The 56,374-nt window shown below is 58.2% G+C and carries 52 protein-coding genes and 1 pseudogene (2 of these 53 cut by a window edge); 21 read left to right on the top strand and 32 right to left on the bottom strand.

Annotated features, from left to right (window positions below):
- Together EGY12_RS21815 and EGY12_RS21810 are read right to left on the bottom strand one after the other, a co-directional pair.
- A protein-coding gene (locus EGY12_RS21815; protein ID WP_123895340.1) for a Kdo hydroxylase family protein crosses the window boundary here: on the bottom strand, positions 1 to 456 show its 5' portion. The gene continues 438 nt to the left of window position 1, outside the view; 456 of the gene's 894 nt are visible here — the first part of the coding sequence; the start codon lies at positions 454 to 456; its stop codon lies off the left edge, out of view.
- Between the two features lie 493 nt (positions 457 to 949).
- A complete protein-coding gene (locus tag EGY12_RS21810; protein ID WP_123895339.1) occupies positions 950 to 2,503 on the bottom strand; it encodes a sensor domain-containing diguanylate cyclase in 1,554 nt (517 codons plus the stop codon).
- Between the two features lie 161 nt (positions 2,504 to 2,664).
- Here EGY12_RS21810 and EGY12_RS21805 point away from each other — a divergent pair, with 161 nt between their 5' ends.
- Entirely contained in the window at positions 2,665 to 2,859 is a 195-nt protein-coding gene (locus EGY12_RS21805) for a hypothetical protein (protein ID WP_123895338.1), read from the top strand.
- Between the two features lie 15 nt (positions 2,860 to 2,874).
- Here EGY12_RS21805 and EGY12_RS21800 read toward each other — a convergent pair whose 3' ends face one another.
- Positions 2,875 to 3,294, bottom strand: a complete 420-nt coding sequence (locus tag EGY12_RS21800; protein ID WP_047730371.1) for a VOC family protein — start codon at positions 3,292 to 3,294, stop codon at positions 2,875 to 2,877.
- Between the two features lie 177 nt (positions 3,295 to 3,471).
- Positions 3,472 to 4,392 (bottom strand): Kdo(2)-lipid IV(A) acyltransferase, encoded by a 921-nt coding sequence (locus EGY12_RS21795; RefSeq protein ID WP_123895337.1) that lies wholly within the window; start codon positions 4,390 to 4,392, stop codon positions 3,472 to 3,474.
- 627 nt (positions 4,393 to 5,019) lie between these two features.
- Between EGY12_RS21795 and EGY12_RS21790 the strand changes: the two genes are divergently transcribed.
- The 3 genes from EGY12_RS21790 to EGY12_RS21780 all read left to right on the top strand — a co-directional run bounded on the left by EGY12_RS21790 (position 5,020) and on the right by EGY12_RS21780 (position 5,965).
- The gene (locus EGY12_RS21790; RefSeq protein WP_123895336.1) at positions 5,020 to 5,217 is read left to right on the top strand and encodes a YqjD family protein; all 198 of its coding nucleotides are present in this window, start codon (positions 5,020 to 5,022) and stop codon (positions 5,215 to 5,217) included.
- A 14-nt stretch (positions 5,218 to 5,231) separates the two neighbouring features.
- A complete protein-coding gene (locus tag EGY12_RS21785; protein ID WP_019453501.1) occupies positions 5,232 to 5,480 on the top strand; it encodes a GlsB/YeaQ/YmgE family stress response membrane protein in 249 nt (82 codons plus the stop codon).
- Positions 5,481 to 5,575: 95 nt separating this feature from the next.
- The gene (locus EGY12_RS21780) at positions 5,576 to 5,965 is read left to right on the top strand and encodes a YidB family protein (protein WP_019453502.1); all 390 of its coding nucleotides are present in this window, start codon (positions 5,576 to 5,578) and stop codon (positions 5,963 to 5,965) included.
- Positions 5,966 to 5,968: 3 nt separating this feature from the next.
- On the opposite strand, the gene EGY12_RS21775 is transcribed toward EGY12_RS21780, so the two are convergent.
- Positions 5,969 to 6,901, bottom strand: a complete 933-nt coding sequence (locus EGY12_RS21775; protein ID WP_123895335.1) for a LysR family transcriptional regulator — start codon at positions 6,899 to 6,901, stop codon at positions 5,969 to 5,971.
- A 110-nt stretch (positions 6,902 to 7,011) separates the two neighbouring features.
- Here EGY12_RS21775 and EGY12_RS21770 point away from each other — a divergent pair, with 110 nt between their 5' ends.
- Positions 7,012 to 8,064 (top strand): SDR family oxidoreductase, encoded by a 1,053-nt coding sequence (locus EGY12_RS21770; protein ID WP_123895334.1) that lies wholly within the window; start codon positions 7,012 to 7,014, stop codon positions 8,062 to 8,064.
- A 42-nt stretch (positions 8,065 to 8,106) separates the two neighbouring features.
- Here EGY12_RS21770 and EGY12_RS21765 read toward each other — a convergent pair whose 3' ends face one another.
- From EGY12_RS21765 to EGY12_RS21755, 3 genes are all read right to left on the bottom strand, one after another.
- The gene (locus EGY12_RS21765) at positions 8,107 to 9,114 is read right to left on the bottom strand and encodes an NAD(P)H-quinone oxidoreductase (RefSeq protein ID WP_123895333.1); all 1,008 of its coding nucleotides are present in this window, start codon (positions 9,112 to 9,114) and stop codon (positions 8,107 to 8,109) included.
- 155 nt (positions 9,115 to 9,269) lie between these two features.
- Positions 9,270 to 9,479, bottom strand: a complete 210-nt coding sequence (locus EGY12_RS21760) for a hypothetical protein (protein WP_004935132.1) — start codon at positions 9,477 to 9,479, stop codon at positions 9,270 to 9,272.
- A gap of 508 nt (positions 9,480 to 9,987) precedes the next feature.
- Entirely contained in the window at positions 9,988 to 10,365 is a 378-nt protein-coding gene (locus tag EGY12_RS21755; RefSeq protein ID WP_123895332.1) for a hypothetical protein, read from the bottom strand.
- Positions 10,366 to 10,742: 377 nt separating this feature from the next.
- Here EGY12_RS21755 and cspE point away from each other — a divergent pair, with 377 nt between their 5' ends.
- Complete coding sequence (gene cspE / locus EGY12_RS21750; protein ID WP_049201327.1) at positions 10,743 to 10,955, top strand: transcription antiterminator/RNA stability regulator CspE; 213 nt, start codon at positions 10,743 to 10,745, stop codon at positions 10,953 to 10,955.
- A gap of 318 nt (positions 10,956 to 11,273) precedes the next feature.
- Positions 11,274 to 11,474 carry a protein DsrB gene (gene dsrB / locus EGY12_RS21745; protein WP_123895331.1) on the top strand — a complete coding sequence of 67 codons (201 nt, stop codon included), beginning with the start codon at positions 11,274 to 11,276 and terminating at the stop codon, positions 11,472 to 11,474.
- A 217-nt stretch (positions 11,475 to 11,691) separates the two neighbouring features.
- Here the strand turns inward: dsrB and rcsA are convergent, their stop codons facing one another.
- Entirely contained in the window at positions 11,692 to 12,321 is a 630-nt protein-coding gene (gene rcsA / locus EGY12_RS21740) for a transcriptional regulator RcsA (RefSeq protein WP_123895330.1), read from the bottom strand.
- Between the two features lie 793 nt (positions 12,322 to 13,114).
- Between rcsA and EGY12_RS21735 the strand changes: the two genes are divergently transcribed.
- Entirely contained in the window at positions 13,115 to 13,756 is a 642-nt protein-coding gene (locus EGY12_RS21735) for a GNAT family N-acetyltransferase (protein WP_123895651.1), read from the top strand.
- A 12-nt stretch (positions 13,757 to 13,768) separates the two neighbouring features.
- Here the strand turns inward: EGY12_RS21735 and EGY12_RS21730 are convergent, their stop codons facing one another.
- Positions 13,769 to 15,184 carry a pyridoxal-dependent decarboxylase gene (locus EGY12_RS21730; RefSeq protein ID WP_123895329.1) on the bottom strand — a complete coding sequence of 472 codons (1,416 nt, stop codon included), beginning with the start codon at positions 15,182 to 15,184 and terminating at the stop codon, positions 13,769 to 13,771.
- A 104-nt stretch (positions 15,185 to 15,288) separates the two neighbouring features.
- On the opposite strand from EGY12_RS21730, the gene EGY12_RS21725 reads away from it, so the two are divergent.
- Positions 15,289 to 16,161 (top strand): LysR substrate-binding domain-containing protein, encoded by an 873-nt coding sequence (locus tag EGY12_RS21725; protein ID WP_123895328.1) that lies wholly within the window; start codon positions 15,289 to 15,291, stop codon positions 16,159 to 16,161.
- Here EGY12_RS21725 and EGY12_RS21720 read toward each other — a convergent pair.
- On the bottom strand, positions 16,158 to 17,543 hold the full coding sequence (locus EGY12_RS21720) for a CoA transferase (protein WP_123895327.1): 1,386 nt from the start codon (positions 17,541 to 17,543) through the stop codon (positions 16,158 to 16,160). The genes EGY12_RS21725 and EGY12_RS21720 overlap by 4 nt on opposite strands.
- A gap of 61 nt (positions 17,544 to 17,604) precedes the next feature.
- On the bottom strand, positions 17,605 to 19,788 hold the full coding sequence (locus EGY12_RS21715; protein ID WP_123895326.1) for a glycoside hydrolase: 2,184 nt from the start codon (positions 19,786 to 19,788) through the stop codon (positions 17,605 to 17,607).
- A 500-nt stretch (positions 19,789 to 20,288) separates the two neighbouring features.
- Here EGY12_RS21715 and EGY12_RS21710 point away from each other — a divergent pair, with 500 nt between their 5' ends.
- Both EGY12_RS21710 and mgtA read left to right on the top strand, forming a co-directional pair.
- Positions 20,289 to 20,987 (top strand): MgtC family protein, encoded by a 699-nt coding sequence (locus EGY12_RS21710; protein WP_025303346.1) that lies wholly within the window; start codon positions 20,289 to 20,291, stop codon positions 20,985 to 20,987.
- A 242-nt stretch (positions 20,988 to 21,229) separates the two neighbouring features.
- On the top strand, positions 21,230 to 23,929 hold the full coding sequence (mgtA, locus tag EGY12_RS21705) for a magnesium-translocating P-type ATPase (RefSeq protein ID WP_123895325.1): 2,700 nt from the start codon (positions 21,230 to 21,232) through the stop codon (positions 23,927 to 23,929).
- Positions 23,930 to 23,975: 46 nt separating this feature from the next.
- Here the strand turns inward: mgtA and EGY12_RS21700 are convergent, their stop codons facing one another.
- The 4 genes from EGY12_RS21700 to EGY12_RS21685 form a co-directional block, all read right to left on the bottom strand.
- Positions 23,976 to 24,749, bottom strand: coding sequence for a DUF3307 domain-containing protein (locus tag EGY12_RS21700; RefSeq protein ID WP_123895324.1), 774 nt, complete (start codon positions 24,747 to 24,749; stop codon positions 23,976 to 23,978).
- A gap of 2 nt (positions 24,750 to 24,751) precedes the next feature.
- Complete coding sequence (locus EGY12_RS21695) at positions 24,752 to 25,348, bottom strand: hypothetical protein (RefSeq protein ID WP_123895323.1); 597 nt, start codon at positions 25,346 to 25,348, stop codon at positions 24,752 to 24,754.
- Between the two features lie 213 nt (positions 25,349 to 25,561).
- On the bottom strand, positions 25,562 to 25,741 hold the full coding sequence (locus EGY12_RS21690) for a hypothetical protein (protein ID WP_019453520.1): 180 nt from the start codon (positions 25,739 to 25,741) through the stop codon (positions 25,562 to 25,564).
- A gap of 95 nt (positions 25,742 to 25,836) precedes the next feature.
- Positions 25,837 to 26,946 carry a YbdK family carboxylate-amine ligase gene (locus tag EGY12_RS21685; RefSeq protein WP_123895322.1) on the bottom strand — a complete coding sequence of 370 codons (1,110 nt, stop codon included), beginning with the start codon at positions 26,944 to 26,946 and terminating at the stop codon, positions 25,837 to 25,839.
- Between the two features lie 149 nt (positions 26,947 to 27,095).
- Here EGY12_RS21685 and EGY12_RS21680 point away from each other — a divergent pair, with 149 nt between their 5' ends.
- The 3 genes from EGY12_RS21680 (at position 27,096) to arsC (ending at position 29,227) form a co-directional block, all read left to right on the top strand.
- The gene (locus EGY12_RS21680) at positions 27,096 to 27,422 is read left to right on the top strand and encodes a metalloregulator ArsR/SmtB family transcription factor (RefSeq protein ID WP_123895321.1); all 327 of its coding nucleotides are present in this window, start codon (positions 27,096 to 27,098) and stop codon (positions 27,420 to 27,422) included.
- Positions 27,423 to 27,491: 69 nt separating this feature from the next.
- Positions 27,492 to 28,781 (top strand): arsenic transporter, encoded by a 1,290-nt coding sequence (locus EGY12_RS21675; RefSeq protein ID WP_123895320.1) that lies wholly within the window; start codon positions 27,492 to 27,494, stop codon positions 28,779 to 28,781.
- A gap of 14 nt (positions 28,782 to 28,795) precedes the next feature.
- A complete protein-coding gene (arsC, locus tag EGY12_RS21665) occupies positions 28,796 to 29,227 on the top strand; it encodes an arsenate reductase (glutaredoxin) (protein ID WP_123895319.1) in 432 nt (143 codons plus the stop codon).
- Positions 29,228 to 29,254: 27 nt separating this feature from the next.
- Here the strand turns inward: arsC and EGY12_RS21660 are convergent, their stop codons facing one another.
- From EGY12_RS21660 to EGY12_RS21635, 6 genes are all read right to left on the bottom strand, one after another.
- A complete protein-coding gene (locus EGY12_RS21660; RefSeq protein ID WP_123895318.1) occupies positions 29,255 to 30,217 on the bottom strand; it encodes a Dyp-type peroxidase in 963 nt (320 codons plus the stop codon).
- A 34-nt stretch (positions 30,218 to 30,251) separates the two neighbouring features.
- Positions 30,252 to 31,169 carry a bestrophin family protein gene (locus EGY12_RS21655; RefSeq protein ID WP_123895317.1) on the bottom strand — a complete coding sequence of 306 codons (918 nt, stop codon included), beginning with the start codon at positions 31,167 to 31,169 and terminating at the stop codon, positions 30,252 to 30,254.
- A 58-nt stretch (positions 31,170 to 31,227) separates the two neighbouring features.
- Positions 31,228 to 32,070 carry a formate dehydrogenase accessory sulfurtransferase FdhD gene (fdhD, locus tag EGY12_RS21650; protein WP_123895316.1) on the bottom strand — a complete coding sequence of 281 codons (843 nt, stop codon included), beginning with the start codon at positions 32,068 to 32,070 and terminating at the stop codon, positions 31,228 to 31,230.
- Positions 32,071 to 32,821: 751 nt separating this feature from the next.
- Positions 32,822 to 34,081: a hypothetical protein gene (locus tag EGY12_RS21645; RefSeq protein WP_123895315.1), complete on the bottom strand. Its 1,260-nt coding sequence runs from the start codon at positions 34,079 to 34,081 to the stop codon at positions 32,822 to 32,824.
- Between the two features lie 88 nt (positions 34,082 to 34,169).
- Complete coding sequence (locus tag EGY12_RS21640) at positions 34,170 to 35,588, bottom strand: PhoPQ-activated protein PqaA family protein (RefSeq protein WP_216641505.1); 1,419 nt, start codon at positions 35,586 to 35,588, stop codon at positions 34,170 to 34,172.
- Positions 35,589 to 36,085: 497 nt separating this feature from the next.
- On the bottom strand, positions 36,086 to 37,027 hold the full coding sequence (locus EGY12_RS21635; RefSeq protein WP_216641504.1) for a LysR family transcriptional regulator: 942 nt from the start codon (positions 37,025 to 37,027) through the stop codon (positions 36,086 to 36,088).
- A gap of 702 nt (positions 37,028 to 37,729) precedes the next feature.
- On the opposite strand from EGY12_RS21635, the gene umuD reads away from it, so the two are divergent.
- Both umuD and umuC read left to right on the top strand, forming a co-directional pair.
- Positions 37,730 to 38,164 (top strand): translesion error-prone DNA polymerase V autoproteolytic subunit, encoded by a 435-nt coding sequence (umuD, locus tag EGY12_RS21630; protein WP_123895314.1) that lies wholly within the window; start codon positions 37,730 to 37,732, stop codon positions 38,162 to 38,164.
- Between the two features lie 2 nt (positions 38,165 to 38,166).
- Positions 38,167 to 39,432 (top strand): annotated as a pseudogene (umuC, locus tag EGY12_RS21625) (translesion error-prone DNA polymerase V subunit UmuC); the annotation flags it as partial.
- A gap of 31 nt (positions 39,433 to 39,463) precedes the next feature.
- On the opposite strand, the gene EGY12_RS21620 reads toward umuC, so the two are convergent.
- The 5 genes from EGY12_RS21620 to EGY12_RS21600 form a co-directional block, all read right to left on the bottom strand.
- Complete coding sequence (locus EGY12_RS21620) at positions 39,464 to 39,880, bottom strand: RbsD/FucU domain-containing protein (protein ID WP_123895313.1); 417 nt, start codon at positions 39,878 to 39,880, stop codon at positions 39,464 to 39,466.
- Between the two features lie 54 nt (positions 39,881 to 39,934).
- Positions 39,935 to 40,696: an SDR family NAD(P)-dependent oxidoreductase gene (locus EGY12_RS21615; RefSeq protein WP_049201283.1), complete on the bottom strand. Its 762-nt coding sequence runs from the start codon at positions 40,694 to 40,696 to the stop codon at positions 39,935 to 39,937.
- 21 nt (positions 40,697 to 40,717) lie between these two features.
- A complete protein-coding gene (locus EGY12_RS21610; protein ID WP_172962944.1) occupies positions 40,718 to 41,953 on the bottom strand; it encodes an MFS transporter in 1,236 nt (411 codons plus the stop codon).
- A gap of 271 nt (positions 41,954 to 42,224) precedes the next feature.
- Positions 42,225 to 43,262 (bottom strand): LacI family DNA-binding transcriptional regulator, encoded by a 1,038-nt coding sequence (locus tag EGY12_RS21605; protein ID WP_123895311.1) that lies wholly within the window; start codon positions 43,260 to 43,262, stop codon positions 42,225 to 42,227.
- A gap of 159 nt (positions 43,263 to 43,421) precedes the next feature.
- A complete protein-coding gene (locus EGY12_RS21600; RefSeq protein WP_123895310.1) occupies positions 43,422 to 44,297 on the bottom strand; it encodes a cupin domain-containing protein in 876 nt (291 codons plus the stop codon).
- A gap of 137 nt (positions 44,298 to 44,434) precedes the next feature.
- On the opposite strand from EGY12_RS21600, the gene rclC reads away from it, so the two are divergent.
- From rclC to sbmC, 5 genes are all read left to right on the top strand, one after another.
- Positions 44,435 to 45,007, top strand: a complete 573-nt coding sequence (gene rclC / locus EGY12_RS21595) for a reactive chlorine resistance membrane protein RclC (protein WP_123895309.1) — start codon at positions 44,435 to 44,437, stop codon at positions 45,005 to 45,007.
- A gap of 68 nt (positions 45,008 to 45,075) precedes the next feature.
- Complete coding sequence (locus EGY12_RS21590; protein WP_253722986.1) at positions 45,076 to 45,459, top strand: DUF302 domain-containing protein; 384 nt, start codon at positions 45,076 to 45,078, stop codon at positions 45,457 to 45,459.
- 37 nt (positions 45,460 to 45,496) lie between these two features.
- Complete coding sequence (rclA, locus tag EGY12_RS21585; protein WP_123895307.1) at positions 45,497 to 46,834, top strand: reactive chlorine resistance oxidoreductase RclA; 1,338 nt, start codon at positions 45,497 to 45,499, stop codon at positions 46,832 to 46,834.
- 147 nt (positions 46,835 to 46,981) lie between these two features.
- Positions 46,982 to 47,824, top strand: a complete 843-nt coding sequence (gene kynA, locus EGY12_RS21580; protein WP_049201271.1) for a tryptophan 2,3-dioxygenase — start codon at positions 46,982 to 46,984, stop codon at positions 47,822 to 47,824.
- A 23-nt stretch (positions 47,825 to 47,847) separates the two neighbouring features.
- Entirely contained in the window at positions 47,848 to 48,315 is a 468-nt protein-coding gene (sbmC, locus tag EGY12_RS21575; RefSeq protein WP_123895306.1) for a DNA gyrase inhibitor SbmC, read from the top strand.
- 172 nt (positions 48,316 to 48,487) lie between these two features.
- On the opposite strand, the gene EGY12_RS21570 is transcribed toward sbmC, so the two are convergent.
- The 5 genes from EGY12_RS21570 to tssG form a co-directional block, all read right to left on the bottom strand.
- Positions 48,488 to 49,240: a hypothetical protein gene (locus EGY12_RS21570; RefSeq protein WP_123895305.1), complete on the bottom strand. Its 753-nt coding sequence runs from the start codon at positions 49,238 to 49,240 to the stop codon at positions 48,488 to 48,490.
- 3 nt (positions 49,241 to 49,243) lie between these two features.
- Complete coding sequence (locus EGY12_RS21565) at positions 49,244 to 51,829, bottom strand: type VI secretion system Vgr family protein (RefSeq protein ID WP_123895304.1); 2,586 nt, start codon at positions 51,827 to 51,829, stop codon at positions 49,244 to 49,246.
- 143 nt (positions 51,830 to 51,972) lie between these two features.
- A complete protein-coding gene (locus tag EGY12_RS21560) occupies positions 51,973 to 53,418 on the bottom strand; it encodes a serine/threonine protein kinase (RefSeq protein ID WP_123895303.1) in 1,446 nt (481 codons plus the stop codon).
- 49 nt (positions 53,419 to 53,467) lie between these two features.
- Positions 53,468 to 56,122 (bottom strand): type VI secretion system ATPase TssH, encoded by a 2,655-nt coding sequence (gene tssH, locus EGY12_RS21555; RefSeq protein WP_123895302.1) that lies wholly within the window; start codon positions 56,120 to 56,122, stop codon positions 53,468 to 53,470.
- Positions 56,123 to 56,179: 57 nt separating this feature from the next.
- On the bottom strand, positions 56,180 to 56,374 hold the end of the coding sequence (tssG, locus tag EGY12_RS21550) for a type VI secretion system baseplate subunit TssG (protein WP_123895301.1). It continues 876 nt past the right edge of the window; 195 of the gene's 1,071 nt are visible here — the last part of the coding sequence; its start codon lies off the right edge, out of view; the stop codon is at positions 56,180 to 56,182.

Below are 56,374 nucleotides of genomic sequence, written 5' to 3'. Positions count from 1 at the left end.
GTTCGGGCGCGACGGGAAAGCGTCGACGTGCAACCGGCTGTCGTCTTTGCGCCAGGAGCTGGCCGCCCGCCAGGCGGAAACCGGATGCAAACGCAGGCTGCCGGTTGGGTGATGCAGCGCTTCCTGATACTCGGGCAACAGCCCGGCGATCAGCTGGCGGCAGGATTGGTAATAGCGCTCCAGCAGTTGCTGAACTTGCTGCTGACGCTCCGCGACGGCGACGCCGGTCAGCTTGCCGGACAATGGCTGATAGCTGATGTTTTTGCGCTTCGGATCGACCAACGCCGGATCCAGCAGCGGCATTTCCTGCTCAGACAGGTGGAAGGCCAGCTCAGGCAGAAACAGCACTTTGCCCTGCTCCAGTTCGCTGACCGCGCTGGACGCTTCCTCTGCCGCCCATTGTTGCAACGGCAGCGTCAGAACGGCCTGTTCACGCGTAATATCGCCAGTAGGCATGAGATCTCCTCGCAAATCTATATCGCTTTGTTCCCGCCTTTCAGGTTGCCGCGTGGTTGGCTGCACTGGTTTGCGCAGTGGCTGGCTGGAGCGGCGCCAGAAGTTTTGCGCCGGTCGCCCAATTGCAACGTGAAATTTGCGGGTTCTATTATGGGTGTATCAGTAGGGCGCATTGCGCCGAAGCGTGCGATGGCTTCCTGATATATAGAATAGTCCTGTTAAGGGTATCACCGGCAGCGCCAATAAAAAGTAAACGGAAGTTAAACGAGGCCCGGCGGAGGCACGAATAATCAAAAAAGGCACGAATTGGCTGTCGAACGGTGATTTTTTTATCTTGTTGATTTTTAATTAAAATAAATATCCTGTTTATTTTTTGCCGCATTGTAGTGAGAAAACAGGATAAAACCGGTGAGGGAATATTTCTAATTGAAATTATTTTACTTTCACGAAGGGAGTTAATTGGACCGCCGGCTCGCGGCGGCCCGATTAATAATTAAGCGCCGTAAATGCAGTTTTTACCCTTTTTCTTGGCCTGGTACAGCGCGCTGTCCGCCTCATTGATAAAGCTGATTGGCGTATCGTTGTACATATGTGGCACTTTGGCGCAGATGCCGATGCTGATCGTGACGATGCCGTGTGGGTTGCCCTGATGTGGAATCTTCAGATCGCGAACCGCGTTGATGACGCGCTCGGCGAAAATCAGCGCGCCTTGCACGTCGGTATCCGGCAGGATAATTCCCATCTCTTCGCCGCCGTAGCGCGCCAGAATGTCGTTGCTACGGCAAGCCAATCCTTTCAGCGTTTGACCGATCTGCTGCAGGCACTGATCGCCGGCGACGTGGCCATAGCTGTCGTTGTACTGTTTGAAGTAGTCGATATCCAGCATCAATAGCGCCACGCTGCGGTAGTTGCGCGAGGCGCGCGCCAGCTCATTTTTCAGCGCGATATCAAATTGGCGGCGGTTGGCCAGACCGGTCAGGCCGTCCAACAGCGCCAATTCTTCGAGCATCTGGTTGATGCTGGTCAGCTGATCGCGAGTGCGCATCAGCTCGGCTTCGGTTTGCATGCTGTGTTTGATTTGCCGCAGCAGCACCATACCCATCGCCAGCAGGATCGCCAGCAGAGAGAGGCCGCCGGCGGCGAACAGGCCGGCGTCGGTGCGCCAGTCCGCTAAGGCGTCGCGTTTTGACAGCCCGGCGGCGATCACCAGCGGAAAACGATTGACCCGCGAATAGCCGTAGATGCGCTCCACTTTGTCGTACAACGAAGTGATGGTGGCGTTGCCGAACTCCGAATGCGGCAAAATCTCACTGAACAGCACGCCCTTGGCGATGTTTTTACCGATCGAGGCCGCCGAGTAAGGACGGCGGTAAAGGATGGTGCCGTCCGCCAGCAGCAGGTTCAACGAGGCGTCGGTGTTGAGGGCGAAACTGTCGTAAAACTGGCGGAAATAATCGACGTAAAGCGTCGCAAGCACCACGCCGCCAAAGCTGCCGTCCGGGTTGTTGAAACGCCGCGAAACGGGGATGATCAGATCGCCGGTGGTGCGGCTGCGGATCACCTTGCCGATGTACAGACCGCCGCCGTCGCGGTTTTGATGGTATTTGAAGTAATCGCGATCGGCGTTGTTGGCGTTCTTGATGAACTTGCCCGAGGAGGTCGCCATCCAGCGGCCGCGGGCATCATAGATAAATAGCCCATGCAGCTGCGGCAGGTTGCCGACCTGCGTCTGCATCACCCGCTGCAGTCGCGTTAGCTGCGATGAGCCCAGCCCATCGGTCTGGATGCGTTCGGTCAGATCGAGCAGATTGCCGTCTACCTGCATGAAGGTATCGTCGGCGTGCTGCGCCAGCGATCGGGCGAGGTTGGCGGATTCATGTTCGGCGCTGCGCAGATCGCGTTGGTGCCCGCTCCAGATTTGCCAGCTGTTGAAAAGGATCAGCGTGGCGGCAACGATGATGACAAACACGCCGGCCTGAAATAATAATGGAGAGCTTTTAACGCTGCGCGGTGGCACGGCATCCTGTATGGGTTGCTGCTGAGTCATGTCACCCTTGTGGTTTGATTACTATTCAATTTGAGTTAAGAGCAATCCTATATTTTATGCATAAATGCGCCAGACCTCTAGCCCTTAACGAGGCGATACGGAGAAAGGCATGCCGCAACCTGCATCCGCAGCGGTGTGAATACTACGGAGTAAAAGAGTCAATGTCGGATTACATCATTATCGCTTTACTGACGCTGGCGGCGTATTACCCCCTCACGCTGGGGGCGCTGGCGGTGATGATGTACATCGCCTGGCGGCGGCGCCGGTCGCCTTACTGGCGGTTGGGATTGGCGTTGTTGACGCTGCTGTTCGTGCTGTTCGCCAAGGCGGCGTATGACTGGCACCGCTATAGCTAGCGGCGCCATGACGGATTATTCGACATTGATCATCCAGTTGACGCCGAATTTATCGGTCAGCATGCCGAAACCTTTGGCCCAAAAGGTGGCTTGGTAAGGCATCGTCACCTGGCCGCCCTGCGCCAGATTATCGAACAGCTTGCGCCCTTGCTCCGCATCGCTGGGGTTCAGAGACAGCGAGAAGCCTTTATGGGAAGCGCCGCCGCTGTCATCCTGCGGACAGCCGTCGGAGGCCATCAGCACGCCGTCGCCGATCAGCAGGCGTGCATGCATGATCGCCTCCGGGTTGACATCTTGTGGCCCACCTTGGCGGGCTTCTTCTGGCATGTCTTTGTAGCGCATGACCATTTCAATTTTGGCATTCAATTGCTGCACGTAGAAGTTAATCGCTTGCTCACAGTTACCGCTGAAAAACAGATAGGGTTGTACCAGCATGACATTGACCTCGGTTGTGGCCCGACAGGCAACGACCGGCCCTCGGGCAGGAAGAAATGGTTGCTGGCGGCAATGATTGCCGTCGGTGACTTATTAGTGTAGTTCCCTTGGCGAGGAATGCTTGTGCGAGGCGAGTGCGCCTTCGCCAGCGGTGTAACGGGCGAAGGCGCGAGGGCGTTAATACAGCGAAGGTTCACCGGGTGGGCGGGTTTTAAAGCGGCGGTGCAACCACATGTACTGATCGGGCGCCAACAGCACCTGCTCTTCCACCACGCGGTTCATCAAGGCCGCTGCACGCGTTTCATCATCCAGCGGGAAGTCCTTCAGCGGTGGCTGAACGATCAGCTCGTAGCCCTGCGCATTCGGCAGGCGGCGCGGCACGAAAGGCACGATCGACGGCCGCCCCATGCGCGCCAGGATGAAAGTACCGGTCGTCGTGGCGGCGTTTTCCACGGCAAAGAACGGCGCGAACACGCTGCTTTGCGGGCCGTAATCGTGATCCGGCGCGTACCACAGGATTTCACCCTGTTTCAGGTTGCGGATCATGCCTTTGATATCCTTACGATCGAGCATGAATTTATTCGAGCGCAACCGGCCGCGGGTCTGTACCCACTCCATCAGCTTGTTGTTGTGCGGGCGATGTACGCCGATGCCGGGGTTTTGCATGCCGAAAATGCGCGCGCCCAGTTCCAGCGTCAGGAAATGCAGACCGATCAGCAAAACGCCTTTCCCGTCCTGACGCGCCAATTGCATGTTTTCCATGCCGCTTACCTTGAACCAGCGGGCGATGCGCCAGTCGGGCCAGAACCAGGCCATGCCGACTTCAAACAAGCCCATGCCGACGGACTCAAAATTTTTGACGATCAACGCCTCGCGTTCGGCGGTGGGCATAGCGGGGAAGCAGAGCTCTAAATTGCGGCGTGCTATTTTTACCCGACGTTTCATCAGGCGCATGGCTATTCTGCCGAGGCCGTGTCCAAGCCGATATATGAACGGGTAGGGCAGTAACACCAAAAGATAGAGTATTCCCAGCCCTATCCACAGCGACCAATAACGAGGGCGCAAGAATTCGCGCTCAAAGCGTTGGTTAAAAAGCATTTTTTCTGTTATTCCTTTTCTTTCCCAATGGGACCTTAACCCAAATTGTTATAGGGCGAATGATAGAACATTTTGTGCTAAATAGGGTTTTCCATTAATGCTTTTTTTTACGCTTTATTTAATGACGGACGGAAAACGGAGCGAGATAGGATTTTTACCGAGGGAATGAAGGATATTTACCGCTATTTCAACCGGCTGGCATCATTGAAAAATACAGACACAATTAAGCGCGTCGCAAAAGTGACAAACGGTATGTAACCTTAGAAAAACAGTAACGCGGCGGAACCGTCCCAAACGGCGGCCAGCGTGTAGAGTAGCGCGAGAATCAGGACAAACGGTGCATTGAACATCGGCGTCTCCTCCGGGAGGTTTGTTTAAAGTTTAGTCTCTCGAGATGACAGCAGGATGAAATCAGAACGTTTTTTGTACGATAAAATTCAGACGGATGGAAATGGGTAAACCGCTGATTTTTTACTATAGTCATAGTGTGAAGTTGTACGTTTGCCGCCGTACCCCCTGCATTGAGCGGTAGCGGGCAGATTGCCCAGAGCATGATCGCGGAGCGGGCGGCGTCGGGCGTGAAACATGTGACGAAGTTCTCAGAGGGTTGGTCTGTAAGGATTTGACATGTCATATGAAAATGACGATCTAAACGGTGTTGAGCAACCGAGCGACTACGTGAAAGTCACCGCCTGCGAAGTGAGCAGCGGCGTAAAAGCAGCGCTCGAGCAATCATGTGCCTGCATCAAGGATAATCCTTGGGCGGGGATAGGCGCCGGCGCCGTCGTGGGCCTGGTAATAGGATTTCTGTTAGGCAAAAGGTAATAGGGAGAGTAAAAATGGGCATCATTTCCTGGATCATTTTTGGTTTAATCGCCGGTATCCTGGCCAAATGGATTATGCCGGGCAAAGACGGCGGCGGGTTTATTATGACCGTAGTACTGGGGGTCGTGGGCGCCGTGGTCGGCGGCTATATCAGCACCTTCTTCGGTATGGGTCGCGTTGACGGTTTTAACCTGGGCAGCTTTGTGGTGGCGGTAATCGGTGCCTTGGTGGTGCTTTTTGTCTACAGGAAGATCAAAGGCTAAGCAGCCGTTGCTCAACAGGGTCGCCGCGGCGGCCCTTTTTCGTGAAATCAATCCGCCTGTGCGGCGCGGGCCGCACCGGCTGAAAGGGGAATATCATGGGTCTGTTCGATAGCGTATTGGGTAACATTCTGGGCGGCGGCGCCAACGGTAAAGGCATCGATTATATCGCCATTATGCAGTGGGTTGAGCAACAAGGTGGCCTGCAGGCCATTTTGGACAAGTTCCGCCAGGGGCAGTTCGGCGATATCGTCGGTTCCTGGCTCGGCAATGGTGAAAACCAGCCAATTACCGGCGATCATGTACAGCAGGCGCTGGGTAGTGACGCGATCAATCAACTGGCTGAAAAACTGGGTGTTGATCCGGCCCAAGCCTCCAGCACCATTGCACAGTTCTTGCCAACGGTTGCGGATGCCGCCTCGCCAAATGGCGAAGTGCAGCAAGACAGCAATGAACTCGGCGATATGGTCGGCAAACTGTTCAAATAATGATTATGCTCCCGGCGTCTGGCCGGGGGCATTCACTCCGCTGATCCCCTCAATCGCCGTTAACGCCTGTTGCAGATGCGCCACCCAGGCGCGCACTTTCTCCGGAATAAAACGTAAAGCGGGATAGACCGCGTGCAGCGCCATGGGCGGATAGCGGTATTCCGGCAAGACGGGCACCAGCGCCCCTGTCGCCAGTTGCTCGCCGATCAAGGGCCGCTGAGCGCCGCCGACACCGAGCCCTGCCTCGATAGCCGTCAGCAGCGATAGCGTATTATTGGCGCGGAAGATGGGCTGTAGAGCCACTATCTCGGGGCCGTGCGGGCCGATCAGGGTGAGCGTATCGCCGTCGTTCAAACCGCTGTAACGAATGTGCGCATGCTTTGCCAACTCTGCCGGCGAGCGTGGCACGCCGTGCTTTGCCAGATAGGCCGGTGATGCCACCAGCAGGCGTTGCAGTTCACCCAGGCGTTTCGCCACCATGCCGGGCGCGTGCAGTTCGCCGAAGCGCAACGCCACGTCGATGCCTTCACCTATCACGTCGGCGCGGCGATCGTCCAGCAGCAGCTCGATGGTGAGATCCGGATGGCGCTGCTGGAATGCGATGGCCAGCGGCGTGACGTGGCGTTGCCCGAACCCGGTCGGTGCGTGAATGCGCAGGTTGCCCTGCAGCCGGTGGCGCTGGCCGTGCAATGCTTCTTCCGCTTCGTCGACTGCCGCCAGAATCGGTTTGAGGCGCAAGTAGTAATCATTGCCGGCATCGGTCAGGGTGACCGCCCGGGTGCTGCGAAACAGCAGTTGGGCCCCCAGTTGCTGCTCCAGGCCGGCGATTTGTTGACTGACCGCCGGCTGCGTCAAACGCAGATCGCGAGCGGCGGCCGACAAGCTGCCCAGCTCCGCCACCCGCATAAAGGTTTTCATTGCGTTCAGCTTATCCATATCGATCTTGCCTATAAATATTTCTTATGAGTGTTAGTGGAAAGTCTCTTCTACCGCAAGGGTCGCTAATCAATAACACTCAGAACCTCGACAACCCGAGGAGAGACAAGATGAATGCAAAGCGGCAGGCGTTAGTGATCGGCGCCAATGGCGTGATAGGGCGCCGTTTGATTGAGGAACTGACCGGTCAGGGCTGGCCCGTGGTGGGCGTCTCGCGCCGGGGTGGGCAACCGGCACCTGGGGTATGCGACCTAAAGGTAGATCTGCTGGATGCGGCGGCGACGCGCGACGCGCTGCGGCCGCTGAGCGCGGTTAGCCACGTTTTCTATGCCGCCTACCAGGATGCGCCGGATTGGGCGGGCCTGGTGGCGCCCAATCTGCAGATGTTGCAAAACGTCGTCGAGGGGTTGGAGCCGATCGCACCGGCGTTGGAGCATGTCAGCCTGATGCAGGGCTATAAGGTATATGGCGCTCATTTGGGGCCGTTTAAAACGCCGGCTCGTGAAAGCGACGCCGGGCATATGCCGCCGGAGTTTAACGTGGCGCAACAGCAGTATCTGGAGCGGCGTCAGGCCGGCAAACGTTGGCATTGGAGCGCCATTCGCCCGAGCGTGGTGGGGGGCTTCTCGCTCGGCAACCCGATGAATCTGGCGTTAAGCATCGCGGTCTACGCGTCGATCAGTAAAGCGCTCGGCCTGCCGCTGCGCTTCCCTGGTAAGCCGGGCGCTTATCACAGCCTGTTGGAAATGACCGACGCCGGGCTGTTGGCGCGCGCCACGCTGTGGGCGGCGATCGAACCGGCAGCGGCTAATCAGGCGTTTAATATCAACAATGGCGATCTTTTCCGTTGGAGCGACATGTGGCCGAAGATTGCCGCTTACTTCGGATTGGACTGCGCGCCGCCGCTGCCGATGCCGCTGGAGAGCATGATGGCGGATAAAGCGCCGCTGTGGCGAGAGCTGGTGCAACGGCACCAATTGACCGAACCGGACTATCGCGCGGTGAGCGGCTGGCGTTTCGCCGATTTCGTTTTTTCCTGGGACTATGACATGTTCGCGGACGGCAGCAAGGCGCGGCGATTCGGTTTCCATCAGTTTGTCGACACCGAAGCCATGTTTTTCTCGCTGTTCGATGAGTTCCGCCGCCGCGGGATTATTCCCTGAGCGCGCATCGGTTCCCCGCAGCACGGGCCGCGGGGAATGGCCTCAGAACGTCAGCATGATCTTGCCGATGTGCTCGCTGGACTCCATCAGCGCATGCGCGGCGGCGGCCTGCTCGAGCGGGAAGGTTTTAAATATTTGCGGCTTCAGCACGCCGCGCTCCAGCAGCGGCCAAACCTTCTCGCGCAGTTCTGCGGCAATCTGCGCCTTGTCCGCGACGCTGCGCGAGCGTAGCGTCGAACCGGTATGGGTCAGGCGTTTCAACAGCAGCGGCATCAGATTGAGCTCTTTTACCACGCCATTTTGCGTGCCGATTTGCACGATACGGCCTTCCATCGCTGCGGCCTGATAGTTCTTGGCTACATAGTCGCCGGCGATCAGATCGACTATCACGTCGGCGCCTTTGCCGTCGGTGACGTCTTTGGTGCGTGCGACAAAATCTTCGCTGCGGTAGTTAATCGCTACGTCGGCGCCCAGTGCCAGGCTGGCTTGGCGCTTTTCTTCGGAGCCGACAGTGGTGATTACCTGTGCGCAGAAGGCCTTCGCCAGCATGGTGGCGACCGTGCCGATACCGGAGGTGCCACCGTGGATCAACACGGTTTCGCCGGCTTTAAGGTGGCCACGCTGGAACACGTTGACCCAGACGGTAAAGAAGGTTTCCGGCAGCGCGGCGGCCTCGGTCAAGCTCAGCCCCGTCGGTACCGGCAAAGCATTGCTTTCATGCACGGTGCAGTATTCGGCATAGCCGCCGCCGGCGATCAGGGCGCAAACCCGGTCGCCGAGTGCGAAATGAGTCACGCCTTCACCGACGGCGACCACTTCGCCGGCGATTTCCAGGCCGGGAATATCCGAAGCGCCGGGCGGTGGCGCATAGCTCCCCTGGCGCTGCAGTACGTCGGGACGATTAACGCCGGCGGCGGCGATTTTCACCAGAAGTTCGCCCGCTTGTGGAACGGGCACCGGACGTTCGGTGACGACCAGAACCTCGGGGGCGCCCGGTTGGCTGATTTCAATCGCTTTCATTGTGCCGGGCAGCGTTGCATTTGTTGACATGGACAGTCTCCTCATCGTGGCGGACGTGGTTATCAGGCAGAACGCCCGCAATAAAGTCTGCTGATAGCTTAGCGAAATCGAATGAGGTGCGCGTGGTCGAATAGAGCGGTTTTTCGAGGAGGGGAGGGGAAGCCGCCTCGATGGGCGGCTGGGCATCAATCGTTAGGGGGAATGCGAAACCCCTTCAACGAGACGATAAAGTGTTCTTTCCCTTTGGAGATCTTGGCGCCTTTATCGCACCACAGGCTGGCAAGCTGGAAGAAGTCGTCGCTGCCGATATCATAGGCCAGTTCGATTTTTTTGGCTGTGCCGGCGCGGATGAGCTTTTCTGCTTCCTGATGGTTTGCAGCTTTAATTATGGTCATGGGCGAAATCCTTGGTGTTAAGCCAGAGCGGATAATCGCGAATCATCATATGGCCATATTGTGACAATTTTGTGATGAAAACATGACGGTCCACGAAGGCGCGGCGTGCGGCGCGCCGCGCCTTCGCGGTGTAAACACGCTATCGATTACCGATCGCGCGGGCGAACGAATGTACTTTTCTTTTGAGATTTAAAGTGTTTATAGAGCGAATAGCTCGCAATGCCGGCCAAGGCGGCCAGGAGGACAAGGGATCCTGTAGCCATGAACATCACCTCCGAATAAAAATGGCAAGGAGGCGTATTTGTGACATTCATCACTTTACGAGGCAATGAGAGCAATCTGTAATCGGGAAACTGGCATGAGGGAAGGATAAAAAAAGCGCCTATAGGGAGGCGCATAAAGATTTGCAACACAGCTTGTTGTGTTCAACACCAGGAGGAGTGGTGAACTGACGCTATTCTATGCAGCGGCGAGGGCGGCTGATATAGGTATTACTCCGAAAGCGCCGCTACCACTCATAGCCCAACTGAATGTTGTAATCGGGGTCCTGATTGGTGGAATAAGGATCGGATTGGCGGCGACGATCGGTTTTCTTTACCGGACCTTCATACGCGGGGTAAGGTTTGGCGCGTGGTTTGCTGCAGCCAGGATGATCGCACTCGATATCGACGCGAAAACCGTTCTTTTCACGTGCCTCTGCCCAGGTAATTGGCGGTTTTGTCGCCTTGGGCGCCGGCCCTGGTGCTGCCACAGGTTTGGGCGGAGGGGTAACGCTGGGTTCAGGGGGCTGGTAATTCAGCTCCAGCGCGCCCAGCGGGGCGCCGTAAGCGGAAAAGGCCAGCAGAATGGTAATGCTGGTGGCCGGTAATGTGAGCCATCTCGGCATGGTGAGTCTCCCTGGATGATTACGTCATGTAACTATAAAACAGCGTAACGATAATTACTATCATTTGTCTCGTCAGGCAAGGGGACGCACGTGACGATCGCGTCGGCAAACAGGGTCAAATCCTGTACGTTTAGCCAAGGTAAACGGCACGACGAGGCGAAAAGAGTTGCTATTGCCGCCCGCTCGTGAGTTAATGTTTCCCGGCCTGTGGTACAGACCTATTTATGCACGACATTTTGAGTAAAGTAGTTCAAATTAAAAGCGTTATCCCGGATAGCCCTTCTCTGACGAATTTCCTTTCCAGTGCCTCCATAAGTAACTGATGACCGGCTATATCGCCCATAGCGGCTTACATTTATTATTGAAGGAAGATAGACATGTCTAACCTGATCAAAGGTCAAGTGAAGTGGTTCAACGAAGCTAAAGGTTTTGGTTTCATCACCCCAGCAGACGGCAGCAAAGACGTATTCGTACACTTCTCTGCTATCCAGGATCAAGGCTTCAAGACCCTGGCTGAAGGCCAGAACGTACAGTTCTCTATCGAGAACGGTGCGAAAGGTCCATCTGCGGCTAACGTTACCGCTATCTAATTGGCGTCTACCGCTGATTGAAAAAAACCCGCCGCGGCGGGTTTTTTTATGCCTGCAATTCGGCGGCGCACAAAAAAAGCCCGCAAGTCTGCGGGCAAAAGTTCCTTGTTACTTCTTCATTTGCAAGCGCTTCTCTGGGGGGGAAACGCTTGCAGACAGGCTACGCGAGGCCGGCTTAAGATTCTGCGGTCAAACCGTTAAGAAAGTGAAAATCCAGGCGGCTGCTACGCTGATAGCGAGGCGGCGCGGATTGGGATGGTGTCCTTTCCCCTGGCTTTTGTAATACACTGATGCCAATCGCAAATAATGGGGAACGGTATGCAGGTTAACGATCGAGTGACGGTAAAAACAGATGGTGGCCCGCGGCGCGAAGGCGTCGTTCTGGCCGTAGAGGTGTTCAACGAAGGCACCATGTATCTGGTTTCTCTTGAGGATTACCCGGCGGGCGTATGGTTTTTTAATGAAATCGACAGCCGTGACGGCACGTTTGTGGAGCCTTGTCGCGAGCATGGACAGTAACGTCGGCTAATCTCATTAATTTGCTAATGAAATTGTCCATTTTGAGATTATTTCGTTGCGGTAAGATTTTTTTTATCAATGGTAAAAAATACCCGTTGCGTTAGCGGGGGATAACGCAGCAGGTATTCTTTCGGTGGTTCCAGCATCTGATATCCAGATGACATTATCATCGGATATTTAACGGCCGAAAAAACAGAGTGGGGGCATTCTCTGAGGTTTAACGGCTATTGACAAATATTCCACTGGTCAGCGTATCGGTCAAACGAACAACGTGGTAAATGATCTGCTTGTTGTGCGTCTTTATTTTCCGCTTGATGTTTCCTTTGTGGGAAGAAACCGTTTTGGCCTTTATTTGCATCTGGTCTGATATCTGGATGGTGCCTTGACCGGACATCCACATGCGTAGCATGTTCGATTCGGTCTGGCTCAGCGTTACCGGCGTTTGGTCCAGAGAGGATTTCTCCGTCCGCATGGACGTTTTCTCGAGATAGTGGCTAAGTAACTGATTCATCGTCTCTGGCTTGATGGATTTTGACGATATGATGACATTCTTGCGAACATATAAATAATCGTCGAAATGTACATTGGTAATAGCCATGAAGATGAAGAATAACGTATCCGGGTGCAGTGAAATCACCCGTTTTATTCGCTCGGTGGCGTTTGCTTCGTGGATGAAGCAGTCCTCGTTAATAAACACCAGGCTAGGATTCAACTTGCTGCATTTTTCATGCAGGCTGTCAATATCCTCGATGGCATTAATATGGCGCTTCTTCACGCCATGCGAAGTCAGATAGTCGGTTAACCCCAGTCTGGTATAGCTACATGAATCCATGATAATCGTTGGCATATCGCACCCCCACTTAAATCCGTTTTACTGCGGTAATATGAGAAAAAGCCTAAAAAGCCGAAAGGCAAAATGGAGCAATAATTCAGTGTAGCGAGTGTTCTATCAATAAACACGACGGCACTCAATGATATTTTCATACTAAACTTATTAATCACATGAATCTATAAGTTTGGCTTAAGTCAGAGCGATTTGCTGTTCGCTCAGCTTTGACATGATGCGCTCGATCCGCGCTTGGCGCCTGCGCCTGCCAGCATTGCTTGCCGAGATTCTGCTCATCATGTCACGAAACAAAATTTTAGTTTGCTAGGAAAAGTCTTAAAAAAAATTCATGTGTTGGTTTTTTGAGGCGTTTGGGTACATTTTTTGAGTGTTCAAAAAGTGTCTTGTTTGTTTTTTCTGTTTTTTTTAATAAAAATCAATATGTTAATGTTGCGCTCTTTTGTGCGATAATGAGAATCACTTCTTTTTTTTACCCAAGCAACAAGAAAAAGTTAACGTTCTGGCTGAAATGTGTAGCTTAATTGTTGCCGTAAACCACCATTTTACAATGAGTTATATGGATATTTATTTCATTTGAAATCATCTCTGTGAATGTGTAACGGTGATTGAGTGATTTCTCTAAACTATTTCCTTTTGACCCGACCGGCAAGGGGCGGTGGGAGGTCGGAGTTGTCTCTGACCCTCGTTGGTTTTAACTTGCCTTTCCACCTTGCAAAAACAGGATGTCGCGGTGAGACGGAATCAGTATGGGCAGCCGATAGGCGATGCCCTCCATCATTGGCAACCGGCAGGCATACCTGGGCACAAGTTACTGCAAGGGCGTTTTTGTCGCCTTGAACCATTAAGCCTTGAGCGCTGGGGGGATGAGCTCTATCAGGCTTATCAAATTGCTGCGGACGACCGTGATTGGACCTATCTGTTTTGGGCGCGGCCGCAGACCCGCGAGGAGTTCCAGCGCTATCTTCTGACTCAAGCGTCCAGTGCTGACAGAAGCACGATGGTGGTGGTCGATCAGGTGAACGGGCGTGCCGTGGGAACCTGCGCTTTTTTGCGCATCGATCCCGCCAACGGCGTGGCCGAACTGGGTGCCATCAACTGGTCGCCGCTGATGAAGCGCAGCGTGCTGGGCAGCGAGGCGATTTTCCTGATGCTGCGGCACCTGTTCGACGATCTTGGCTACCGGCGCGGCGAATGGAAGTGCGATAGCCTCAATGTGCCTTCGCGTCAGGCCGCCGAGCGTTTTGGTTTCCGCTTCGAAGGCACGTTCCGCCAGGCGGTCGTCGTCAAAGGGCGTACGCGCGACACCGATTGGCTGTCGATCATTGATGGAGAGTGGCCGGCGCTGCGCTCGGCGTTTGCCGCCTGGCTCTCACCGGATAACATCGGCGACGACGGGCGGCAAGAACGGCGTTTGCAGGCCTTCCAGCTCGGGTGACGCATCAGGCGTTTAGGCTGTCTCCACCAGGCAATGGCGCAGCGAGTCCAGCGCCAGGCTGATGTCCTGTTCCTCCGTCATCCAGTTGACCAGCGCGGCGCGGATCCCCGGCTGGCCGTTATAACGCGTAGGGGTGCAACGTACCACGCCATGCCGGCTAAGGCGTTCGAGAAAGCGATCGCGCGCCGCTTCACTCTCTCCCTGTGGATGACTGAGCGCGAAGCACACCACATTCAAATTCACCGGCGCCAGCAGATGGAAGCCGTCGTCGTCTGCCAGCGCTGCGCCCAGAGCCTGCGCCAATCGGACGTTGCGCTCGACGATATCCCGTATGCCGCTGCGGCCATAGGCTTTCAGCGTCAACCAGAGCGGCAGGGCGCGAAAGCGACGCGAATTTTCCGGCGTCAGATGCAGATAGTTGTCCGGCCGCGGCGTCGGTGCTTCCAGATAGGCTGAATGGTTCTGAAATACCTGCATCTGCAGATCCAGATGGCGGGTAAATTGGATCGCGCTGTCATACGGCACGTTCAGCCACTTGTGCGCATCGACGGTGATGGAGTCCGCATACTGCCAGCCCGCAAGTCGCGGCGCATACAGCGGCGAACAGGCCGCCACCCCCCCAAAGGCCGCATCGACATGCAGCCAAAACGGGTAACGCTCCCGCAGCGCCAGCAGGCGTGGCAGATCGTCGAAGGCGACGGTGTTGACCGTACCAGCGCTGGCCAGCACCAACGTGGGGCGGCCTTCTCCGGCAGCGAGCTGCCGCTCCAGCGCCGTCATATCCATGGCTTCAGACTCCGGCAGGCTGGCGACGATCGTCAGCGCCTCGCGGCCGATGCCGAGCATGCTGAGCGCCTTCACGCTGCTGGAGTGCGGATTGGCCGCCAGCACCCGAAGAGGCCCCAGCGCCGCCAGCCCCTGTTGGGCGACATCGACACCTTGCTGCTGGCCCAGCCACTGCCGGCCAATGGCCAGCCCGGTGAAATTGGCCATGGTGGCGCCGCTGACCAGGCTGCCGTTGAACGCTTCCGGCAGGCCCAGCAGAGATTTCAACTGTGTCACTGCGGCCAGCTCGATTGCCGCCGCGATCGTATCATGGCTAAGTTGGCTATTTTGGTCTGTCACGCTAACCAGCCAGTCCGCCGCGACCGCCGCTGGAGTGGCACCGCCGGTGACGAAGCCGAAATAACGCGGGCCGGCGCTGGCGGAAATGCCTGCCTGATAACGTTGCCAGAAGTCATCCAGCGCTGCCAGAGCGCCTTCACCGTTTTCCGCCAGCCGATCGTCACCCGGTTGCAGCTGCTGTTGCGCGAGCGGTGGGCAGACCGAGCGCTGCTGCAGTCCGGCCAGAAAATCTTCCGCCAACTGGCGAGTGTGGTCGAGGATCTGCGGAAATTGTGCAAGATCCTGCTGTAAAAGTGGGTGCATGGTGGCTCCGAGAGCGTCAGGGATGATGGAGTAAACATAGAACATTTGCCTGCCGGCCAAAATCGATGAAAAATGACCTTTTTGGATAGTATGGTTAACCAGGAATGAGTGAACGCCTCCCTCTGCATGTCTTGCCGACCTTCGCCATCGCCGCCAGGTTGGAAAATTTGCGCGCTGCAGCGCAGCAGGTGCATTTGACGCATGGCGCAGTCAGCCAGCAAATTCAGCTGTTGGAGCAGGCGGTCGGCTATCCGCTGTTTGAACGGCGCGGGCGCGGTGTGCGCCTGAATGCCGCCGGGCGAGAGTTGCTGGCGGCGGTAGAGCCAGCGCTGCACGTGCTGCAGCAGGGTGTCGCCCGCGCCCGTCGTGCGGCGGCAAGCCAGACGCTGCGTATTAGCGTGTTGCCGTCTTTTGCCCATTACTGGTTGTTGCCGCGTCTGCCGGCCTTCCATGAAGCCTGCGCCGATATTGCGCTGGATATCGATGCATCGCTGGCGCTGCAGGATCTGTCACTGCGCGGGTTCGATGCGGCGATCCGCATCGGCAGCGGTCAGTGGACGGGGCTGCATGCGCAGCGCATCGCATCCGGTGACGTGCTGCCGGTCGCCTCACCGGACATGGTGCGGCAGTGGGGAGCGGCGTTCGAAAACGGCGGCGATATTCCGTTGCTGGAACACGACGTCAGCCCCTGGCGCGATTGGTTCGAGGCGCAGGGGCGCTCGTTGTGCGGGCGGCAACAGGCGTTGTTCAACGATGCCGGGTTACTGATTCGCGCGGCTGAGCAGGGGTTCGGCATTGCGCTGGCGAAACAGCTGCTGGTACAGGATGCGATCGACGCGGGGAAGCTGGTGGCGCTGGCTAAACCCTGCCGCCTGAGCGATGACGACGTTTATCTGGCATGGCCGCAGACCGCCGGGCTGACGCCGGCGGTCCTACGTTTGCTGCAGTGGCTGCAGCAACAGTTGGCGGTGGCTTAACGGCGCAGCCATTCCGGCTGCGAGGTGCCGAGCGTGGTCGCCGGCAGCGCCCATTGCAGCGCCGTGCCCTGCAGGCTTAACGGGGCGCGCAGACGTTGCGCGGCTCCCCAGTAAGTCAGTTCCGTTTCCGGGTTTTCGTCGGCGGGGCCGGCTGGCGCCAGTGTTTCCGGCCGATAATGCGCCGGATAGGGATGTGCCAGCAGCAGTTGCGCCGTGCGCGCCAGCGACAGCCGCGCGTGGTAGCCGGTGCCGCGGTTCAGGCGATGCGCCATACCGGTCAGCACCGCCGCCGCCATCAAATAGCCGGTAGCGTGATCCAGGGCCTGCACCGGTAGCGGAACAGGAAAACTGGCGCTGCGCCAAACCATGCCCGCCTCTGCCAGCCCGCAGCTCATCTGTACCAGGCTGTCGAATCCGCGCCGGGTGCGCCACGGCCCGCTCCAACCGTAAGCATTCAGGCAGACGTCGATCAGGCCCGGCGCCAGCGTGCGCCTTTCCTCCACACCATAGCCCAGCTTCTCCAACGCGCCGGCACGGTAACCATGCACGATCACATCGGTGTTCCTCAGCAGATGTTCAAACGTATGGCGATCGTGCGCATTGGTCAGGTTGAGGCGCGCGCTGCGCTTGCCCAACATCACCTCGTGCTCGACGCCGGGTTCATCCCAACCGTAAGGATCTATGCGCAGTACGTCGGCGCCCAGACCGGCGAGAAAACGGGTGGCGATCGGCCCGGCGAGAATGCGCGTCAGGTCCAGCACCCGCACGCCGTGCAGCGGCCGGGCTATGGGCAACGCCCAGCCTGGCGGCGGCGCTTCCGGCTGCAGCGCGGCGTGGATCAAGGGTTCGAGCGCCACGCTCTTGCCCTGAATATGTTGCCGCCATGCGGCCGCCGAGCGCATTTGGGCCGCGCAGCCGCCGGCCTCGATTACCGCCTGCTCCAGCTCGTTTTTTTTCCAGCTCAGCACGCGCACCGCCAGCGTACCTTTATCCGATGCTGAGCCCAGCACTTGTTCCACCGCTCGCCGATGGTGCGGCGCATTGGTATGCAGGCGTATCCATCCGTCTGCTGTCTCGTAGTCGCCGGCCAGTGCGTCCCAAGCGGCAGGCAGCATCCAACCCAACGGACGCAGCGTCCAGCCGAACCAGAGTGAGGCCAGGCGTTGATCGACCCAGACCTGCGGCGCGTCGGTTGCCTTGCTGCGAAGCAATTCGGCGCAGGCCAAACCGGCGGCGCTCCAGGCGGCGGTAGCCAATTCGGTGACGGGAAAAGCCGAAGGCAGTGCGCCGACGCCGCTCACGGTCAGCCGATCGGTGGGGGCGGGACGCTGTCCCAGGCTTTGCCAAATCTCGTCAAGCAGAGTGTGGATCAGAGGCGTCATCGGCCGCTCCTTGCGGACTGTCGGAAATATAGCCTAGCGTAGCCCACCGCCGGCGACCTTGCTAAGGCGCAACGTCGAACGTGCGGCCGTCGGCCAGTTTGGCGCGCAGACTCTGGGCCGCTACGCCGGCGAACGGCTGCGCGCTGAAGTTGGCGGTCAGTGTCGAACCGTCGCTGAACGTCGTCTGTTGCACCCAGCCGTCCCGATCGAGCCAGCGGAAGTCGGTCAGCGCTTTGTCCCACAAGGCCTGATGCAGCGGCCGGAAGGCGGCGTCGGCGCGTTTGAGCGCTGGCAGGCGGGCCGCCAGGGTGGCGCGGCTCAGATGGAACATCGGCGCAGTGTTATACAGCTGGCTGAGCAGACTGCGGGTGATCTGAACGTCGCTGAACTTCAGATTGTCGTAATTCCAGTGGTGGCTGCTGACAATCGCATCGTGGAAAACGGCCTGATACAGCGGCAGGCGGTAACGCGGGTCGAATTCGACGGTGCGGTAGGGCTGTTTCACCTTGGCGGGGCGGAAGAAAAATGCCGGTTGGGCATTGGGCCACCAGGCGCCGAGATAATAGGGTGAGGATTTATCCTGGTTCATCTGTTTGTCGCCCCAGCCGAATCCCCAGGTTTCCATGCCGTGGGCGAACATCAGGCTGCGAGCGGTCGCGGCATTGCCGTCCTCCGAGCCAAGCGGCAACTTAAGGGTGGCGCTGAACCAGGCCAACCGAGCGTTGCGCGCCTCGGCCATCTGAGCCGCGCCGGTCGGGTGGTCTGGCTGATAGTCGTCCGACACCATGCCGGTGCCGTCCACGTCGAGAAACAGGCTGTTCAACCCGGCCAGTTGAACCAGGTCGCGCATGCGCCGTTGCGAATAGGGCAGGACGCAGCCTGGATTAAGGTAGTAACCCTGTTTGCCGAAGCCGGGTTTCTTGCTGCCGTCGGCGCGCACGATGGCGCAGGTTTCCCGCAGCGTCGTCGGCAGTTGCGCGGTGAGCCAGCTGTCGTTCACGCCGCGTGGTATGGCGGTATCGTAGGAGTCGTAGCTGGCGATCAGATAGCCGGCCGCCTTGGCGGCAGCCACCGCTTGCGGGTGCAGGAAGGCTGCGGTCCAGTTATCGGTGCCTAACCACAGGCGCGGCAAGCCGGCCTGGCGCAGCGCGTCGATCAACGGTTTGGCCAACCCTTGGCCCCAACCGTCCGCCGGGGTTAACCAGTGCCCCAGTTCCCGTTGCGCCAGCTCCTGCACCGCGGCGGCCTGGCGCTGTTGCGCCTGCAGAAAATCGGCGTCGTCCGGCGTGGCGCCCAGCGGGATTTGCGCCGTCAACGCTTGGTTGATGCCGTCGATCAGCGGCTGTTGCTGCCAGCCTTCCGGCATTTTTCCCGCCAGCTGCAGCAGGGATTTTCTGCTCTCGGTATCCATTTTTTGCCGCAGCGCGGCGGCGGCGGGAGAGCTAAGGTAGTGCAGCAATCCCGGCCAATCTTTGACGTCTTCCGCCGCCAGCAGTTTGTCGCCCCACAGGTAGACATGAGTGGCGCCGATCAGCTTTTCGCCTTCGGGCGCCTGCTTTATCTTCTCTCGCAGGCTGCTGAACTGGCCGTGTTGTTGCAAATAGTCGCGATAGCGGCGGGCGCCGGACAGCGGTGTGTCGCCGATGTGCAGCAGCACCTCGAATGCCTGTTGTTGATTGAAGCGGTTAAACTGATGCCCGGCGCGCATCTCCAGCTTTTCCTGCGCGGCGGCGAAGGTGACCCGGTTGCTGAACGGCGTCAACATCAGCCAGCTGTAGACCTTGCCCTGGTATTGTTGGCTCCACAGCGGCAGCTTCAGATCCCAATTGGTATCCAGCGGCGTCATTTCCGTCGTCAGGTAATTGCGCCAGACCGCGTTGTCGAGCGGAATACGGCTGCCTTCGCCGATCGGTAACAACAGCGTTTCCGCCTGCGGCGGCAGGCGATACCAGTTCAGAAGTTGTGGCCGATCGCTGCTGAAGCTCAGGCGCAGATCGCCGTCTTCCAGCCGGGCGCTAACCTTGACCGCGCTCTGCGGCCAACGCCAGCTGGCGCGTTGTGGCGATGCGGTGAGATCCGCCACCTGTTGCGCGGGCTGTGCCAGATTGACCGGTACAGGGCCGGCGGCAATGCGCAGCGTGGCGGGATCGAGTTCAAACTGCACGCCGCCTTGTTGCAGCAGCAGGGCATCGGCGGGAAAGCTGACGAGCAGTGCGAATGCAAGCGGGGAAAGTCGGTGTTTCATCGGTGCGTCCTTGAAAGATGAAGGAGGGTAGTTTATCGATAAGCGCACCGGCGCCCAATGTTGCCGTTTTCTATTTGTGACATCGGAATATCATTGCGGTATTTCAGTTTATTTTTCGTTTAATAAATTCGCCTTTACTTCATTACACGACGTCACTATACTCAGCCAAAATTTCGGTGGAGAAACCCAATTGGACAGTTGTAGTTGTAATAAAACAAATAAGGCAAGCTGACCAATTCTCTTCTGATTTGTTGCTTGCCGTTATCGGCGGGCAGCACCCCTCTCCAGTTATTCCTGAGCTGTGCATACCCGAATAAAAAACGCTTCCTGAGGCCTGACGGTTTCAGGTGAATTGAGTTGGACGTTATTATGGTATTCTGCAGCCACAGCCTTTTCCCTCCAGGCTCAGCACGCTGATTCGCTGATTTATTTTCGGCGCGATTTTGCGTGTGCTAAACAGCACATGATTTTATCTCCTGCGGTTAATTAAGGGGACAGTCATGGCTATGACTCCTTTCGTTTTGAATTTATTGCTGGCGATGTGCCTGGGCGCGGTGATTGGCGCCGAGCGCCAGTGGCGTCAACGTATGGCCGGCCTGCGTACCAATGCGCTGGTGGCAACCGGCGCGGCGGTCTTTATTCTCAGCTCCATGTCCACCGATCCGGCCAGCGCCGGCCGCGTGGCCGCGCAAATCGTCTCGGGTATCGGCTTCCTCGGTGCCGGCGTCATCATGCGTGAAGGGCTGAACATTCGCGGCCTCAACACCGCCGCCACGCTGTGGTGTTCGGCTGGGATCGGCGTACTGTGCGGCCTGGGCCAGCATTGGGATGCGGTGGTCGCCACGCTGGTGATCCTGTGTGCCAATATCCTGCTGCGTGAGGCCGCTCAGCGCATCAACCTGCAGCCGCACCAGCAGGCGACCGATCTGGAACTGTGCTATCGCATTCAGGTGACCTGCGGCGAGCAGGATGAAATTCTGGTGCGCACCCTGATTCTGCAGGCGCTGAACGGCGTCGCCTTACGGCTGCAGTCCTTGCGCAGCGCCGATATTTCCAGCCCTGGCCAATTGGAAGTGTGCGCAGAAATTACCGCCACGCCGGCCGCGCAAAAAGAAATTGAGGGTATTGTCTGCCGCGTCAGTCTGGAAAAAAGCGTGAGTGCCGTTCGCTGGCGCGTCGCGTCCGAATTACCGGTCTGATTAATTATATAAATATTTATTAACTTGATTATATGTTCAGGTTATTCGGGCGCGCCTGAATAACGCGGAGCATTAAGGAGGCGTTATGGACGATGACCCCGGAAGGGAAATGATTTCTGCGTGGCTGACAGGGTAATCACGCTATTCAGTCACGCTAATTAAAAAATTCCACTCTGCGCAGAGTCACCTGTTTATCGGGCGGGATATCCCTGTGCGCAGAACGAAAATAAGAGAATAGCGTTATGACTCAGATTAATGAAAGAATGCGTCGCCGCGATAAAGATGCGGTGACCTACGCCATTGCGGAAGAGGCGACCAACAGCATCGCCCAAACGCTGGCGAACCTGAAGTGCAACCGTAACGGCTTGACCCAGGACGACGCCGATGAGCGGCTGGAGCAGTTCGGCGCCAACCAGGTCGCCCACGATAAGGCACCGCATGCCTTGATTCAGCTGATCAAGGCCTTCAACAACCCGTTTATCTTCGTGCTGATGGTGCTGGCTGCGATCAGTTTCTTTACCGATTATTGGTTGCCGCTCCAGAGCGGTGAAGAAACTGAACTCACCGGCGTCATTATCATTCTGACCATGGTCACGCTGAGCGGGCTGCTGCGTTTTTGGCAAGAATATCGCACCAACAAAGCGGCGGAAGCGTTGAAGTCGATGGTGCGCACCACCGCCACGGTATTGCGCCGCAGCAGCTACAGCGCGCATCCGCTGACGCTGGAAGTGCCGATCCGCGAACTGGTGCCGGGGGATATCATTCAGCTCTCCGCCGGTGACATGGTGCCGGCCGACGTACGCCTTATCGCCTCGCGCGATCTGTTCATCAGCCAGGCGATTTTGACCGGTGAAGCGATCCCTATCGAGAAATACGATGCCATGGGCAACGTAGCGCAGAAGTCGAGCGAAGGGGAAGTGTCCAGCGAGAACGCGCTGCTTGAACTGTCCAATATCTGCCTGATGGGCACCAACGTCGCCAGCGGTACCGCCACGGCGGTGGTGGTGGCGACCGGTGGGCGCACGTACTTCGGTTCACTGGCCAAGTCGATCGTCGGTTCGCGGGCGCAAACCGCGTTCGATCGCGGGGTGAACAGCGTCAGCTGGTTGTTGATCCGCTTTATGCTGGTGATGGTGCCGGTGGTGTTGCTGATCAACGGCTTCACCAAAGGCGATTGGAGCGAGGCGGCGCTGTTCGCACTGGCGGTGGCGGTTGGCCTGACGCCGGAAATGCTGCCGATGATCGTCAGCTCCAACCTGGCGAAAGGGGCGATCGCCATGTCGCGCCGCAAGGTGGTGGTGAAGCGCTTGAACGCCATTCAGAACTTCGGCGCCATGGACGTGCTTTGCACCGACAAGACCGGTACCCTGACCCAGGACCGCATCATTCTCGAACACCATATCGACGTCAATGGCGCCAGGGATAACGAGGTGTTGCACCTGGCCTGGTTGAACAGCTTCCATCAGAGCGGCATGAAGAACCTGATGGACCAGGCGGTGATCCGCTTCGGGCGCGGCAAACCGGGGATCGAAGCCCTAGGGCGTTTCAGCAAGGTGGACGAGCTGCCGTTCGATTTCGTGCGTCGCCGTCTGTCGATCGTGGTTGCGGATGAGAATGGCAAGCAGCAGCTGATCTGTAAGGGCGCAGTGGAGGAGATGCTGGAGATCGCCACCCACGTGCGAGAAGGCGACAAGACGCTGGAATTGGACGAAGGGCGCCGTGCGGCGTTGCAGGCGCTGGCCCGCGAGTATAACGAGGACGGTTTCCGCGTGCTGGTGCTGGCGACGCGCGAGCTGGATATGCAACGCCCGGCCGAGCCGCTGAGCGTAGCCGACGAGCGCGACATGGTGGTGCAAGGGCTGCTGACCTTCCTCGATCCACCGAAGGAGAGCGCGCAGCAGGCGATTGCCGCGCTGCAGGAAAACGGCGTGACGGTGAAGGTGCTGACGGGCGACAACCCGGTGATCACCTGCAAGATCTGCCGCGACGTCGGGCTGGAGCCGGGGGAGCCGCTCTCTGGGCTGCAGATTGAGCAGATGGATGACGAAGAGCTGGCGCGCGAAGTGGAGCAGCGCACGGTCTTCACCAAGCTGACGCCGCTGCAAAAATCGCGGGTGCTGAAAATGCTGCAGGCCAACGGACATACCGTCGGCTTCCTTGGCGACGGCATCAACGATGCGCCGGCGCTGCGCGACGCCGACGTCGGCATTTCGGTCGACACCGGCACTGACATCGCCAAGGAATCGGCGGACATCATCCTGCTGGAAAAGAACCTGATGGTGCTGGAAGAGGGGGTGATCAAAGGGCGCGAGACCTTCGGCAATATCATCAAGTATCTGAACATGACCGCCAGCTCCAACTTCGGCAACGTGTTCTCGGTGCTGGTGGCCAGCGCCTTCATCCCGTTCCTGCCGATGCTGGCGATCCACCTGTTGATTCAGAACCTGATGTACGACATTTCTCAGCTGTCGCTGCCGTGGGACAAGATGGACAAAGAGTTTCTGCGCAAGCCGCGCAAGTGGGACTCCAAAAACATCGGGCGCTTTATGCTGTGGATTGGGCCGACCTCATCGATCTTCGATATCACGACGTATGCGCTGATGTGGTACGTGTTCGCCGCCAACAGCGTGGAACACCAGGCGCTGTTCCAGTCAGGCTGGTTCATTGAGGGGCTGCTGTCGCAAACGTTGGTGGTGCATATGCTGCGCACTCAGAAGATTCCGTTCATTCAGAGCACCGCGGCGCTGCCGGTGTTGCTGACCACCGGATTGGTGATGGCGCTCGGCATCTACATTCCGTTCTCACCGCTCGGCGCCCTGGTCGGCCTGCAGCCGCTGCCGTGGGAATACTTCCCGTGGTTGGCCGCGACGTTGGTCAGCTACTGCGTGGTCGCGCAGTTGATGAAGCGTTTTTATATCCGCCGCTTTGGCGAGTGGCTGTAAGCCGCCTCGGCGTTCACTTCGGGGGCGAAATTCTTTGCCCCCGCACCTAGAGCAGTTTGTTGACCAGCAGGCCGAGCATGATGGTCAGCGTGAAGGAAAACAGCGTGCCGAGCAGCACATACTCGGTGCGCATCTTATCATCGCTTTGGCGCAGATCGCCGAAACGGAAGATAGATTTGGCCGCCAGCAAAAAGCCGATCGCCGGGATTTGCCCCAGCAGCACAAAGGTCAGGATGAGCGTTCTCTCCAGATAGCCAATCTGTTTGCCCGCGCGCAGCAGTGAGTCGTTGTCGGCCTTGGCCGAAGGCGGCATTTGCGGTGTCCAGCGCGCCAGCAGTTGCCCGATCAGCAGGCTCATCGGCAGATAAATCAGGCTGTAGGCCACCAGCACCAGACCGGCTTGCCAACTCCCCAGTTGCCGCCCCAGCGCGGCGAGCAGTTCACCGGCATTCGGCGTCAGCCCCAGCCACAGCAAGGCGATCACCGCCAGATGCAATCCCTGATCGAGCAGGAAACTGCGGGCCGGGCTCAGGCGGTTCATTGCGGTGACTTTCAGCAAATCGATCAGGTAGTGGCTGACGGCGATGAGCAGCAGGCTGGCCAGTACCTGAAGCGAAGAAAGCCCCCCGTGCAGCAGGCCGAAACCCGCCACGACCCAGGCGGCCAGCACCCCGTGCAGCAACGCGTGCAACACCAGAAAACGCGAACGTACGCGATGTTGGATTTTATCTTCCACCCAACTCAGCGGCTGCAGCGGAAAATCCGCCAGCAGATGGACGAACAACAGCCAGGCCAGCAAAGGCGCATAGGTCAGATCCATAGTCAGACGATCCTGTTAATGGCGTGAATAAACCGCATGATTTCCTCGTAGGCAGCGCGTTTCAGGGTAGCGGAGACCGTAGAGGCGGCTTTTTGCAGCTGGTCTGCCACGGCGGCGCCGCTGTCGGCGAACATTCTCGCCTGAACGATGCGGGCTTCGGCCTGTGACAGGCGGGCAATCACATGATCTAACATCGGCAGCAGATCGCTGACAATGGCGTTTGTCCGATCGTTGTCGGTTTTCAGAGCCAGCCGGCAATTTTTTGCCATGGCGTCCAGCGCGCTGCCGGAATTGATAAAGGCACTGCCGTAACCGGCGGCTTCGGGCCGTTGGTTGCCGAGCCCGACGGCGATGCGCGCATCCCAGTGTGCGGCGCCCATCGCCCGTAGCGCGAGGCGAATATATACCGCCAGCAGCAGCCCGTCCTCCGGGGCAGCCTGCGCCTGGAAGGCATCACCGCGAAAGATTTCCACTTGATGCAGCCGTCCGTCGAGCTGCAGCCGATCGAGCAGGCTATGCAGCCCATTGAGGTAGTTGGCGGTGTCTGAGCGGCGAGAATCGACCAGATCGCCGCTGATTACGCTGATTGGCGTCGGCATGCTGTGATCCGTTGTTTGCAGGAGATGACTATAAATTCGCATCTTGATACGAATATGTCAATAATTCGCTTCTAGATGCGAATTTTCAACCTTTTCGCCTGTAGGGGCGAAACGCTGTGTTGCGGAGAAAGGGAGGAGAAACGGCCGGGAAAGCGCGAATCTGTCAGACTCGCCACCGGCGGCGTAGACGGAAACTGGCCGGCAACCGGCCGCTCAGAAGCTTTTTACCAGCACTTCACGCGGCATTTCGCTGCCGTGCTTCAACAGGTGCTCAAACGAACGTTCGCTGCTTTTCAACTGCTGCAAAAACTCTTGCGGCGACAGATCGTGCTTTTTGCCGCTCATATAAGCCAGCGCCAGTTCTTTTGCCTGATAGCGGGAGAAGTTGTACATGGTGTCCTCGATACGGTGAATGTCAGTGCTCACGATTGTAGCGAAAGAGCACATAATGAACAGCGGCTTTGGCGTATGGAATCGATAGCTGAAACTTAACTTGCAGGCTGCAACAGTTCATCGCACAGGCGTTTTATCACCTGAGCCTGCGGCAGGCCGTTGTGCAACATTTGGCGGATATGCTCCGAATCGCTGATGCCCTGGCGAACATGGCACTCGATCGCCTGTAACACCGCCCGATCCTCCCGCCGCTCGGCGAAATCGCTCAGCGCCTCGAGGGTGTGCAGGATGTGGGCGGTCAGGCTGCTGCGGCGCAGCGTCACGGGATCGACGTATTCGGCGGCGAAACCGCTGCGATAGGCGTTGATCTTGTTGTAATTGGTGAAAGCATCGTATTCCGGCGCGATCGGCGTCCGGCGCTGCAACAGAAAATCAGCCAGCAGACGGCAATAGCCGACCAGCAGCACGGCGTGCGCGATGCGCAGCGGCGTATCGCAGATGCGGATCTCTACCGTGCCCAGTTCCGGTTTTGGCCGCGCATCCCAGTAAATATCCTTGATGCTTTCAATCACGCCGGCGGCGTTCAGCCGTTCGTAGTAGGCGTTGAATTCGCTCCAGCTGTAGATGTGTTCCAGGCAGCCGTAGTTGGGGAAGGAGTTCTGCGCGCTGAAACGGGAACTGGCAAAGCACGTATCGACGCCCTGATACAGCGGCGACGAAGCGCTGAGCGCGATCAGCTGCGGAAAATAGGGCGTCAGCGCATGGCACAGGTATATCGCCTCGTCCCCGTCGTTGACGCCGAGGTGAATGTGTTGGCCGAACACGCAGGCCAGTTTGGAGAGATAGCCAAAGCGACTGGCCAGCTGTCTGTAGCGCGCGTTGTCGCTGATGACCTGCTTGCGCCAGTCGTTGCTGAGATGGCGGCCGCCGCCGCAAACGTCACAGCCCAGGCGTTGCGCGCTGCGCCGGACGGTTGCGGTCAGGGCGCGCAGCTCGGCGTGCAGTTCAGCGAGATCGCGGTGCACAGAGCTGTTCAGCTCCACCATCGATTTTGTGAGCTCATGTTTGACGCGCCGGCGGTCGCCGATCTCGCTGACCACCCGGTCAGCCCGATCGGTAAGATCGTAGTGCTCGTCATCGACTAACTGCAGCTCTATTTCGGTGCCGATGGAAAGCCTTTCCGAACGTTTGAAAGTGAGCGGCATGGAACCTCCTTCCTGCAAGAACAGCATTAAGATAATTATATGCCTCGGCGAGGGGGACAACGTTTTGCGTTTTATATTTGTTTTTACAAATATGAAGGTGTTATCTTCACGAGCGATTTGTGGAGAGGATGAAGATACGGGAGGGTGACATGACGTCATTGACGCCGCTTAAGCTGTTTAAAAACTTGTCGGACGAGACGCGTTTGACGCTGGTGCTGTTGCTACGCCACGCCGGTGAGCTGTGCGTGTGCGAACTGTCGAGCGGACTGGCGCTGCCGCAGCCCAAAATCTCAAGGCATCTGGCAATGTTGCGTGAAAGCGGGCTGTTGCTCGATCGGCGCGATGGCAAGTGGATCCATTATCGCCTGTCACCGCATATGCCAGCCTGGGCGGCGGCGATTATTGAGCAGGCTTATCAGTGCCGATCAGAACAGATGACGGGATTGGCGCAACGCGCGGCGAAAGGCTGCCCGTAACGGTAAAAAATTTGCGCAAACACATTTGAAAAAACATATATGTAAACTTGTGGAGGCAGTGAGGCGGCGATGATAGTGGCAGGGGCGATCTTTATTCTGACGTTGGCCTTGGTGATCTGGCAACCGAGAGGGCTGAGCATCGGCTGGAGCGCGGCATTCGGCGCGGGATTGGCATTACTGAGCGGCGTGGTGCACATCGGCGATATTTCCGTGGTGTGGCAGATAGTCTGGAATGCGACCGCGACCTTTATCGCCGTCATCATCATCAGCCTGTTGCTGGATGAGAGCGGCTTCTTTGCCTGGATCGCCTTGCACGTCGCGCGCTGGGGCAACGGCAAAGGCCGATGGCTGTTTACCTACATGCTGCTGCTGGGGGCCGCGGTGGCGGCGCTGTTCGCGAACGACGGTGCCGCGTTAATCCTTACGCCGATCGTGATCGCCATGCTGTCGGCGCTCGGCTTTCGCCCTGCGGCAGTGCTGGCCTTCGTGATGGCGGCGGGCTTTATCGCCGATACCGCCAGCCTGCCGCTGGTGGTGTCTAACCTGGTGAATATCGTGTCGGCGGATTTCTTCCGGTTGGGCTTTACGGAGTATGCGGCAGTGATGGTGCCGGTTAACCTTGCCGCCGTGGCGGCGACCCTGGTGATGTTGCATCTGTTCTTTCGCAAGGATATTCCACAGCGCTACGCGTTGACGCGTTTACCGGTACCCCAAGAAGCGATTCGCGATCGGGCGACTTTCCGAACCGGTTGGGCCGTATTGGCGCTGTTACTGATTGGCTTTTTCGCCCTGGAACCGCTCGGTGTGCCGGTGAGTTTGGTTGCCGCCTGCGGCGCGCTGATTCTGCTGGCGGTGGCGAAACGCGGGCGGGCGATCGATACCGGTAAAGTGCTGCGCGGGGCGCCCTGGCAGATCGTGATTTTCTCGCTGGGTATGTATCTGGTGGTTTACGGGTTGCGCAATGCCGGCTTAACCGATCTGCTTGCCGACGTGTTGGACGCACTGGCGCGGCAGGGGCTGTGGGTGGCAACGCTCGGCACCGGCTTCCTGAGCGCGTTTCTCTCTTCCGTCATGAATAACATGCCAACGGTATTGGTGGGGGCGTTGTCAATCGATGGCAGCGGCGCGGAAGGCGTCATCAAGCAGGCGATGATTTACGCCAATGTCATCGGCAGCGATCTTGGCCCCAAAATCACCCCGATCGGCAGCCTGGCTACGTTGCTGTGGTTGCATGTGTTGGCAAGGAAGAACATCGTCATTACCTGGGGCTATTATTTCCGCGTGGGACTGGTGATGACGCTGCCGATTCTGTTCGTCACCCTGGCCGCGCTGGCGCTGCGGCTGTCCGTTTTGTCCTAACCGGAGAAACCGTCATGAGCAGTATCAAGATTTATCACAACCCGGCCTGCGGCACGTCGCGCAACACGTTGGCGCTGATCCGCAACAGCGGCGTTGAGCCCGAGGTGATTTTGTATCTGGAAACGCCTCCCAGCCGCGAACGGTTGGTTGCGCTGCTGGCCGAGATGGGGATGACGCCGCGCGCGTTACTGCGCAAAAACGTCGAACCTTACGCCGAGTTGAAACTGGACGAGACCGGCTGGAACGATGAGCAACTGATCGACTTCATGTTGCAACAGCCGATCCTAATCAATCGGCCCATTGTGGTGACACCGCTCGGCACGCGGCTGTGCCGGCCGTCGGAGGCGGTGTTGGATATTCTGCCGGCTCCGCAGCGCGGGGCATTCAGCAAAGAGGATGGGGAGCCGGTGATCGATGCGCAGGGCCGCAGGATAACCAAAGGCTGATCGCTGCGGCCCTGCGCCTTGGCAAAATCAGTGCAGTTCGGCGCCGCTGCGGTCGGCCAGCGCTTCCAGCAGCGGGGCAGAAGGCACGAAGAACAGGGTGCCGGTTACCGCGTGGCTAAAATCGAGCAGCCGATCGTAGTTGCCGGCGGGGCGGCCGACAAACATGTTTTCCAGCATCTGCTCGATTGGCTGCGGGGAGCGTGCATAGCCGATAAAGTAGGTGCCGAATTCGCGCAGGCCGGGGCGGCCGAATGGCATGTTGTCGCGCAGAATTTTCACCTCGTTGCCTTGCTCGTCGGTGATGGTGGTCAGTGAACTGTGCGATGACGACGGCTTGACCGCTTCATCCAACTCGATGTTGGACTGTTTATGGCGGCCGATGATCTTCTCCTGCGTTTCCACGCTGAGCGAGTTCCAGCCCTGCATATCGTGCAGGTATTTTTGCACCAGCACATAGCTGCCGCCGCTGAACGCCGCGTCTTCATCGCCGATCACCGTATAGTCGAAGGCTTCGTGCCCCTCAGGGTTTTCCGTGCCGTCGACGAAGCCAATCATGGCGCGCTGATCGAAGTAACGGAAGCCGTGCACCTCTTCGATCACCGTCACGGCGTCGCCGAGCTTGCCGACCAGCTGTGAGGCCAGTTCGAAACACAGATCCATTTCATCGGCGCGGATATGCAGCAGGATGTCGCCGGGCGTGGCGACGGCGACGCGTTCCCCGCTGCCGATCGGGCTGAACGGATGCAACTGGCGAGGGCGCGGTGCGCCAAACAGTGTATCCCAAGCCTCGGAACCGAAACCGCAGACGCAGGTGAGGTTGCCCGCCGGCGCACGTTTACCGACCGAACGCACCACGGCGGCGATGTCGCCGCACCAGGCGCGCACCGCCGCCAGATGGGCAGGAACGGGCGACAGGGTGGCGACGATGAAGATGGCGTGGCGCGTCACCGGAGTGAAAACGGCTTGCGGCGGATTGTTATTTGCATTCATTGCATTCGGCTCCAGTGTGTTCGGGTGAAATAGGTCAAATCAAATTAAAGTGCTCGTCGGGTTTCATCGGCGGCGGCAGCGGACTTTGGTCGTTCATTTCCAGCAGGTTGCGCTCAATGGTGTTACAGATGGCGTTTAACGGCAGATGGTTGGCCGACACGCCGAACGGATCTTCCAGCTCTTCGGCCAACGAGTCCCAAGATAAGAAGGTATAGGAAATGAACACCGAAACAAATGGTGTCATGTAATGCAGATCGGTCACCAGGGCAAAAGGCAGCAGGCTGCAGAACAGATAAACGGTGCGCTGCAGGATCAGGGTATAGGCGAACGGCACCGGCGTACTGGCTAGCCGTTCGCAGCCGCCGAGGGCGTGGGACAGCTCGCTCAGTTTATTGTCGAGCAGCTCGAAGGTGATGTCGCTCAGCAGCCCCCGTCGGCGCAGCTTGCCGATCTCCTGGCCCAGCATCAGCAAGATGCGGTTGGTCGGCATCGGACTGGCGATCACTTCGGCCAGTTCCTTGCTGCTGAGATTGTGGTACAGATCGGCGGTCGGATCGGTGGCGCGCAGCTGATGCTTCAGGCTCCAGCTGAAGGCGATCAGCAGCTTGGCGACCTTCTGATGCACCGCCGGTTCGTCCGGCAGCAGGCTTTTGATCTGGCGCAACAGCGAGCGTTCGGTAATCAGCAGCGAGCCCCACAGGTTGCGGGCCTCGACAAAGCGGCTGTAGCCGGCGTTATTGCGAAAGCCGAGAAAGATGGCGATGGCGATGCCCAGCAGGCTGAACGGCGCGATGGTTAAATGCACGCCGAGCTGTTCATACCATTGGTAGCTGATCACCGCCACTATCGACATCAGCACGTTCAGCGACAGGCGAAAGGTAATTTTTGACAGCACGGAACCGTGCCAGGCGAACAGGCGAAAAAACCAGTTCTGGTGCGGGCGAATTATCATAACGTGGGTGCTTCCTGGTGTCCTGCTATTGAGAATAGTCGATTCTTATCCGGCGGCGTTAGGCCGCCGCCGTCGATTGCCAGAGCCGCTGCGGGTGCGTATAAACGGTGGCGCGCCCCGGCTTGCTGAAGCCCACCAGCGTCAGGTTGCTGCGTTCGGCCACCTCTACCGCCAGGCGGGTGGCGGCGGAAACGGCGAACAGGATCTCGACGCCGCACATGGCGGATTTTTGTACCATTTCATAGCTGGCGCGGCTCGACACCAGCGCAGCACCTTGCCGCCACGCCTGTTGGCTGCGGTAGCCCAGTAATTTGTCGAGCGCGACGTGGCGGCCGACGTCTTCACATCCGCCGCTGAGCGCGCCGTCCGGCTGGATCCAGGCCGCCGCATGGGTGCAGCCGGTCAATTTCCCCACCGTTTGCACTTCCTGCAGCTGCGCCAGCGCCCGGTCGAGCAGGGCCAAATCGAAGCGTTGCGTGAAGGGCAGCGGCGCGATGGGTTGGGCGACCTCCTGCAGCTGCTCCACCCCGCAGACGCCGCAGCCGGTGCGGCCGGCCAGGTTGCGGCGCTTCTCTTTCAGCTGCATAAAGCGGCGGCTCGAGAGTTCCACATGCACTTCAATGCCGTTGCAGGCCGGTTGTTGGCGGATGTCGTAGATATCGTCGGGGGAGGCGATGATGCCTTCGGACAGCGAAAAACCGATGGCGAAGGCCGCCAGATCTTTCGGCGTCGCCATCATTACCACGTGGGAAATGCCGTTGTACACCAGGACGACCGGCACTTCTTCCGCCAGCCAATCCTGTTGCGCCTGAGCCAGATCGTTGCGCTGCCAAACCGCGTGGCGCGACAGGCATTCCTGTTCGATATCGTCAGTTTCTGCGAGGAGTAGGTGCTTGTTCATAACGTTCTCGTGACTGTCGGTGACGAGGCGCCGACGGGGATGAATTCTTATTGAGCAGGTATGGGGATTATACAGGATTCTGATCTCGCTCGCGTAGGGAATCACACCGTACTGCCGGCCCATCAGGTTATCCACAGTTTTGGTGGATAACGTGTGTGCAAGGGAAGGTGAAACACTTAGCAGGCGTAAAAAAAATCGCTCAGAAAATTATTATATTACGCGGGAAAGCGCGAGCCGCAGGGGGATAGAGGGTTGCACGCGCTCGCGGTTTGCTTGTGTGTTGCTGTATAAATATACAGTTTTATTGCGATTGTGACCCATATGTCATGCCTGTATGCTTTTTCACCACTTTGATTATCAGAACGAGGGGATGCATAGAGCAACCTGCTATCCGCGCGTTGAACTCACGAAGACAGTTTTCCCCTGTTATCGTTAGGTTTTCGGCGTGATCTCATGAAAACAGGTCAGTCGCTCGTGCAACAATTATTTGCCTATAGCATTAAGGGGAATGATAAATGCTCATCCATGGAAGAGGTCGGAGCGACGTGTTTAGGTGAAAATAGTGACTTTTTCTGATGACGGCAATGTTAGCAGGCGGCTCAACGCTACGGGGGAACGGCTGGGGCTTGAGCCCGTAAGGTACGAGAGGGGGGGGCCTAGGGAAAATGTGATTTTCGGCGAGTGGCGATAATCTCATCGCCATCTGAGGTAAGGGAGCACCGTTTAACGTCAATGCGCCGAGCCAGCCGACTTATGCTTGCATATATTTTTGGATGGCGTTGAGCAACATTTGGTGAACGGTCTCGAGCGACTGAGGGGAGGTGACCTGCTCGGGCACATCTGCCGGCGTATGGAATTGTGGGCCAATACCGACAAATGACATGAGTGGTGCGTTTACTGCGGAAGCCCATAGTGCCCCTTCGCCATTCCACTGTTTAGGGTTAAGTAATGCCGGCAGACCGGCTCCCAGTAGTATCGGTTCGATTTTTTTGAAGCGAGCGTCGTCCATTCTGATTGAGACACCTCGCGCGATAGCTGGGATCATTGACGGATTATTGCTGCCGGGGGCTAAGACCATGGTGTTATCTGTTTTATTTCTCATGGTTAGAGCAACGTTAGCACCTAAATGCACGATAAGCGCCGGATTGAATTGGTTTGTCTTCAGCAGTGTTTCTAATCCGATATGATGTAACAGTTCGTGGCCGGGTGAGCCGATAACGATCACTGGATATTGTTCAGCCAGGGCTTGAGCGAGGCCAAGCGCAAGTGCAATGCCGGTACCTCGTTCCGCCGCGCATTGAAACCAACCGCTTAGCGGTGTGGCAATGATGATTGCCTTCTTACTGACATCACCGAACGTGGCGATGATATTGTTGCTTTTCCCCGGAACAATTTTTCCCGAAAACAGGACATCTACACTTTTTTTCTGCAGCGACTCCCCTAGTCTGCCAGGCACCAAAACAACCGGTAAACCACTCCCCAATCTCGGCTCTCTGTTGGGCACCTGTAGTTCACCCAGTTCACACTGAGTGGCTATCACGGCAATTCTTGCGCCGGATGTCTGAGCTGATGTAATTAATCGCTGCAGGGCTGCAGAAGTACGATCGCCCCTCAGTGCGACGGCAGAGCCGACGAAAGGGGAAGAGGAGCTCATATTGCCAATACCTTCATAGTACAATGGCATTGACGGTACCTCTTTTCCACTAATGCGGACGCGGGAATAACCATCAAAGCGTGTGAAACTAAATGGCTGCATTGATATTTCTCCGCCTATATTCTGGAGTATCTGTGAGAACCAGTCATTGGTGTGGCGATCGACGTCTGTTCCCACACGATGAAATCCGAGGGCTGCATATTGTTGAACCAGCTCATATAATGCATCACCAGACTGCAGAAATGTTTGCTTGGCTGATATCGTGACACTACGTTGTGCGAATGTGCTGCCAGTGAATAAGTAGCTGAGAGACGCTGTAGCAAGAGCGGCTTTGATAAAGTCACGGCGGTTCATCATTATTTCTCCAGTATCTGAAGCCTTGAGTGCGATAGCTTATCTCTCTTGAGCTGCGGATAGATATTACGCAGCCCAAGGGAGCGTTGTTCTATTGGCGAACGATCTCTACCAACGAGCTGACATAACCTGTTCCCCCGACGCCCTCATCTTGAACCTCAATATAATATGCAAGCTGGTTGCCAGGTTTCAGCTTGAGTTCAACCGTGAAGTTACCGCCATTTTCGGGTATTTCCGCGGATTGCCATTTTGCTTTGCGCCAGTCACTCACAAGGGGTACATAAGCATAAAACACGCTCACACCGATCAGCTTATTTACCTTATTGATCTTGGGTTGCAGCGTTAATGTGTCGTGTTCACGGCTGACATGCATGTTGATTTCAGGGACTTTACGGCCCATAAACGTATGAGCTAACCACATTCGCCATGCTGCCAGATGTTTATCTGAAACCCAGGTGTGGGGAAAGTTGTCCACAGCTAAAAATGCTTTGTCTCCCGTCATTTCACTCATCATGCTATTGGGGCTGCCTAAGGCGAAAAGCTGATCGTTGGTGCCGAGTGTAACCAGATACTTTGCTTTTATTTTCGTTCGCCACATATAAGGATCGAAGTTTGCCAAAATTTGTAAACCTATAGGGTTGTTTACCTCTCTCAGCAATTCATCTGCAGGTTGAAATGCGGGCCCGGTTGGGCGACCCATGGTTTCTTCTCCTCCTCCCACCCCGGCGCCGAATTCAGCAAATTTTCTGGCGATGAAATAGAGATTATTTCCGCCGAAATAGCAGGCTGCCATGGTACCCGCAACGCGATCGGGGTCGACGCCGGTTGCTACGCTTACTGCTAATCCGCGTTTAGAGCATCCCATGAGTACGGCTTTTTCCGTATTAATTCCTTTCAGAGAGTGCATAAGGGTAATGGCGCGAAGGTAGGATTTAATGATTGGATAGTAGCCGACCCAAGTCAGATCCTTCGTCTCCTGTGCTTTTTTCAAAGCATATCCCATCAGATCTGACTCGTTCATTCCCCAATAATCTTCTGCAGGGTTAGAGAAAATCATAATAGGTATATTGAGATCGATTGCCGTTCCTTCCGCGTACTCTCCTTCTGTATCGCGGCCCGAGCCTGGGATTTTTTTTCTGGACCAATTCGGATCATCAAAAAATTGTCTTTCTGTACCGATAATCCCCGCTTTTCCGCCTCCCTTGTAATCAACGGGGACGTAAACTCTGGCTGGATGCCTTAAGATCAAACCATGCCAGTTTTGCGCAGTAAAGCTCAGTTCAATTTTCCGCACTGTTTTACCAGGCCGACTTTTGCTATTGATAACGGTATCACTGATAATTTTTGTTCCAAGAGTATTCTCATCGCGAATTTCTTGCAGATCGAAGTATTTTTCGACCGAATTGCTTTCCTTAGATTCTGCGAGGATAAGGGGCGGCGTTTTAGCGAAAACGCCGCTCATGCATGCAAGTGTTATTGCCATGGCTATGAGCCGTTTCTTTACTGTCATGGGGCCTCTTTGGAATGCATATTAAAAATATGTGTTTGAAGCAATTTGAGTAACGTACAACTTAGTTGGTTAGTGAAAAGATTAAAAAGAAGAGGGGGGTTCTGGTAGGAGCTAAATCGAAATCGGCTTAGCGATAACACAATACCCTCCTGTATAATGTGCACTAACAGAAACTATAGGTAACCATGCTAATAAGTCCAATAGTTATGATTGGGCAGTTATATCATTTTTATATGGATTGTATGTGTATTCTGTATATCTGAATAATGAGTGTTATTTTTTCAATGTGCCGCTAGTTAACGTTAAATAGTGTCCCTTTGTCGGGGCGGCTGTGTTGATTTTTGTTCATAGAGAGTAGTGACCCATTTTAATTGGCTCCTGACATCATTATTAATAGCAATAAGTACTCTGATGATAGCGTGCATTCCCGGTGCTGATTGTAGTGTTGTTAAACGCGGAATATAAAATTAACCCGTTTGAGCGCGATTATCCGTAGGTTACGGGTGTTTAATCAATTCACCGCTCCAATTACCTGAACGCACAGCTTCAACCAGCATGCCGCGCACCAGATCGCGTATGCACGAGGCGGCGAATGACAAGGGTTTATGGGCCGAATGTGCAATGGAGATGGTGCGATACAAACGGGGTTCGACAATCATTAAGGGCGGATACGGCGAACCTTCCCTCACTGCGGGCCAATTGCAGATGGTGGCGGCCAATCCGCTGCGCACCAGGCTGCTGAGCCCTTGCGCGGTATGTTGTTCATACACGACGTTGAGTTCTATCCCTAGCTGTATGGCTGCTTGTTCCGCCCGGCGGCGGAGGTAAGAACAGTTTTTCGGCAACATGGCCAGCGAACTGGCGGCTGCTTGCGTCAGAGTGATCGTATCGGCAGTTTCCGGGCATGCGTGTTGGCCAACCCAGTACAGATGTTCAGCAAAGACCGGATCGACGCACACATGATCCAATTCTTCCGCATTGGGGGTCACGCCAAAGTCCACTTGCCCCATGGCGATAGCTTCGCCTGTTTCCTGACTGAGACCGTCGCGCACGACCAACTCAATGCCGGGGAATTTTTCCCGCGCCTGTATAATGATGAGCGGCATCAATAATGCTGATGCGGTAACCGGAATGGCGATGGTTACCATGCCTTTCGGGTTGTCCTGAGTGGAGTGGAGCTCACTTTTTAATGAATCGACGGTTTGCACGACAAAACGTGCGAGGTCACAGAGCCGTTGCCCTGAATCTGTCAGTAAGATGCCGTCGTGCAAACGTTCCAGCAACTGCATACCCAGCTCTTCTTCCAATAAACTGATTTGGCGGCTGAGTGCGGGCTGGGCGATATAGGCGTTTCGTGCTGCGGCCGAAAAACTACCCGCCTCGGCGATAGCGATAAAATACCGAAGTTGTTTCAAGGTTATGGGTGAGCCTCTTCTCATGCTAATTCTTTATATCCTCTATCGAAAGTTGCTATTTGCCCGATGTAAATGGTGCCACTAGTATGGCTGTGCAAGTGAGACTCCGCTACTTTTCCCGCGGTTAAAATACGTTCTGGCCAAATTTTATAGGTTGTTTTTTATGATTTTTTCATTGAGGAGACAACTTTTTTATTTGACAAGCGGAGTAGCTAAACCAAAAAGGTTGAGTGAACGGCGAGAATTTTTGCCTATGTGTTACCAATGCAGCTTACATGGTGCTCTGCGCGGGATAAAACGTATTTTTAGCTATTCATTGAGGTGAATGACCGCTGGGAAAGACCAGTAAATCTTGGAGCGCAGTAATAATTATGCGCGAATGACAAACCAGGGTTAATTGCTGACAGCCGGGAAAGACCGGCACCCATATCGTTTTATCATCGGTTCTGTTAGCTGGGGCTGTGCCACCTGTGATTAACCTCCAGAAAACAATAGATAAAGATGCATCTCGAACGAGGCTGTACTAGCGTGGTATGCAACCTCTAAATGTAGAAATTGCTTGGGTGAGTAAATTGTGTACATTACCCGCCAAAGTAGATCGCCAACGAAAAAAAATCGCTCAGAAAATTATTATATTACGCGACAAAGCGCGATCCGCAGGGGGATAGGGGGTTGCACGCGTTCGCGTTTTGTTTATGCTTTACTGTATAAATATACAGTTTGGTTATGATTATGCTGAGCAATTCAAGGTTGTATGCTTTTTCACCAGGTGACCCCCTAACGTTACCGCTGTTTGCCGATCGCGTGGCCTGCGGTTTTCCTTCACCGGCGCAGGACTACGTCGAAGGGCGGCTGGATATCGGCAAGCTGCTGGTGCGGCACCCCAATGCCACTTACTTCGTGCGCGCCAGCGGCGAGTCGATGATCGACGGCAATATCCAGGATGGCGATCTGCTGATTGTCGACAGCGCCCTGACGCCGGAGCACGGCAATATCGTGATCGCCGCGGTGGACGGCGAATTCACCGTCAAAAAGCTGCAGCGCTATCCTGACGTGCGGCTGTTGCCGATGAATCCCGCCTACGCGCCGATCGTGTTCGACGACGAGGATCAGCTGGAGATCTTCGGCGTGGTGACTTTTATCGTCTACGCGGCGCTATAACCATGTTCGCCCTGGTGGACGTCAACAGCTTCTACGCTTCCTGCGAAACCATCTTTCGGCCCGATCTGCGAGGGCGGCCGGTGATCGTGCTGTCCAACAACGATGGCTGCGTGATCGCCCGCAGCACCGAGGCGAAGGCGTTGGGCGTGCCGATGGGCGCGCCTTATTTCAAAATCAAAGAGGAGATGCGCCGCCGCAACGTCGCGGTGTTCTCCTCCAACTACGCGCTGTACGCCGATATGTCCCGCCGGGTGATGGATACGCTGGAGGAGATGGCGCCGGCGGTGGAGATCTACTCGTTGGACGAAGCCTTTCTGCGGCTGGACGGCGTGGCGCACTGCGAAGCGCTGGAGCCGTTCGGCCAGCGAGTGCGCGATCGCATCCGGCGCGAGCTGCATTTGACGGTCGGGGTCGGCATTGCGCCGAGCAAAACGTTGGCCAAACTGGCCAACTTCGCCGCCAAGAAATGGCGCGGCACCGGCGGCGTGGTGGATCTATCCGATCCGGTGCGCCAGCGCAAACTGCTGGCGTTGCTCCCGGTGGAAGAGGTGTGGGGCGTAGGCCGCCGCCTGACTCGCCAGCTGCAGGCGATGGGCATTCACACCGCGCTGCAGCTGGCAGACTGCGATACCCGGCTGGCGCGTAAGACCTTCAGTGTGGTGCTGGAGCGCACGATACGCGAGCTGCGCGGCGAATCGTGCCTGCAGTGGGAAGATGAGGCGGCCGCCAAAGAGCAGATCATCTGCTCCCGTTCGTTCGGCCAGCGGCTGACGCATTACCCACACATGCGAGAGGCAATCTGCAGCTACGCTGAACGCGCCGCCGAAAAGCTGCGGCAGGAAAAGCGCTATTGCCGCAATGTTTCGGTGTTTATCAAAACCAGCCCGCATTCGGCTGGCGAGGGGTATTACAGCAATATGGGCACTGCCCGGCTGCAAACGCCGAGCAACGATAGCCGCGATATTATCGCCATGGCGGTGCGCGCGCTGGAGAGCATCTGGCAGGAAGGGCGGCGTTACCTGAAGGGCGGCGTGGTGTTGGGGGATTTCAGCGCCGCTGCCATGGCACAGATCGATCTGTTCGACGACTGCCCGCCGCGCCGCAACAGCGAACGGCTGATGGCGACCCTCGATCGCCTGAATCAGGAGGGACGCGGGCGGGTGTGGTTCGCCGGGCAGGGGATCGTCAAGCCGTGGCAAATGAAGCGCGAAATGCTGTCACCGGCCTACACCACCCGGTTGGCGGATATCCCGGTGGTGCGGCTGGGGGAGAGTTTTCAGACGGAAAATAATTCGCGTGTCACACCACCGGCGCCACCGTCAGCAGCAGGTTGGCGAAGCGGCGCTGTTCGCCGGAGGCGATCACCAGCAGCGTCCGATCCGATTTGACCGCCGCATAAAAATCCTCACGCGGCAGGTGTTCTACAGGGCAATGCGCCGGTAGCAGCTGCCGGTATTCGGCTTCGATGGTGTTGGTGAAGTCCGGTGGGCAGGCCATCAGCGCGGCGCTTTCCACGTTGATGCAGGCCAGCAGTTTTTCCAGAATTGGCGGGGCGGCGAGCGTGCCGGGCCCCAGATTCAAATAGATGACGGTGGCGTCTTTCGGCGCGTGCGTCATGCAGGCGTAGTTGCCGTCGGCGAGCAGCACCTGCGTTTTGTGCCCGCATTGCGCCAGCGCGGCGAGCAGCTGCGGGTGAGTGATGGCGGATTTGATCATAATCTGATTCCTGAATGGGCGGGCGGCAGCCGCGCCGCCCGCAGCTGAATGACACTACATGCGGTAGATGCCGCCGTTGATGTCGAGGGTAGCGCCGGAGATGAAGCCGTCGTATTCCGCCGCCAGGAAGGCGATGGCACGCGCCACGTCGTCCGGCGTACCTGCTCGGCCGAGCGGGATGGCGCGAACGGTTTCCTCCGCCGATGCTTGGGTGGTGTGCCGATTATGGAAGCGAGTGCCGAGGATCAGGCCGGGCGCGACCGCGTTCACCCGGATGCCGTACTCACCCAGCTCCGCCGCCAGCGAGCGCGTCCAGGTGAGCACCGCGCCCTTGGTGGCGGAATAGACCAGCGAGCCGGAGTGTCCGCCGGCGCGGCCGGCCTGCGAGGCCAGGTTGACGATGCTGGCGCCGTTTGCCGCCTTAAGAAACGGCAGCGCGCTCTGGGTCACGTTCAGCATGGTGGTCATGTTCACGTCGATCACGGTTTGCCAGAAGGCGCGGTCGATCTCGCCCAACCATTTGCGCCCGACGATGCCGCCGACGTTATTGACCAGAATGTCGATGCCGCCGAGAAACTCGGCGCCGGCGGAGACGCAGCGCAGCGTTTCGTCGGTATCGATGAGATCGGCGTAGCCGTAAGCGGCCTTTTGCCCCAATGAATGGGCCAGCGCCACCAGCGCTTTGGGGCCGCTTTCGTCGCTGTGATAGTGAAAATAGATGTCGCAACCGGCCTTGATTAGCCGCTCTGCGGTGGCGCGGCCGATGCCCTGTTCCGCCCCGGTGATAAAGACCTTTTTGCCCGCAAGATCGCCCATGATTGACTCCTTATTGGTTCGTTAAGAATTGATGACGCCTTCGCGCTGTTTCGCGCAGTAGAAAATGCAGATCAACCCGGTGGTCAGCAGGCACGAGGCCAGGAAAAACAGCCCCGGTGCGCTGTTGCCGGTCAGATCGTTCAGCACGCCCACCGCATAAGGCGCGACGAAGCCGCCGATATTGCCGATGCAGCTGACTACCGCCAGCCCGGCGGCCGCGGCTGCGCCGGTGGAAATGTTGGCGGGCATGGATAAAAACGGCGGCACGGCGGTGTAGATGCCGATGGCGGCGATGCACAGGAACGACAACGCGATAAGCGGATCGTATTTAAAAAACGTTACCGCGCCCATCAGGCCGATGGCGGCGACCACCATGCTGATGCCGGCGAACACGCCAAGCTTTTTGGTTTTGCTGGCCCACAGACTCCACGGATACACCAGCAGCGCGGCCAGGCCATAGGGAATGAGCGCCAGCAGGCTGACGCGGAAAATATCGCTGCCGGAAAGGGCGGTAATGATCGACGGCAGCCAGGTGCCGAAGCCATAAATGCCGCACACCATGCCGAAGTTGAGCAGTGCGTAGAGCAGATATTTCTTGTTTTTAATCCCTTTCAGGAAGTCGCCCAGCGTGATTTTAGAGCCGGATTTGGAGCGGCCGGCGTTGCTCATCAGCCAGGCTTTTTCCTCGACGTTCAGATAGCCGACGTCCTTGGGCGAGTTCTTGATCAGGAACGGGATCAGCAGGCCGATGACGATCGGCGGCAGCCCTTCGAGGATAAACAGCAGCTGCCAGGGGGCGAACCCGAACCAGTCATGCTGAATATTGAGAATAAAACCGGAAATCGGCGAGCCGACGGCGTTGGACAGCGGCTGAACGATGATAAACATGCCGAGAATTTTGGTGCGGTACTTTTCCGGGAAGAAGACCGTGAAGTAATACACCACCGAGGGAAAGAAACCGGCTTCGCATACGCCCAGCATAAAACGGCAAATATACAACTCCAGCGGCGTGCGCACAAAACCGAGCAGGGTCGCGAAGATGCCCCAGGAAATTAATATTCTGGCGAACCAAATGCGCGGGCCGAATTTAATGGTGCCGGCGTTGCTGGGTATTTCAAACAGGAAATAGCCGATAAAGAAAATCCCGGAGGCGAAACCGAATGCCGAGGCGGTCAGTCCCAGGTTATCCTCCAGCGCTTTGGCGGCGTAGGCCATATTATTGCGATCGAGAAAGGCCAGGAAATACAATAAAATCATGAGGGGGACAATATGCAGCGTCAATTTCCTGATAGCGCTGCGTTCAATATCCTGCGGCTTGTTTATTTTCATTTTGATATTTCCAATGTGGTTAATCGGAATAATAGAAGCCCGGCTCATTACCCTGAGCTGAACGTTAAATAACGGCACGACACTGATTCATTGGGGCGCGGGTATCCCTTAAGCGCGCCGGCCTTTTCCTTTGTTTTTGGCTGATACCAATCCGGACGATGCCTCTGCGCATCGTCTGGGGAAGACGTCATTATTTCATTTAGCCGGCGGCTTTGACCGAGCGTCGGCTGATGACCGTCGGCGGGAAGAGAAATTCGCCGGGCGGTTGCGAATCATTGTTGATGCGTCCGATCAGGCGTTCGACCATCAGCAGCGCCATCTCCGCCAGCGGCGGCCTGACGGACGTCAGCCCCGGTTCGGCCAGGCCGGCAAGCGCGATATTATCGATGCCGATCACCGAGATGTCTGCGGGCACCTGGACGCCGGCGGTGCGCAATCCCACCATCAGCCCGATGCCCAGTGCATCGTTAATCGCCACGATGCCGTCCGGGCGCGGCGTCAACGCGAGCACGCGCGGCGCCAGCGTCAGCCCCAATTCGAACATTTCCGTGTCGCCGTAGGCGCTGTTGGCCTTGCCTTCGATCACCCGTTGGCGTTCGCTCAGGCTGTGCCCCAGCGCACTCAGAAAACCGTCGATCTTGTGGCTGCGCCCGACGGTCAGCGTCGCTTCGGTGGCGAACACGATGTGTCGGCAGCCGCGTTCGAGCAGGTGCTGCGCGGCCAGGCGCCCGGCGGCGATATTGTCCATCGACACGCTGTCAAACAGCGGAGTATCGATGGCCGCCTGCTCGGGGAACGGATTGTCGTAGCTGACGATCTTCATGCCCCGCTCGGCGGCCCGGACAAAATGGGTCTGGCGAATGTCGCTCGCCGCCACGATGATGCCGCGCACGCCATGCAGGAACATATCGTCGATAAATGCGGCCTCTTCCTGTTCCTGGCGGTAGGCGTTGCCGAGCAAGACGCGGTAGCGATAAGCCCGTGCTGCACCGTCGACCGCATGAGCCAGCGCTGAAAAGCTCGGGTTGACGATCGACGGCAGCAGCAGGCCGATGATCTTCGCCTGCGGTGCGGGTACCGCCGCCGCTCGGGCCGGCCGATAGCCCAGGGCCGCCATCGCTTGTTCGATGCGCTCACGAGTCTGCGCGCTCATCTGGTGGCTGCGGTTATTCAGCAGGTTCGACACGCTGCTGATGGAAACGCCGGCCAACCGCGCGACATCACGAATATTTGCCATTTGCCGATACCTTGCTGCCTGCCGTTAGCCTGCAATCTATAAGGGAAGCCGGCCGCAGGCAAGCCGCAACCGGAGTGCCGCGCGCATGGGATTGCGCATTTGTGAGAATCGTCAGACAGCGGCCGTGTTGTTTACTAAACAATAAGGCGGGGTGGGCGGTTACGCCGGGATCGGACCGGCGTCCGGCGGTGCCTCGGCGGCCTGCTGGCGAAATTTTCCCGGCGTCAGGCCGAAGTGGCGGGTGAAGGCTTTGTGTAGCGCCACCTCCGACGAGTAGCCGGCCTGTTCGGCGATACGGCTCAGCGGCAACGCCTGGCGCGCCAGCAGCCGGGCCGCCAGCTGCATGCGGATGGCGGTAAGGGCCTGCAGCGGCGTTTGCTGCGTGGCCTGGCGGAAGACGCGGGCGAAGTTGGCGCGCGACATATGGGCCAGTTCGCTCAGTTCCACCAGCGTCCAGGAGTGTTGCGGGCGGCGCAGCATCTGTTCAACCACGTTGCCCAACTGCGGGTGCAGCAACGCGGCGACCAGATTGCCGCTCTGATTCGGCTTGGCGAGCCAGGCGCGGATCGCCAGCGCGAACAGCAGCGCCATGGTCTGACTGACAATGGCGCTGTGCCCCTGGCCCTGTTGGCTGAACTCATCGCTCAGCAGCTGGCCAGTCGCCTGCAGCAGCGCCAGCCGTCCCTGTTGGCAGCTGTTGAACAGCAAACATTCCGGCAGGCTCGCCAGCAGCGGCGATGCGCCGTGCGGCAAGATTTGCACGCCGCACAGCAGGTGCGTGGCGCTATCGGCCACCTCCGGCAGCAGCCGGTGGGCTGAGTTGTGCGGCAAGAACAGCAGGCTGCCTTGCTCCAGGGGTACCGGCCGGCCGCCGGGGATCTCCAGCCGACAGCTGCCCGCCAGCACCATGTGCCAGCGGATCTGGCTCCACTCCCCGGCGGCATGCGGCGAGCGCCACTCGCCGCTGAAATGACAATCGCGCGCCACATAACCGCGCATGTCGTTAAGCATCAACAGTTGGCTGAGCGGATCCATTTTGAGACTCCTGGCTAAGAAGCTGATTGTTTCGGCAATGGGCCGGCGTAATGCGAAGCACTAAGATCGGTTCGATAGTGCAGCGATGCGGAGGGCGCCGCTGCGATGCATGAATTATCAATGACATGGAGCCGGTAATGAAAATACTATTCTTTCTGAGCAAGGGCGACAAGCTGGGATTAACGCTGATTCGCCTCAGCATTGCCATCGTCTTTTTATGGATTGGCCTGCTCAAATTCATTCCTTACGAAGCGGACAGCATCACGCCGTTCGTCGCCAACAGCCCGCTGATGTCGTTTTTCTATGACATGCCGCAGGACTATAAGGCGCACCTGACGCACGAAGGCGAACTGAACCTCGATGCTCGCGCCTGGCAGCAGGCCAATAATACCTATGGTTTTTCCAACGGTCTGGGCGTGGTAGAGGTGGCGATCGCGCTGCTGGTGCTGGCCAATCCCCTCTCCAAATGGCTGGGGCTGTTGGGCGGCATGCTCTCCTTTTGCACGCCGCTGGTGACGCTGACCTTTTTGGCCACCACCCCGGAGGCCTGGGTGCCGGCGCTGGGCGATGCGCATCACGGCTTCCCTTATCTTTCCGGCGCCGGGCGCCTGGTGCTGAAGGACACGCTGATGCTGGCGGGCGCGGTGATGATCATGGCGGATTCGGCGCGCAGTGTGCTCGAGAAACAGTGGCGGGGGAAGGCCGCATGAGCGTCATGAACCGGGCCGTGGCCGGCAGCCTGATGCTGTTGGCCTGTTCTGCAGTGGCGGAGGGGACGATGGGGCAAGAAACCCGAACGGTAGAGAGCGCCTACGCTTATCAGGAGACGCGTCAGCGCATTATCAGCACGGCCGAGCAGAAGGGCGTGACGCTGTTTGCCGAGCTCGATCACGCGAGAGCGGCACGTGAGCATCATCTGGCGATGCCGCCTACCACGGTGCTGGTGCTGGGCAACCCGCTGGCGGGCACGCCGCTGATGCTGGCGCGGCCGGCGTTGGCGCTGGATCTGCCGTTCAGGGTGCTGATTGCGCAAGACGAGCGGGGCAAAACGCAGGTCAGCTACCACCCGGCGGAAAGTTTAAAGCGGAGCGCCGGGGCTGACGAACGACAGATCGCGGCGCTGAGGCCGCTGGAGCGGTTAGTTGAGGCTGCAATACGCTGATTGACCGGCGATGAACATCACGAGACGAGGCGACACAATGTACGATTATCAGGCGATTATCATCGGTTTTGGCAAGGCCGGCAAAACGCTGGCGGCCTTTCTGGCCGGGCAGGGATGGCGCGTGGCGATGGTGGAGGCGTCGGCGCAGATGTATGGCGGCACCTGCATCAACATCGGCTGCATCCCGACCAAAACGCTGGTGCACGATGCCGAGCTTCACGGGCCGGGCGAACAGGCGTTCAGCCAGGCAATGGCGCGCAAGCGGCAGGTGACCGGCCTGCTGCGGGAGAAAAACTATCAAAACCTGGCGGGGCTTGAACAGGTCACGGTGATCGACGGACGGGCGGAGTTTATCGATCCACACCGCATCAGCGTGCAGGGTGTGGCGGGAACGCAGGTGCTGAGCGGCGAGCGCATCTTCATCAACACTGGCGCCGTCAGCCGCCGGCCGGCGATCGACGGGTTGGATCGTTCGCAGCGGAGTTACGACAGCACCGGCCTGCTGCAGTTGACGCAGCGGCCCGCGCGGTTGGGTATTATCGGCGGCGGCTATATCGGGCTGGAGTTCGCTTCGATGTTCGCGCAGTTCGGCAGCGCCGTGACGGTATTCGAAGAGGCGGGGGCGTTGCTCGGCCGGGAAGACCGCGATATGGCGCAGGCGATACAGCAAATCCTGAGCGATGCAGGGGTCAGCTTCACGTTTAACGCCGGTGTGAAGCAGGTGCGCGATGTGGAAGGGGGCGTTGAGGTGGTGCATCAGGGCGGCGTACAGCAGTTTGATGTGCTGCTGGTAGCTGCCGGGCGCGTACCGAACACTGCCGGTTTGCAGCTGGCGCGCGCCGGTGTTGAGACGGATGAGCGTGGTGCCGTGCGGGTGGACGCGCAGTTGCGCAGCAGCGTGCCGCATATCTGGGCGCTGGGGGACGTCAACGGCGGGCCGCAGTTTACCTATATCTCGCTGGACGATTTCCGCATTGTGCGCGACAGCCTGTTCGGCGCGGGTAAACGCAGCACGGCCGATCGCGGCGCGGTGCCTTACTCGGTGTTCATCACACCCAGCTTCTCGCGCATCGGCCTCAGCGAAGATCAGGCCCGGCAGCAGGGGCGCGACATTAAGGTCGCCACGCTGCCGGCGGCGGCGATCCCGCGTGCCCGCGTGCTGGGCGACACGCGCGGCCTGCTGAAGGCGGTGGTCGATGCGCAGACCGGCCAAATCCTCGGCGTGGCGCTGCTGTGCCGTGATGCCCACGAGATGATCAACATCGTCAAAACGGCGATGGACGCCGGGCTGCCCTATACCCGGCTGCGCGATCAGCTGTTCACCCACCCGACCATGAGCGAGTCGCTGAACGACCTGTTTGGGCTGATAGGGTAAAGCGGGGCGAGAGGGGCGGCGCAGATGAGTGAGATCTGCGAAGCACCTCTCGTTTATCGCCCTTCGGGGCGGCGGGTTCTGTACTATTGTTTTCTCTTTGCGGCACGTTCCAGGCCGATGGGGCGCTGGGCGCAACGGAGATCACAGATGAACAAACGGGAATTAGAAAGCGCGATTGTCACCGATTTTTCCAAACGCATGAGCTATGGCGACTACCTGTGCCTGGACTCGCTGCTGGACTGCCAGCACCCGCTCTCCAACCCGCCGCATCATGACGAAATGCTGTTCGTGATACAGCACCAAACCTCCGAACTGTGGATGAAGCTGATGCTGCACGAGCTACGGGCGGCAGTGCGGCTGGTGCAGCAGGACAAACTCAGCCACTGCTTCAAAATCCTTGCGCGCGTCAAACAGATCCAGCGGCTGCTGTTCGAACAGTGGGCGGTGCTGGAAACGCTGACGCCGTCGGAGTACGTCGAGTTTCGCGATGTGCTGGGCAGCTCGTCGGGCTTCCAGTCGCACCAATACCGCTCGATCGAGTTCCTGCTCGGCAACAAGAATGCGGCGATGTTGGCGGTGTTCAGCAGCGATGCGGAAAAACACGCGGCGCTGAAGGCGATCCTCGAAGCGCCGAGCCTGTACGACGAATACTTGCTGTACCTGGCGCGCCACGGCCTGCCGATCCCGCAGGAGTGCCTCGAGCGCGACTGGACGCAGCCCTATCAGCGCAACCCGGATCTGCTGCCGGCGTTCAAAGTGATCTACGACAACCCGCAGACCTACTGGGAAGCCTATGAAATGGCGGAGAAGCTGGTGGATATCGAAGAGAGCTTCCACCTGTGGCGCTTCCGCCATATGAAAACGGTGGAGCGGATCATCGGCTTTAAGTCGGGTACCGGCGGTTCCAGCGGCGTCAGCTTCCTGAAAAAGGCGTTGGATCTGACCTTTTTCCCCGAGTTGCTGGACGTGCGCACCGAAATCGGCGCCTGAGATAACGAGAGAGGATAAGGGCGATGAGCGTGAGGATTATCGATAAAGCGGCGGAGAAGGTGGTGGGGGTCAGAGTCGTGGGGCCGTATCCGCAGACGATTCCGCAGGGCTCGCAGCAACTGCTGGCATGGCGGCAGCACCACGGCGTGCCGTTCGGCAAATGGCTGGTGCTGTATTGGGACGATCCGGCGGAAGTGGCGCCGGAAAAGCTGCGCGCCGACGTGGTGATGAGCGTCGCGGACGATTTTGCGCTGCCGGCAGGCAGCGAGGGCGTAACCGTGCAGACGCTGCCCGCCGGGCAGTATGCGGTCTACCATGTGCGCATCAGCGATGGCGACTTCGAGCGGGTATGGGGCGAGTTCTATCAGAAGCTGCTGCCGGCCAGCGGCTACCAGCCGGTTGAGGGGGTGAGCTACGAACACTATCTCAACGACTGCGAGGCCGACGGCTATTTCGACCTCGATATTTACCAGACGGTGAAGAAGTGGTGAGGACGGGTTGATGCGAAGAAAGGCTGAGTCGATAGTATGTGCCGATTCAGCCTGTGGTTGTCATTCCTGTTCGATGAAGGAACGGCGGAAAGATGGGGATAATCCCGATGGCGGTATTTACATATCGGCCAAGGCCCATCTTACTGCGTGGAGATTAGAGATTATTCGGTGACTATTTCACCCACTCCCCTTTCTGATTCATTAATATTTTACCATCCTTTATGACTGTCAGGGTGTTATCAATTTTACTGAGCATATAAGTTGTTGATGCGTTTTTAAATTCATAACCAATGATTGGGCATGGGGCTGTATTGCAATCAGCTCGTGTCGCTTTGCCCTGTAAAGTTAAAGCGGCACCATCTTTTTTACGTTTTCCATAGTAAGTTGCATCATTACAATCGCCTTTACTGGAGCAAATGGTCGTGAGTTTGATAGAGAATGACTGCGTATCAAAATATTCTTTTGTCGCCCTCATCTTTTTTCTTTCGTTGATTGTGGCGAATTGCATGTTTTTGAAGCGTTCAGCCCAATGCTGAATCTCCTTATTCATGGGGGCATCTTTATCAGAAGATTTGTAATTTATGACATCAGAGTCAGGTACAACCCAGGCAGCATAAATTTTCCCATCGGGATTGATGACCAAAGCAGAGGCACTTTCCAGGTAAAGATCCTTCAGCCAGCCTTCAGCAAATAACCCCCCGCCAGGGACTGAATGAGGTTCACCGAAAACATCAAAATTGCTGATGTATTTCTCATAGTCCTGACCCAGTGTGCTTTTGAGACTGTCAGTGACTGCTTTATCGTTAACAAGCCCGCTTACTGTGCTAATTTTGTTATATTGCAACAGGTTTATCGCTGCTGTGGATTCAACGGAACAGAGTAAAGAAGCAGTAAATAATGCAGGTAATAAGATCTTTTTGAACATAAATCACTCGCTTGATAACTTTAAAAATTCTTCTGCTTCCCGGGCATACCGTTTTTGCAGGCCATTACCATAACGGGCCCACCAGTTGTACTGTTTACCACCCTGCGTCGTGATGGTATTCCCATATATTGCTTTATCGTATTCTACCCGGGCTTTAAGTAAATTATCCTGAAAGTTTTCCGATGACATGCTTTCAATTTTGGATATTGCCTCTGGTGTTAAGGTATCAGCCTTAACTATTCGTCCGGATTCCATGGAGTTCAGGATCGCTTGTGCGCCAGATGAACCACGCATATGCGCCAATGAGGTTATTGCCCCTTGTTTTCCTGGATCGGTAAAATTCAGTGCCCCGGCAGACTTCGCCGATGCACTCATTGCTTTGGATACTTCCTCAAACTCTTCAGCGCTGCCTTGGCCATATTGGTTACGAGCCGCGAGGATCTTGTCATAGGCAGTGCCATTCCCTTGTCTGAATCCGTATAACTCACGCCGTCCACCTTGTTCTCCAGCCCCCCCTTCAGAAGCCATGACCGATTCAACAACCCGATTATCAATTCTGCCGGGTTTTGTTGTCGATTGAGCATTCTGCGTGATAGATGGCGGTACTGTCGCCGCCGCCCGAGGGGTGGCGTTAACCGGCTTTCCCGGCGTACCACTCGCCTCCGCGTTCGGGAACAGCTGATCGACGGCGCTCTGGATCGCCGCCTGATGGCCGCCGCCCGGTGCGGCGGTGCGTGCGGCGCCGCCGGGCTGGTTGAGATCCAACTGGCCGCCGGTATTGATCTCTCCGTCCTCTTTCACCGTGATATTGAAGCTGGTGCCGGTGATGTTGATTTGGCCGTTCGCCAGCAGCTCGATTACGCTTTCACCGCACTCCAGCCGCAGCGACTCGCCGGAGCCGAGGGTAAAGGCGTTGACCACGGCGTCGCTGCGCGTTTTGCCGGTCAGCGCGGAGGCATCGCCTTTGACGCCGGTGGCCTGATTGAGCACCACCCGTTTGATCTGGTTACCGCCCACCAGATGCGTGTGGTCGTTAGCGATGCTGTGGCTTTCATCGTTTTTCACCAGGGTGTCCATGTTGCGCTCTGCCTGGATCCACACCTGTTCGGCGCCGGCCTTGTCTTCGAAGCGCAGGGCGTTGGCGTTGTCGGCGGTACCGTCCTTGGTGCGACTCATAAAACCCATCTGGGTGGCGGCGGCCGGCAGCGCCCACGGCGGCATGCTGGCTTCGTTATAGACGCGCCCGGTGACGATCGGCCGATCCGGATCGCCGTTGATAAAGTCCACCACCACTTCGTCGTTGACGCGTGGGATCTGCACGCCGCCGTAGCCCTGGCCGGCCCAGGCGCTGGAGACGCGCACCCAGCAGGAGCTGCCGTCGTCTTTCGGTCCGAACCGATCCCAGTGGAATTTCACCTTGATGCGGCCGTATTTGTCGGTCCAGATCGATTCGCCGGCCGGGCCGACCACCCGGGCGGTCTGCGGCCCGTGGGTTTTCGGCCAGGTGGCCTGCTGCGGCGGATGCCAGGGCACGTCCGCCGGCAGCACGGTGAAGTCGATACGGTGTTCGCTGCTTTGATCGTCGCCGCTGGCGTAGCGATTCTCTTTCAGATGGTAGTTGGCCTGCAGCGTCAGGTACTCGCGGTTGTCGTCGGCGTGTGGGGCGTTATACAGCGTAAAGGTGCTGCCGGGAGCGATGCCCATCGCGGTGGCGGTGCCCCGGATCTGCTGATGTTCGGCCTGCCAGGCCTCCTGGCGTACGCGGGCGTAGAACTCGCCCTGCTGATGCTCGGTGTAGCGGCCCGGCCAGTCGTAAAAGTCGATTTGCCCCGGCGTCGGCGAGACCGGGTTTTGCCGCGCCTGGAACAGCCAGGCGTTCGGTTTGCGGAAATCGTAGTCGTCCAGGCTGTAGATGCCCGGCGTGACGCGATCGGACAACGTCCACTGGCTGATGCCTTCCTCGCTGGTGCTGCCGCCCGACGGCGTCAGGTGGTAGGGGATCATCTCATAGCCGGGATAGGGCTGGTGATGGTGGGGGGCGTCCCCGAGCACCAGCGTGTGTTTGCCCATTTCGTGTTTGAAATAGTAATAGATGCCCTCCAACTCCATCAGGCGGCTGATGAAGTTGAAGCTGCTTTCGTTGTACTGCACGCAGTAGCCCCACAGGCGATAGTCGCCGGTCAGCTGATCTTCCAGCTGCACGTTGTGCTCCGCCAGCAGAGTCTTGACGATCTGCGGCACCGTCTGTTCCTGGAAGATGCGGAAGTTGCGGTCCTTGGTCATCGGCCACAGATCCGGCTGCACGTGCAGGTTATACACCGCGTAGCGGGTGCCGCCGATCTCTTCGCTGCTGACGGCGATGGCGGTGATCTTGCCGTTCAGGTAGCGCGGGGCACTGAGAAAGCCCTGAGTCGGGATCTCCAGCGTCAGCGGTTGGCCGAGCAGCGCTTTGCGATCGAGCCGCGCGTCGGTGCTCAGCAATTCAATAGAGAAGTCGAAAGGGGTGGAAAGCGCTTCGATGCCGTCCAGTGAGCGGAACAGCAGTTGCTCCTGGCCCAGCGGCGTGTGCGCAATAATGCGATCCAACATGAGAACGTCCTCTGTGATTGACGTTGTGCCCTGCATACCCCGGCGTTGCAGCGGCCTTGCCGCGTGGCCAATGATGGTGGGCAGTGGTGCGTCAGTCTCATGAAATAGGGGAAGCCCCGCCGCAACGGGGCTTCAGAACGGAATTAACCGGCGGTGGCCGGATTGACCAACCAGGTACCGGCGGCGTCGATGCTGAGTTGCTGCTGGCGGAGCCGATCGTTGTGGCGGATCTCCAGCTGATAACGGCCCGGCGCCAGGTTCAGGCTGGCGAAGCCGTTTTCGCCCGGCGTCACCTGTTGCGGCTTACCGTCGAGGCTGACCTGCTCGCCCGGCTGCAGTTTGAAATACACCAGCGCCACCGGCTGCGGTGGCGGCGCCGCCTTTTCAGGTTCCACCGGCGCAGATGGCACGGTTTGCGGCGCGCTCGGCTGCTCCGTCAGGGGTTTCTGCGCCGGTGACGCCTCGGTGTTTTGGGCCACGGCCTGGGCATCGTCTTTGCCGCCGCTCAGCCAGGCGACGGCGCCGATCACCAGCAGTGCCGCGACGCCGGCGCCGGCCATCATCGGCCGCGAGAATCGGGTGCTGCGCGCGGTAACGGCGCCGGCGGCTGCGGCTGCGGCTGCCGGGTTGGCGGCCACCAGCAGGTTCTCCGGCGCGGCGGCCGGGGTGCTGACGATTTCGTTTTCGTCGGCGATCGGCAGATGCAACAGCTCCGCCATTTCATCGATGGTCTGCGGACGGTCTTCCGGCTTCAGCGCCAGCGCGCGGTCGACGGTGCGCAGCAGCTCCGGCGAGTAACCGGCGGGGCGGCGCTCGGCCAGCGGCTGATAGCTGTCTTCGATGCTGCGCACCACGCTGACCGGCGGCGGCGAACCGACGATCAGCGTGTGCAGCACGGCGCCCAGCGCGTAGATATCGGTCCAGGGCCCCTGTTCGCCGTCACTGTTCTCGGTGTACTGCTCGATCGGTGCGAAGCCCGGTTTCAGCATGATCTCCGTTTCGTCCGACAGGTTGCCGATCTCTTTGCGCGCCGACCCGAAGTCCAGCAACACCGGCAGCTGGCTCTCCTGGATTTGGATGTTGTCCAGCGAGATGTCGCGGTGCAGGTAGCCTTCCTGATGGATGGTGTTGATGGCGCTGAACAGCGGCGGCAGCAGCCGACGGATCCACGCCTCGTCGATTTTCTCCGGCTGCTGCGCCTGCAGGTTCTTCAGCGTGGTGCCGCTGTAAAACTGGGTGCCCATGTAGGCGGTGCCGTTCTCTTCCCAGAAGCGCAGCACGTGCAGCAGGCCGGGGTGCGAGAAGCGGGCCAGCAGGCGCGCCTCCTGAATAAAGCTGTTCAACCCGGCCTGGAAGGTTTTGCCGAAGCGTTCGCCGCGCAGCCCGATGCTGAGATCGTCGTTGCGTTTCGCCAGCGAGGTCGGCATGTACTCTTTGATCGCGATGGTACGTTCCAGTTGGTGATCGTAGGCGCGGTAGACGATGCCGAAGCCGCCTTCGCCGATCGCTTCCTGGATCTCGAATTCGTTGAACCGATAGCCGCTTGGCAGGCTGTTCGAATTCGGTTTGGTTATCCCGGTTCCCGACATAGTGATGACTCTCTGTGTTCAAAAGGCCGCCGTCTCGGCGGCCGCGGCGTTATGCCTGAAATTGACAAATGAATTCGTTGTTCTGCAGCGCGATATGCAGTTGGCGATAGCGCTGGTCGTTGGCGCTGCCGGTCAGCAGGGTGTGGCTGATCTGCGGCAGCAGGGTGTTGGTCAGGATGGCGTCGACCATGCGGCCGCCGGACTCTACCTCGGTGCAGCGGCTGACGATCTGTTCGATGACCGCGTCGTCGAAGGTGCAGACGATGTCGTGATTCTCCGCCAGGCGACGTTGAATGCGGCCCAGCTGCAGGCGCACGATGTTGCCCAGCGTGGCGTCGGTCAGCGGGTAATACGGCACCACCAGCAGTCGGCCGAGCAAGGCGGCCGGGAACACCGACAGCAGCGGCTGGCGCAGCGCGCCGCTCAGCGCCTCCGGTTCCGGCAGCAGCTCCGGATCGCTGCACAACCCGGCGATCAGATCGGTGCCGACGTTGGAGGTCAGGATGATGATGGTGTTGCGGAAATCGATATGGCGGCCTTCGCCGTCCTCCATCCAGCCTTTGTCGAAGACCTGGAAGAAGATCTCATGCACGTCCGGGTGCGCCTTCTCGATTTCGTCCAGCAGCACCACGCTGTAAGGACGGCGGCGCACCGCCTCGGTCAGCACGCCGCCTTCGCCGTAGCCGACATAGCCCGGGGGCGCGCCTTTCAGCGTCGAAACGGTGTGCGACTCCTGGAATTCGCTCATGTTGATGGTGATGACGTTCTGCTCGCCGCCGTACAGGGTTTCCGCCAGCGCCAGCGCGGTTTCGGTCTTGCCGACGCCGGACGGCCCGGCTAGCAGGAACACCCCGACCGGCTTGTTCGGATCGTCCAGCCGCGCCCGCGAAGTGCGCACCCGGCGGGCGATAAGATCCAGCGCATGGCGTTGGCCGATCACGCGTTGGTTCAGGGTGTCGGAGAGTTGCAGCACCGCCTCAATCTCGTTTTTCACCATGCGTCCCAGCGGGATGCCGGTCCAGTCGGCCACTACCGCCGCCACGATGTTGGCGTCGACGGCGGCGAAGATCAGCGGCGCTTCACCTTGCAGCGCACTCAGCTGCTGCTGCAGTTCGCCCAGCTGGGCGCGCAGCGCGTCGGCGTCAGGGCGCGCCTGCGTCTCTTCTTCAATAGACTCTTCTTCCTGCCGGTGCAGCTGGGCGCGCAGTGTGATGATCTCTTGGATTAGCGCCAGCTCCTGCTGCCAGCGGTCGGTCAACTGTTCCAACTCCTGGCGCAGCGCGGTCAGCTGGGCTTCAATCTCCTGCGGGCGCTGGGGATCGCCGATGCCGACCTTGGCCTCGCGGCGGGCGATATCCAACTCTATCTGCAGCGCATCGATGCGGTGGCGGCAGTCTTCGACCTGGGCAGGCTCGGCGTGCTGGCTGACCGCCACGCGCGCGCAGGCGGTATCCAGCAGCGCCACCGCCTTGTCCGGCAGCTGGCGGGCTGGAATATAGCGATGCGACAGCCGCACCGCGGCGTCTACCGCTTCATCCAGCAGCAGCACGCGGTGGTGTTGCTCCAGCGGGCTGACGGTGCTGCGCAGCATCAGCAGCGCTTTGTCTTCGCTCGGCTCGTGTACCTGCACCACCTGGAAACGGCGGGTGAGCGCCGGATCCTTCTCAATGTATTTCTTGTATTCCGACCAGGTGGTGGCGCCGATGGTGCGCAGCTGGCCGCGCGCCAGCGCCGGTTTCAGCAGGTTGGCGGCGTCGCCGGTGCCCTGGGTGCCGCCGGCGCCGATCAGGGTGTGAATTTCGTCGATAAACAGGATGATCGGTGTCGGGCTGGACTGCACTTCGTCGATCACCGCCTGCAGCCGTTTTTCGAACTCGCCTTTGACGCCGGCGCCGGCCTGCAGCATGCCGATGTCCAGCAGGCACAGTTTCACGTCGCGCAGCTGCGGCGGCACGTCGCCGGCCACGATGCGCAGCGCCAGGCCTTCCACCACCGCGGTTTTCCCGACGCCGGCTTCGCCGGTCAGCAGCGGGTTGTTCTGGCGGCGGCGCATCAGGATATCGATGATTTGCCGGATCTCTTCATCGCGGCCGGCCACCGGGTCGATCTCGCCGTTGCGCGCTCTGGCGGTCAAGTCCTGGGCATACTGCGCCAGCACGCTTTCACCGCTGCGCGGCGCGCCGGATACGTTCTCGGCGCTGCTTTCCGCCGGCGCATCCTGGGCATTTTCCGCCGAGTGAGCGGTGATGGCGGCGAACTGATCCATCAACAGATCGGCATTGATACGCTCGAACTGCGGGGAAATGGCCTTCAGCAGATGACGCAGGCTGTAGGTTTTTAGAATGCCGAGCAGCAGGTGGCCGCCGCGGATACGCGCCGCGCCGAATTTCAATGAGCCATAGACCCAGGCGCGTTCTACCGCGCTGTCGATGTGCTCGGACAGATCGGAGATGGCGCTGGCGCCGCGCGGCAGGCGATCGAGCGCCTCGACGATGTCGCGCGCCAGCTGCGCCTCGTCCAGTGCGAAGTGGCGGACGATCTGCTGCAGATCGCCGTCCGGCGATTGCATCAGCTGATGCAGCCAGTGCGCCAGTTCGACGTAGGGGTTACCGCGCAGCTTGCAAAACGCCGTCGCACTTTCCAGAGAGGTGAATAACAGGCTATCCAGTTTGCCAAATAATACCGAGCGGCTGATTTCAGACATGGTTTTCCTCAGGTCTCAGAGTGGCCTTGGCGCCGCAAGGCGCCGGCCGAAATAGGGTCAGAACGGATTTTCCAGCGGTTCGGGGCTGAAGATCAGATCGTCGAGATCGCGTTGCCGCCGATCGTCGGCCAGCCAACTGCTCAGGCCCAATCGTTGCGTGCCGCCGAGTTGGGTGCCATGTGCCTGTTCCTTTGCCAGGATCAGGCGGACTTCCCAGACGAACTCGATGCCCAGGTATTGGCGCACCCAGTC

The organism is Serratia sp. FDAARGOS_506 (assembly GCF_003812745.1).
Lineage (GTDB): Bacteria > Pseudomonadota > Gammaproteobacteria > Enterobacterales > Enterobacteriaceae > Serratia.
The sequence above is the reverse complement of the archived record's forward strand: the minus strand, read 5'-3'. Positions and strand labels throughout refer to the sequence as shown.

Excerpts from the sequence above, each read along its gene's own strand:
- EGY12_RS21655 (WP_123895317.1), bottom strand. The coding sequence starts at position 31,169 with ATGATAATTCGCCCGCACCAGAACTGGTTTTTTCGCCTGTTCGCCTGG.
- EGY12_RS21785 (WP_019453501.1), top strand. The coding sequence starts at position 5,232 with ATGGGCATCATTTCCTGGATCATTTTTGGTTTAATCGCCGGTATCCTG.
- mgtA (WP_123895325.1), top strand. The coding sequence starts at position 21,230 with ATGACTCAGATTAATGAAAGAATGCGTCGCCGCGATAAAGATGCGGTG.
- EGY12_RS21675 (WP_123895320.1), top strand. The coding sequence starts at position 27,492 with ATGATAGTGGCAGGGGCGATCTTTATTCTGACGTTGGCCTTGGTGATC.
- tssH (WP_123895302.1), bottom strand. The coding sequence starts at position 56,122 with ATGTCTGAAATCAGCCGCTCGGTATTATTTGGCAAACTGGATAGCCTG.
- EGY12_RS21590 (WP_253722986.1), top strand. The coding sequence starts at position 45,076 with ATGGGGCAAGAAACCCGAACGGTAGAGAGCGCCTACGCTTATCAGGAG.
- EGY12_RS21800 (WP_047730371.1), bottom strand. The coding sequence starts at position 3,294 with ATGCTGGTACAACCCTATCTGTTTTTCAGCGGTAACTGTGAGCAAGCG.
- EGY12_RS21560 (WP_123895303.1), bottom strand. The coding sequence starts at position 53,418 with ATGTCGGGAACCGGGATAACCAAACCGAATTCGAACAGCCTGCCAAGC.
- EGY12_RS21795 (WP_123895337.1), bottom strand. The coding sequence starts at position 4,392 with ATGCTTTTTAACCAACGCTTTGAGCGCGAATTCTTGCGCCCTCGTTAT.
- EGY12_RS21600 (WP_123895310.1), bottom strand. The coding sequence starts at position 44,297 with ATGGATCCGCTCAGCCAACTGTTGATGCTTAACGACATGCGCGGTTAT.
- EGY12_RS21640 (WP_216641505.1), bottom strand. The coding sequence starts at position 35,588 with ATGACAGTAAAGAAACGGCTCATAGCCATGGCAATAACACTTGCATGC.
- cspE (WP_049201327.1), top strand. The coding sequence starts at position 10,743 with ATGTCTAACCTGATCAAAGGTCAAGTGAAGTGGTTCAACGAAGCTAAA.
- rclC (WP_123895309.1), top strand. The coding sequence starts at position 44,435 with ATGAAAATACTATTCTTTCTGAGCAAGGGCGACAAGCTGGGATTAACG.
- EGY12_RS21810 (WP_123895339.1), bottom strand. The coding sequence starts at position 2,503 with ATGACTCAGCAGCAACCCATACAGGATGCCGTGCCACCGCGCAGCGTT.
- rclA (WP_123895307.1), top strand. The coding sequence starts at position 45,497 with ATGTACGATTATCAGGCGATTATCATCGGTTTTGGCAAGGCCGGCAAA.
- EGY12_RS21780 (WP_019453502.1), top strand. The coding sequence starts at position 5,576 with ATGGGTCTGTTCGATAGCGTATTGGGTAACATTCTGGGCGGCGGCGCC.
- EGY12_RS21790 (WP_123895336.1), top strand. The coding sequence starts at position 5,020 with ATGTCATATGAAAATGACGATCTAAACGGTGTTGAGCAACCGAGCGAC.
- EGY12_RS21765 (WP_123895333.1), bottom strand. The coding sequence starts at position 9,114 with ATGTCAACAAATGCAACGCTGCCCGGCACAATGAAAGCGATTGAAATC.
- sbmC (WP_123895306.1), top strand. The coding sequence starts at position 47,848 with ATGAGCGTGAGGATTATCGATAAAGCGGCGGAGAAGGTGGTGGGGGTC.
- EGY12_RS21610 (WP_172962944.1), bottom strand. The coding sequence starts at position 41,953 with ATGATTTTATTGTATTTCCTGGCCTTTCTCGATCGCAATAATATGGCC.
- EGY12_RS21570 (WP_123895305.1), bottom strand. The coding sequence starts at position 49,240 with ATGTTCAAAAAGATCTTATTACCTGCATTATTTACTGCTTCTTTACTC.
- arsC (WP_123895319.1), top strand. The coding sequence starts at position 28,796 with ATGAGCAGTATCAAGATTTATCACAACCCGGCCTGCGGCACGTCGCGC.
- EGY12_RS21730 (WP_123895329.1), bottom strand. The coding sequence starts at position 15,184 with ATGCACCCACTTTTACAGCAGGATCTTGCACAATTTCCGCAGATCCTC.
- EGY12_RS21695 (WP_123895323.1), bottom strand. The coding sequence starts at position 25,348 with ATGCCGACGCCAATCAGCGTAATCAGCGGCGATCTGGTCGATTCTCGC.
- EGY12_RS21805 (WP_123895338.1), top strand. The coding sequence starts at position 2,665 with ATGTCGGATTACATCATTATCGCTTTACTGACGCTGGCGGCGTATTAC.
- EGY12_RS21645 (WP_123895315.1), bottom strand. The coding sequence starts at position 34,081 with ATGATGAACCGCCGTGACTTTATCAAAGCCGCTCTTGCTACAGCGTCT.
- kynA (WP_049201271.1), top strand. The coding sequence starts at position 46,982 with ATGAACAAACGGGAATTAGAAAGCGCGATTGTCACCGATTTTTCCAAA.
- EGY12_RS21690 (WP_019453520.1), bottom strand. The coding sequence starts at position 25,741 with ATGTACAACTTCTCCCGCTATCAGGCAAAAGAACTGGCGCTGGCTTAT.
- EGY12_RS21635 (WP_216641504.1), bottom strand. The coding sequence starts at position 37,027 with ATGAGAAGAGGCTCACCCATAACCTTGAAACAACTTCGGTATTTTATC.
- rcsA (WP_123895330.1), bottom strand. The coding sequence starts at position 12,321 with ATGCCAACGATTATCATGGATTCATGTAGCTATACCAGACTGGGGTTA.
- EGY12_RS21605 (WP_123895311.1), bottom strand. The coding sequence starts at position 43,262 with ATGGCAAATATTCGTGATGTCGCGCGGTTGGCCGGCGTTTCCATCAGC.
- EGY12_RS21760 (WP_004935132.1), bottom strand. The coding sequence starts at position 9,479 with ATGACCATAATTAAAGCTGCAAACCATCAGGAAGCAGAAAAGCTCATC.
- EGY12_RS21615 (WP_049201283.1), bottom strand. The coding sequence starts at position 40,696 with ATGGGCGATCTTGCGGGCAAAAAGGTCTTTATCACCGGGGCGGAACAG.
- EGY12_RS21685 (WP_123895322.1), bottom strand. The coding sequence starts at position 26,946 with ATGCCGCTCACTTTCAAACGTTCGGAAAGGCTTTCCATCGGCACCGAA.
- EGY12_RS21660 (WP_123895318.1), bottom strand. The coding sequence starts at position 30,217 with ATGAATGCAAATAACAATCCGCCGCAAGCCGTTTTCACTCCGGTGACG.
- fdhD (WP_123895316.1), bottom strand. The coding sequence starts at position 32,070 with ATGAACAAGCACCTACTCCTCGCAGAAACTGACGATATCGAACAGGAA.
- EGY12_RS21620 (WP_123895313.1), bottom strand. The coding sequence starts at position 39,880 with ATGATCAAATCCGCCATCACTCACCCGCAGCTGCTCGCCGCGCTGGCG.
- EGY12_RS21680 (WP_123895321.1), top strand. The coding sequence starts at position 27,096 with ATGACGTCATTGACGCCGCTTAAGCTGTTTAAAAACTTGTCGGACGAG.
- dsrB (WP_123895331.1), top strand. The coding sequence starts at position 11,274 with ATGCAGGTTAACGATCGAGTGACGGTAAAAACAGATGGTGGCCCGCGG.
- EGY12_RS21710 (WP_025303346.1), top strand. The coding sequence starts at position 20,289 with ATGGCTATGACTCCTTTCGTTTTGAATTTATTGCTGGCGATGTGCCTG.
- EGY12_RS21720 (WP_123895327.1), bottom strand. The coding sequence starts at position 17,543 with ATGACGCCTCTGATCCACACTCTGCTTGACGAGATTTGGCAAAGCCTG.
- EGY12_RS21700 (WP_123895324.1), bottom strand. The coding sequence starts at position 24,749 with ATGGATCTGACCTATGCGCCTTTGCTGGCCTGGCTGTTGTTCGTCCAT.
- umuD (WP_123895314.1), top strand. The coding sequence starts at position 37,730 with ATGATTATGCTGAGCAATTCAAGGTTGTATGCTTTTTCACCAGGTGAC.
- EGY12_RS21755 (WP_123895332.1), bottom strand. The coding sequence starts at position 10,365 with ATGCCGAGATGGCTCACATTACCGGCCACCAGCATTACCATTCTGCTG.
- EGY12_RS21725 (WP_123895328.1), top strand. The coding sequence starts at position 15,289 with ATGAGTGAACGCCTCCCTCTGCATGTCTTGCCGACCTTCGCCATCGCC.
- EGY12_RS21715 (WP_123895326.1), bottom strand. The coding sequence starts at position 19,788 with ATGAAACACCGACTTTCCCCGCTTGCATTCGCACTGCTCGTCAGCTTT.
- EGY12_RS21775 (WP_123895335.1), bottom strand. The coding sequence starts at position 6,901 with ATGGATAAGCTGAACGCAATGAAAACCTTTATGCGGGTGGCGGAGCTG.
- EGY12_RS21770 (WP_123895334.1), top strand. The coding sequence starts at position 7,012 with ATGAATGCAAAGCGGCAGGCGTTAGTGATCGGCGCCAATGGCGTGATA.
- EGY12_RS21565 (WP_123895304.1), bottom strand. The coding sequence starts at position 51,829 with ATGTTGGATCGCATTATTGCGCACACGCCGCTGGGCCAGGAGCAACTG.